General features: G+C 50.7%; 60 protein-coding genes and 3 pseudogenes (2 of these 63 cut by a window edge). 47 read left to right on the top strand and 16 right to left on the bottom strand.

What is annotated here, in order from left to right; genetic code table 11:
• The 12 genes from MPHASIOC01_RS14995 to MPHASIOC01_RS15050 all read left to right on the top strand — a co-directional run.
• On the top strand, positions 1–1,769 hold the 3' portion of the coding sequence (locus tag MPHASIOC01_RS14995) for an Hsp70 family protein (RefSeq protein WP_353612853.1). The gene continues 727 nt to the left of window position 1, outside the view; the window shows 1,769 of its 2,496 coding nt (coding positions 728–2,496); its start codon lies off the left edge, out of view; the stop codon is at positions 1,767–1,769.
• Positions 1,770–1,772: 3 nt separating this feature from the next.
• The gene (locus tag MPHASIOC01_RS15000) at positions 1,773–2,483 is read left to right on the top strand and encodes a hypothetical protein (protein ID WP_353612854.1); all 711 of its coding nucleotides are present in this window, start codon (positions 1,773–1,775) and stop codon (positions 2,481–2,483) included.
• A gap of 72 nt (positions 2,484–2,555) precedes the next feature.
• A complete protein-coding gene (locus MPHASIOC01_RS15005) occupies positions 2,556–3,245 on the top strand; it encodes an ATP-binding protein (RefSeq protein ID WP_353612855.1) in 690 nt (229 codons plus the stop codon).
• A gap of 12 nt (positions 3,246–3,257) precedes the next feature.
• Entirely contained in the window at positions 3,258–4,904 is a 1,647-nt protein-coding gene (locus MPHASIOC01_RS15010) for a hypothetical protein (RefSeq protein ID WP_353612856.1), read from the top strand.
• A gap of 6 nt (positions 4,905–4,910) precedes the next feature.
• Complete coding sequence (locus MPHASIOC01_RS15015) at positions 4,911–5,663, top strand: hypothetical protein (protein WP_353612857.1); 753 nt, start codon at positions 4,911–4,913, stop codon at positions 5,661–5,663.
• A gap of 54 nt (positions 5,664–5,717) precedes the next feature.
• Positions 5,718–6,425, top strand: coding sequence for a hypothetical protein (locus tag MPHASIOC01_RS15020; RefSeq protein ID WP_353612858.1), 708 nt, complete (start codon positions 5,718–5,720; stop codon positions 6,423–6,425).
• Between the two features lie 116 nt (positions 6,426–6,541).
• Entirely contained in the window at positions 6,542–7,987 is a 1,446-nt protein-coding gene (locus tag MPHASIOC01_RS15025) for a peptidoglycan-binding protein (protein WP_353612859.1), read from the top strand.
• A gap of 87 nt (positions 7,988–8,074) precedes the next feature.
• Positions 8,075–8,893 (top strand): Hachiman antiphage defense system protein HamA, encoded by an 819-nt coding sequence (locus tag MPHASIOC01_RS15030; RefSeq protein ID WP_353612860.1) that lies wholly within the window; start codon positions 8,075–8,077, stop codon positions 8,891–8,893.
• Positions 8,883–12,005, top strand: coding sequence for a DEAD/DEAH box helicase (locus MPHASIOC01_RS15035; RefSeq protein ID WP_353612861.1), 3,123 nt, complete (start codon positions 8,883–8,885; stop codon positions 12,003–12,005). The genes MPHASIOC01_RS15030 and MPHASIOC01_RS15035 overlap by 11 nt, the downstream gene beginning before the upstream one ends.
• Positions 11,989–12,960 (top strand): ADP-ribosylglycohydrolase family protein, encoded by a 972-nt coding sequence (locus MPHASIOC01_RS15040; protein ID WP_353612862.1) that lies wholly within the window; start codon positions 11,989–11,991, stop codon positions 12,958–12,960. Before MPHASIOC01_RS15035 ends, MPHASIOC01_RS15040 begins: the two co-directional genes overlap by 17 nt.
• A 13-nt stretch (positions 12,961–12,973) precedes the next feature.
• Positions 12,974–13,207, top strand: a complete 234-nt coding sequence (locus tag MPHASIOC01_RS15045; RefSeq protein ID WP_011369119.1) for a DUF2188 domain-containing protein — start codon at positions 12,974–12,976, stop codon at positions 13,205–13,207.
• A gap of 472 nt (positions 13,208–13,679) precedes the next feature.
• On the top strand, positions 13,680–14,921 hold the full coding sequence (locus MPHASIOC01_RS15050; protein ID WP_032642877.1) for an integrase: 1,242 nt from the start codon (positions 13,680–13,682) through the stop codon (positions 14,919–14,921).
• 107 nt (positions 14,922–15,028) lie between these two features.
• On the opposite strand, the gene MPHASIOC01_RS15055 is transcribed toward MPHASIOC01_RS15050, so the two are convergent.
• Positions 15,029–16,137 (bottom strand): IS3 family transposase gene (locus MPHASIOC01_RS15055; protein WP_101677551.1). Its coding sequence is split into 2 segments (ribosomal slippage): positions 15,029–15,876 and positions 15,876–16,137, totalling 1,110 coding nucleotides; the frame shifts between segments, so codons are not numbered across the junction.
• Between the two features lie 495 nt (positions 16,138–16,632).
• Here MPHASIOC01_RS15055 and MPHASIOC01_RS15060 point away from each other — a divergent pair.
• On the top strand, positions 16,633–17,610 hold the full coding sequence (locus MPHASIOC01_RS15060; RefSeq protein WP_353612863.1) for a restriction endonuclease: 978 nt from the start codon (positions 16,633–16,635) through the stop codon (positions 17,608–17,610).
• 9 nt (positions 17,611–17,619) lie between these two features.
• Here MPHASIOC01_RS15060 and MPHASIOC01_RS15065 read toward each other — a convergent pair.
• Positions 17,620–18,740 (bottom strand): IS3-like element ISSen4 family transposase gene (locus MPHASIOC01_RS15065; RefSeq protein WP_085950818.1). Its coding sequence is split into 2 segments (ribosomal slippage): positions 17,620–18,482 and positions 18,482–18,740, totalling 1,122 coding nucleotides; the frame shifts between segments, so codons are not numbered across the junction.
• Positions 18,741–19,009: 269 nt separating this feature from the next.
• Here MPHASIOC01_RS15065 and MPHASIOC01_RS15070 point away from each other — a divergent pair.
• Both MPHASIOC01_RS15070 and MPHASIOC01_RS15075 read left to right on the top strand, forming a co-directional pair.
• Positions 19,010–21,634, top strand: coding sequence for an AAA family ATPase (locus tag MPHASIOC01_RS15070; protein ID WP_032642889.1), 2,625 nt, complete (start codon positions 19,010–19,012; stop codon positions 21,632–21,634).
• A 391-nt stretch (positions 21,635–22,025) separates the two neighbouring features.
• Positions 22,026–22,781 carry a hypothetical protein gene (locus tag MPHASIOC01_RS15075; RefSeq protein ID WP_127348427.1) on the top strand — a complete coding sequence of 252 codons (756 nt, stop codon included), beginning with the start codon at positions 22,026–22,028 and terminating at the stop codon, positions 22,779–22,781.
• A gap of 309 nt (positions 22,782–23,090) precedes the next feature.
• Here MPHASIOC01_RS15075 and MPHASIOC01_RS15080 read toward each other — a convergent pair whose 3' ends face one another.
• On the bottom strand, positions 23,091–24,344 hold the full coding sequence (locus MPHASIOC01_RS15080) for a hypothetical protein (protein WP_032642893.1): 1,254 nt from the start codon (positions 24,342–24,344) through the stop codon (positions 23,091–23,093).
• Between the two features lie 156 nt (positions 24,345–24,500).
• On the opposite strand from MPHASIOC01_RS15080, the gene MPHASIOC01_RS15085 reads away from it, so the two are divergent.
• Positions 24,501–24,716 carry an AlpA family phage regulatory protein gene (locus MPHASIOC01_RS15085; protein WP_032642895.1) on the top strand — a complete coding sequence of 72 codons (216 nt, stop codon included), beginning with the start codon at positions 24,501–24,503 and terminating at the stop codon, positions 24,714–24,716.
• A gap of 92 nt (positions 24,717–24,808) precedes the next feature.
• On the top strand, positions 24,809–26,248 hold the full coding sequence (locus tag MPHASIOC01_RS15090) for a YfjI family protein (RefSeq protein ID WP_045370402.1): 1,440 nt from the start codon (positions 24,809–24,811) through the stop codon (positions 26,246–26,248).
• 135 nt (positions 26,249–26,383) lie between these two features.
• Here the strand turns inward: MPHASIOC01_RS15090 and MPHASIOC01_RS15095 are convergent, their stop codons facing one another.
• Complete coding sequence (locus tag MPHASIOC01_RS15095) at positions 26,384–27,016, bottom strand: inovirus Gp2 family protein (RefSeq protein WP_071957397.1); 633 nt, start codon at positions 27,014–27,016, stop codon at positions 26,384–26,386.
• A 498-nt stretch (positions 27,017–27,514) separates the two neighbouring features.
• Here MPHASIOC01_RS15095 and MPHASIOC01_RS15100 point away from each other — a divergent pair, with 498 nt between their 5' ends.
• The 21 genes and pseudogenes from MPHASIOC01_RS15100 to MPHASIOC01_RS15200 all read left to right on the top strand — a co-directional run.
• Positions 27,515–28,078: a hypothetical protein gene (locus MPHASIOC01_RS15100; protein WP_232933361.1), complete on the top strand. Its 564-nt coding sequence runs from the start codon at positions 27,515–27,517 to the stop codon at positions 28,076–28,078.
• Positions 28,079–28,219: 141 nt separating this feature from the next.
• Positions 28,220–28,957: a DUF3944 domain-containing protein gene (locus MPHASIOC01_RS15105; RefSeq protein WP_032642899.1), complete on the top strand. Its 738-nt coding sequence runs from the start codon at positions 28,220–28,222 to the stop codon at positions 28,955–28,957.
• Between the two features lie 19 nt (positions 28,958–28,976).
• Positions 28,977–29,663: a WYL domain-containing protein gene (locus tag MPHASIOC01_RS15110; RefSeq protein WP_032642901.1), complete on the top strand. Its 687-nt coding sequence runs from the start codon at positions 28,977–28,979 to the stop codon at positions 29,661–29,663.
• An 8-nt stretch (positions 29,664–29,671) separates the two neighbouring features.
• A complete protein-coding gene (locus MPHASIOC01_RS15115) occupies positions 29,672–30,112 on the top strand; it encodes a hypothetical protein (protein ID WP_032642904.1) in 441 nt (146 codons plus the stop codon).
• Between the two features lie 35 nt (positions 30,113–30,147).
• Entirely contained in the window at positions 30,148–30,510 is a 363-nt protein-coding gene (locus MPHASIOC01_RS15120; protein WP_032642906.1) for a hypothetical protein, read from the top strand.
• A gap of 331 nt (positions 30,511–30,841) precedes the next feature.
• Positions 30,842–31,219 (top strand): hypothetical protein, encoded by a 378-nt coding sequence (locus tag MPHASIOC01_RS15125; protein ID WP_196239799.1) that lies wholly within the window; start codon positions 30,842–30,844, stop codon positions 31,217–31,219.
• Positions 31,220–31,263: 44 nt separating this feature from the next.
• Positions 31,264–32,001, top strand: coding sequence for a HupE/UreJ family protein (locus MPHASIOC01_RS15130; protein WP_009654087.1), 738 nt, complete (start codon positions 31,264–31,266; stop codon positions 31,999–32,001).
• A 13-nt stretch (positions 32,002–32,014) separates the two neighbouring features.
• Entirely contained in the window at positions 32,015–32,704 is a 690-nt protein-coding gene (locus MPHASIOC01_RS15135; RefSeq protein ID WP_029602877.1) for a hypothetical protein, read from the top strand.
• 149 nt (positions 32,705–32,853) lie between these two features.
• Positions 32,854–33,216, top strand: a complete 363-nt coding sequence (locus MPHASIOC01_RS15140; protein WP_223610883.1) for a hypothetical protein — start codon at positions 32,854–32,856, stop codon at positions 33,214–33,216.
• A 63-nt stretch (positions 33,217–33,279) separates the two neighbouring features.
• Complete coding sequence (locus MPHASIOC01_RS15145; protein WP_029602875.1) at positions 33,280–34,200, top strand: hypothetical protein; 921 nt, start codon at positions 33,280–33,282, stop codon at positions 34,198–34,200.
• Between the two features lie 53 nt (positions 34,201–34,253).
• Positions 34,254–35,012 carry a hypothetical protein gene (locus MPHASIOC01_RS15150; protein WP_029602874.1) on the top strand — a complete coding sequence of 253 codons (759 nt, stop codon included), beginning with the start codon at positions 34,254–34,256 and terminating at the stop codon, positions 35,010–35,012.
• 235 nt (positions 35,013–35,247) lie between these two features.
• Entirely contained in the window at positions 35,248–36,546 is a 1,299-nt protein-coding gene (gene nirA / locus MPHASIOC01_RS15155) for an MFS transporter (RefSeq protein WP_029602873.1), read from the top strand.
• Positions 36,547–36,649: 103 nt separating this feature from the next.
• A complete protein-coding gene (locus MPHASIOC01_RS15160; RefSeq protein WP_009653703.1) occupies positions 36,650–36,919 on the top strand; it encodes a metal-sensing transcriptional repressor in 270 nt (89 codons plus the stop codon).
• Positions 36,920–36,931: 12 nt separating this feature from the next.
• The gene (locus MPHASIOC01_RS15165; protein ID WP_029602872.1) at positions 36,932–38,074 is read left to right on the top strand and encodes a nickel/cobalt efflux protein RcnA; all 1,143 of its coding nucleotides are present in this window, start codon (positions 36,932–36,934) and stop codon (positions 38,072–38,074) included.
• Between the two features lie 160 nt (positions 38,075–38,234).
• Positions 38,235–38,675: a YgiW/YdeI family stress tolerance OB fold protein gene (locus MPHASIOC01_RS15170; protein WP_135695985.1), complete on the top strand. Its 441-nt coding sequence runs from the start codon at positions 38,235–38,237 to the stop codon at positions 38,673–38,675.
• 220 nt (positions 38,676–38,895) lie between these two features.
• Positions 38,896–39,717 (top strand): DUF932 domain-containing protein, encoded by an 822-nt coding sequence (locus MPHASIOC01_RS15175; protein ID WP_032642912.1) that lies wholly within the window; start codon positions 38,896–38,898, stop codon positions 39,715–39,717.
• 32 nt (positions 39,718–39,749) lie between these two features.
• Positions 39,750–40,220 (top strand): DNA repair protein RadC, encoded by a 471-nt coding sequence (radC, locus tag MPHASIOC01_RS15180; protein WP_032642914.1) that lies wholly within the window; start codon positions 39,750–39,752, stop codon positions 40,218–40,220.
• Positions 40,221–40,228: 8 nt separating this feature from the next.
• Positions 40,229–40,450 (top strand): DUF987 domain-containing protein, encoded by a 222-nt coding sequence (locus tag MPHASIOC01_RS15185; protein ID WP_032642916.1) that lies wholly within the window; start codon positions 40,229–40,231, stop codon positions 40,448–40,450.
• 21 nt (positions 40,451–40,471) lie between these two features.
• Positions 40,472–40,795, top strand: a complete 324-nt coding sequence (locus tag MPHASIOC01_RS15190) for a type IV toxin-antitoxin system YeeU family antitoxin (RefSeq protein ID WP_032642918.1) — start codon at positions 40,472–40,474, stop codon at positions 40,793–40,795.
• The gene (locus MPHASIOC01_RS15195) at positions 40,780–41,151 is read left to right on the top strand and encodes a TA system toxin CbtA family protein (protein WP_271057262.1); all 372 of its coding nucleotides are present in this window, start codon (positions 40,780–40,782) and stop codon (positions 41,149–41,151) included. The genes MPHASIOC01_RS15190 and MPHASIOC01_RS15195 overlap by 16 nt, the downstream gene beginning before the upstream one ends.
• Positions 41,152–41,615: 464 nt before the next feature.
• Positions 41,616–41,843, top strand: a pseudogene (locus tag MPHASIOC01_RS15200) (integrase arm-type DNA-binding domain-containing protein); the annotation flags it as partial.
• Between the two features lie 113 nt (positions 41,844–41,956).
• On the opposite strand, the gene MPHASIOC01_RS15205 reads toward MPHASIOC01_RS15200, so the two are convergent.
• The gene (locus tag MPHASIOC01_RS15205) at positions 41,957–42,169 is read right to left on the bottom strand and encodes a hypothetical protein (RefSeq protein WP_353612864.1); all 213 of its coding nucleotides are present in this window, start codon (positions 42,167–42,169) and stop codon (positions 41,957–41,959) included.
• A gap of 158 nt (positions 42,170–42,327) precedes the next feature.
• Here MPHASIOC01_RS15205 and MPHASIOC01_RS15210 point away from each other — a divergent pair.
• A pseudogene (locus MPHASIOC01_RS15210) lies at positions 42,328–42,687 on the top strand (transposase); the annotation flags it as partial.
• On the opposite strand, the gene MPHASIOC01_RS27680 reads toward MPHASIOC01_RS15210, so the two are convergent.
• Both MPHASIOC01_RS27680 and MPHASIOC01_RS15220 read right to left on the bottom strand, forming a co-directional pair.
• Positions 42,680–42,832, bottom strand: coding sequence for an integrase core domain-containing protein (locus MPHASIOC01_RS27680; protein WP_405027737.1), 153 nt, complete (start codon positions 42,830–42,832; stop codon positions 42,680–42,682). The pseudogene MPHASIOC01_RS15210 and the gene MPHASIOC01_RS27680 overlap by 8 nt on opposite strands.
• A gap of 109 nt (positions 42,833–42,941) precedes the next feature.
• The gene (locus tag MPHASIOC01_RS15220; protein WP_353612865.1) at positions 42,942–43,466 is read right to left on the bottom strand and encodes a hypothetical protein; all 525 of its coding nucleotides are present in this window, start codon (positions 43,464–43,466) and stop codon (positions 42,942–42,944) included.
• A gap of 126 nt (positions 43,467–43,592) precedes the next feature.
• On the opposite strand from MPHASIOC01_RS15220, the gene MPHASIOC01_RS15225 reads away from it, so the two are divergent.
• Entirely contained in the window at positions 43,593–43,850 is a 258-nt protein-coding gene (locus tag MPHASIOC01_RS15225) for a hypothetical protein (RefSeq protein WP_353612866.1), read from the top strand.
• On the opposite strand, the pseudogene MPHASIOC01_RS27685 reads toward MPHASIOC01_RS15225, so the two are convergent.
• Positions 43,746–44,010 (bottom strand): annotated as a pseudogene (locus MPHASIOC01_RS27685) (IS3 family transposase); the annotation flags it as partial. The gene MPHASIOC01_RS15225 and the pseudogene MPHASIOC01_RS27685 overlap by 105 nt on opposite strands.
• 135 nt (positions 44,011–44,145) lie before the next feature.
• Between MPHASIOC01_RS27685 and MPHASIOC01_RS15235 the strand changes: the two are divergent.
• The 4 genes from MPHASIOC01_RS15235 (at position 44,146) to MPHASIOC01_RS15250 (ending at position 46,012) form a co-directional block, all read left to right on the top strand.
• The gene (locus MPHASIOC01_RS15235; RefSeq protein ID WP_353612868.1) at positions 44,146–44,247 is read left to right on the top strand and encodes a YnaM/YnfT family protein; all 102 of its coding nucleotides are present in this window, start codon (positions 44,146–44,148) and stop codon (positions 44,245–44,247) included.
• Positions 44,248–44,550: 303 nt separating this feature from the next.
• Positions 44,551–44,859 (top strand): hypothetical protein, encoded by a 309-nt coding sequence (locus MPHASIOC01_RS15240; RefSeq protein WP_353612869.1) that lies wholly within the window; start codon positions 44,551–44,553, stop codon positions 44,857–44,859.
• A gap of 261 nt (positions 44,860–45,120) precedes the next feature.
• Positions 45,121–45,429, top strand: coding sequence for a hypothetical protein (locus MPHASIOC01_RS15245; protein ID WP_064600786.1), 309 nt, complete (start codon positions 45,121–45,123; stop codon positions 45,427–45,429).
• A 259-nt stretch (positions 45,430–45,688) separates the two neighbouring features.
• On the top strand, positions 45,689–46,012 hold the full coding sequence (locus MPHASIOC01_RS15250; RefSeq protein ID WP_064600788.1) for a YdgH/BhsA/McbA-like domain containing protein: 324 nt from the start codon (positions 45,689–45,691) through the stop codon (positions 46,010–46,012).
• A 166-nt stretch (positions 46,013–46,178) separates the two neighbouring features.
• On the opposite strand, the gene MPHASIOC01_RS15255 is transcribed toward MPHASIOC01_RS15250, so the two are convergent.
• Entirely contained in the window at positions 46,179–47,444 is a 1,266-nt protein-coding gene (locus MPHASIOC01_RS15255) for a Y-family DNA polymerase (protein WP_353612870.1), read from the bottom strand.
• Between the two features lie 3 nt (positions 47,445–47,447).
• Positions 47,448–47,867, bottom strand: coding sequence for a translesion error-prone DNA polymerase V autoproteolytic subunit (locus MPHASIOC01_RS15260; RefSeq protein WP_064600792.1), 420 nt, complete (start codon positions 47,865–47,867; stop codon positions 47,448–47,450).
• Positions 47,868–47,944: 77 nt separating this feature from the next.
• On the opposite strand from MPHASIOC01_RS15260, the gene MPHASIOC01_RS15265 reads away from it, so the two are divergent.
• The 3 genes from MPHASIOC01_RS15265 (at position 47,945) to MPHASIOC01_RS15275 (ending at position 49,866) form a co-directional block, all read left to right on the top strand.
• Positions 47,945–48,187, top strand: a complete 243-nt coding sequence (locus MPHASIOC01_RS15265; RefSeq protein ID WP_353612871.1) for a DinI family protein — start codon at positions 47,945–47,947, stop codon at positions 48,185–48,187.
• Between the two features lie 104 nt (positions 48,188–48,291).
• Positions 48,292–48,627: a PepSY domain-containing protein gene (locus MPHASIOC01_RS15270; RefSeq protein WP_353612872.1), complete on the top strand. Its 336-nt coding sequence runs from the start codon at positions 48,292–48,294 to the stop codon at positions 48,625–48,627.
• 480 nt (positions 48,628–49,107) lie between these two features.
• Positions 49,108–49,866: a hypothetical protein gene (locus MPHASIOC01_RS15275; protein WP_353612873.1), complete on the top strand. Its 759-nt coding sequence runs from the start codon at positions 49,108–49,110 to the stop codon at positions 49,864–49,866.
• A gap of 84 nt (positions 49,867–49,950) precedes the next feature.
• Here MPHASIOC01_RS15275 and acnB read toward each other — a convergent pair whose 3' ends face one another.
• The 6 genes in view from acnB to citD are tightly spaced (at most 44 nt apart) and all read right to left on the bottom strand, a layout consistent with a single transcriptional unit that may run on beyond the window.
• Entirely contained in the window at positions 49,951–52,548 is a 2,598-nt protein-coding gene (gene acnB, locus MPHASIOC01_RS15280) for a bifunctional aconitate hydratase 2/2-methylisocitrate dehydratase (RefSeq protein WP_353612874.1), read from the bottom strand.
• A gap of 44 nt (positions 52,549–52,592) precedes the next feature.
• Positions 52,593–53,432: a triphosphoribosyl-dephospho-CoA synthase CitG gene (citG, locus tag MPHASIOC01_RS15285; protein WP_064600797.1), complete on the bottom strand. Its 840-nt coding sequence runs from the start codon at positions 53,430–53,432 to the stop codon at positions 52,593–52,595.
• Positions 53,410–53,949, bottom strand: coding sequence for a citrate lyase holo-[acyl-carrier protein] synthase (gene citX / locus MPHASIOC01_RS15290; protein WP_064600799.1), 540 nt, complete (start codon positions 53,947–53,949; stop codon positions 53,410–53,412). The genes citG and citX overlap by 23 nt, the downstream gene beginning before the upstream one ends.
• Positions 53,946–55,469, bottom strand: coding sequence for a citrate lyase subunit alpha (citF, locus tag MPHASIOC01_RS15295; protein ID WP_064600801.1), 1,524 nt, complete (start codon positions 55,467–55,469; stop codon positions 53,946–53,948). Before citF ends, citX begins: the two co-directional genes overlap by 4 nt.
• 10 nt (positions 55,470–55,479) lie before the next feature.
• Positions 55,480–56,355, bottom strand: coding sequence for a citrate (pro-3S)-lyase subunit beta (gene citE / locus MPHASIOC01_RS15300; RefSeq protein ID WP_064600803.1), 876 nt, complete (start codon positions 56,353–56,355; stop codon positions 55,480–55,482).
• Positions 56,352–56,457, bottom strand: the final stretch of a protein-coding gene (gene citD, locus MPHASIOC01_RS15305; protein WP_064600805.1) for a citrate lyase acyl carrier protein. It continues 188 nt past the right edge of the window; the window shows 106 of its 294 coding nt (coding positions 189–294); its start codon lies beyond the right edge, outside the window — the gene reads right to left on this strand; it ends in the stop codon at positions 56,352–56,354. The genes citE and citD overlap by 4 nt, the downstream gene beginning before the upstream one ends.

The following is a 56,457-nucleotide window of genomic DNA, read 5'->3' on the forward strand; positions in this document are numbered from 1 at the left end:
TCTGGGCCACCGAACGCGCCAAAATCGAACTCTCGGCCCGCGAGAATTCGGTCATCAGCCTCTCGGAAACCGAGGCCCGGGTAAGGGATCTCAACGGCAATGAAGTCTATCTCGATATTCCTCTGCAGCGTGAGACCTACGACAAGCTCATTGCCGAACGCGTTAGTGAATCAATCGAGTCTGCCCGGGAAACGCTCAATAAGGCCGGTCTCTCTCCGCACGACCTGGAGCGCATTGTGTTCGTCGGCGGACCGACCAATTACAAACCCCTGCGCGACAAAGTTGCCTTTGAGCTGGGGATTCCGGGGAACACCGATGTAAATCCCATGACGGCCGTGGCCGAAGGGGCGAGCCTGTTTGCGGAATCCATCGATTGGAGCTCCCAGAACCGGTCACGCAAAAACACCCGTGGGCAGATTTCCTCTGGCGGTGGGCTGGCGCTGTCTTTCAACTACATTGCCCGTACACCGGATGTTAAGGCCAAGATCGCTGTTCAATTGGCTGGCCAAGCGGCGTCAGGCTCAGAGTTTCAGGTCGACTGCGTCGATACTGGTTGGACCTCCGGCCGCCTGCCTCTCAAGCATGGCGCAACCATCGACGTCACCCTGACAAAAACCGGTGACAACACCTTCAAGGTATTTGTTTTCGATTCCGTAGGCGGACCCATTGCCCTGGAACAGGACAAGATCGTCATTACCCGAACCGCTGCCTCAGTGGATGCCATTCCAGCCTCTCACTCGGTTGGCATTGAGGTATTGGAGAAACTTGGCGGCCGCCCCGTACTCGACTATCTGGTTCGCTCGGGTGACTCGCTGCCCAAGAAGGGCAAAAAGGTATTCAAGGCCGCTGAGTCGCTCAAATCCGGTGCCTCGGGTTCGCTCAACCTGAAACTTTGGGAAGGCGAAATCGAAGACCCCATTACCGACAACCGCCCCATCGGGGTGTTGAAGATTTCCGGCTCAGATTTCGATGACGGCGTGATTCCCGCCGGTGCCGATCTGGAATGTGAATACGAGATCCTGGACTCCGGCAACATCAACATTGAGGTCTCCGTACCCTGCATCGGCGGCACCTTCCACTCCGGTAAGAACTTCTATTCCCGCCAGGAGGGACAGCTCGACTACACCGCAGCGGCCGTCATGGTTGTCGAGGAAGGCGAAAGAACGCTGAATCGCATCGACGAAATCAACGAGGTGGTGGACAACCCGAAACTGGACCAAGCACGGCAGAAACTTGAATCTGCAGTCTCGCTCGATCCCGATGAAGCGGAAACAGAGAAGTCCCAAGAGGCCATGGAGAAGGTTCTCGAGGCACGGAAACTTCTTGCCCAGGTCCGAAAGGAGCATCTGAAGGAAATCCGGCAGATTGACCTCGACGGCGTCGTGTCCTTCTTTGATGAGTATATCCGCCAACATGCCCGTCCATCCGAGGCGTCGGCTTTTGACAATCTGGCAAAGACTGCACAGCGCTCAATCGACCGAAATGACAAAGACTTCGAGCACCACCTTGATGAGCTGAAAGGCAAAAACTTCGAGATCCTCTGGCGGCAGGATTGGTTCGTGGTCGAGCGGTTCAAATCGATGGTCAACTCGCCCCACCTGTTTGCCGACAAGCACCGTTTCGAGGAGCTCGCCCAGATCGGAACGCAGCTCATGCGCTCCGATGACATAGAAAAACTTCGCGCCGTTGTCGCCCAGCTTTCGATGATTCAGATCGGCGGCGGCCCCGACAACGAGATGTTCGATGTAGCCAACATTATCAGGGGATGATTTATGGCGAAGGACTTATGGCTGCCTAAAGGCTTTGAGTTGCCGGACGGATCGAAAATCCGGTCGCTCCTCCATTCAGGAAACGAATGGCAGATTTTCGATACTAATGGCTCGAACAATATCCTGCTCACGCGTCCGGAACTTGCGCAAAAGTGGGATGAATTCGGCTTCCTCGACGAATCCCTGTTCGGAGATGTCGCTTTCGGGAGTGAATCATTCCGTAGCCTGAGCAGCCATAAGAAGTACACCCTGACGGCGGTTGAGAATGGGAAATCCCCGGAAAGCAAGGTCGATGCACTGGCCTTTGCCTTCGCCCTCAAAGAGTCTCGGAAACTGTCGGAGGATGCCTCCTTCCATGATGCCGTTTATGTCGAGCAGTATTCCAGACTGCTCCCGGCCTGGACACTGACACCTCACGTCGATGATGAAGTTGTCTTGGGAACATGGATCACCGGTGGGGTCGTCATCTCGACGGAATCTTTCCGGCGTTTGACCAGCCTGACCGGCTGGATGCCCGTTGGCGATCTGGCAGAAATTGTAAAAGCTGCCGGGTTTAGCGTACCTGCGGATGCGGGCCTGCTGGCCAAGCGCAAGCCCACCTCTCAGGCCAAGAACGACGCGAAGGCCGCCATTGCCAAGGAGGCTGTAGTCGAACCTGACCAGCCGCAAATGCCTGAAGAACCAGCCGAGGCCAAGGTTTTTAAACTTCCATGACGGCCGCAGCTTGAGGAGTTTTTCAACGAACACGTCATCGACATCATCTTCAATGCCGAGAAATATCAGGCTTTGGGTATCGATTTCCCTTCCGCCATCGTCCTCCACGGGCCGCCGGGCTGTGGAAAGACCTTCGCTGTGGAGCGGCTTGTCGAGTTTATCGATTGGCCCAGCTACTCGATTGATTCCAACAGTGTGGGCAGCCCCTACATTCACGAAACCAGCAAGAAGATCTCCGAGGTTTTTGACAAGGCGATTGATGGTGCTCCGTCCGTTATCGTCATTGATGAGATGGAATCTTTCCTGTCAGACAGGCGCTCTGGCAGTTCGTCCGGCTTGCATCACGTCGAGGAAGTAGCCGAGTTCCTTCGGCGGATTCCGGAAGCCATCAAGAACAAGGTGCTGATTGTCGCCATGACGAACCTGATCGAGATGATCGATCCGGCCATTCTGCGTCGCGGCCGGTTTGACCACATCATCGAGGTTGGCATGCCGTCGAGGGAAGAAGTGGCTTCGCTGGTGGACTCACTCTTGAGCAAGCTGCCGAAAGCTGATGATCTTAACGTGAACAAGATCCTCGATGAGCTTACCGGCAAAGCTCTCTCCGACTCGGCGTTTGTCATACGCGAGGCCGCACGGCTCGCTGCCAAGGCCGGGAAGACAGAGCTCGATCAAACCAGCATTGAGGCAGCGTTGAACAGCCTTCCTAAAGACCAAGAGAAAAAAAGCAGACGCATCGGATTCGTCTGGGATGACAAGTAACCGGAGGGGAGCATGGACCTTTTACAAAATCCTTTTCACATTCTAAATGCCAGCCCCCGCGATAACCGTCGTCGGATAATGGAACTGGCCGATGAACGCAGCCTTCTGCTCGACTCAAGTGAGTGCATGGAGGCGCGTTCGGAGTTGACCAATCCCCGAAAAAGGCTCTCCGCTGAAGTCGCATGGCTGCCAGGCATCGGGCCAAAACGTGTGGGAGAGGTGTTGTCGCTCCTCGAGTCCTCGCCGACGGATTTGCTCGCCGTTGATAAACTGTCGTCAATTGCTCGAGCCAACTTGCTTGCATCCGGCCTCGCTCGTTTGCCAGATCACAATGCCGATGACGTTGCGGAATGGATTCTCGAAATTTCATGGGCATTTGAGGATCTCGACCCTGAAGAACTGAGCGTGATCATCAACGAGGAACGGGTTGTCTCCGGGTTCCCGGAAGTATCGGACCTCTCGGCCGTCGAAGCTGAAATCCAGGAACGGCGGAGGCACTATCGCCAGGTCATCAAGTCGGCCCTCGACAACCTTTCCCCAAAAGAACTCGTGGAGGCAGTCACCATTGCCGTTGAATCCGCGACTGACGATGGGGAGGAGCACGGCCCCATTCTGATAGCCGATCTCATTGATTCGTATGAGGTGGAGGCACAGGGGTTTCTTGACAAGGAAGAAGGGAACATAAGAGCTCTTGTCGAGAAACTGCGGGCAGCCGTCGATGCAGAACGGCCCGATTCCACATTGGCCCCCATGGTGAATCAGCTAATCCAGGTTGTGAAGAACTGGGATACCGTCGCTCAGCCGATACAGGTCAGCACGAAAAGTCGAGGGCTCGATCACGATGCCAGTCACCGCGTTGCCGGTCTGGTTCGTGGCCTGGCGATCCATATGTTCAACGAGCACGGCAAGCTCGATTTCTCGCAGCAACTCACGAACATGCTGCAGGAAGTATTCGCGGAGGTTGGTGAGGTTGCCGAACGCATCGCTGAGGACGCAGATGCACTTGGCGAGATAGCGGAACAGCGGGTCCGTTTGATAGAGGACGCAAAGAACAAAGCTGAAGAATGGCGAAGAGAAATAACCTATGAGGCCGATGTCGGAGCGATCTTCAAAGATAAGCTTCGCATTTCTCCTGAAGGTATCGAGTGGAAGGGCCGCCGCTGGGATCTTGATTCAATTTCGCGGGTACGCTGGGGAGGAACCCGGCATTCGGTTAACGGTATTCCCACCGGAACAACCTACAGCATTATTTTCGGTAACGGCTCCAATTATGCGTCTATCGAGTTAAAGAAAGAGGCAATCTACAGCAACTTTATTGATCGCTTGTGGAGGGCTGTTGGGGTTCGCTTGCTGACGGAGTACCTGGAAGGTCTTCGTGATGGCAAAAAATACCGTTTCGGCTCCGCTGTTATGAGTGATCACGGCATGGAGTTGGAGCGCAAAAGACTCTTTGGCAGCAACGAACGGGTCTTTTGCCGCTGGGGTGAGTTGGTGATCTGGAATGGCGCTGGCGTTTTCTGCATCGGGAAAAAGGAAGACAAAAAGTTGGCAGCGGCCTTTTCCTACCTGGAGGAGGACAACATTCACGTTCTCGAGGCCGCTATCCGGATGTTTTGGAAACGGGGTGGCGATAGGCTGAGCTGCCTTCTGGGAGAATAAGAGCGCATGGATAACAAAGACAACAAACGCGGATTCTCAGGTCTCAGTGATCTGACATCGGATACCGGGACTCTCCCTCAGTCTCAGCCTCGTCAAACCAGTCCACAGCCATCAGCACCACAAAAGCCGGTGTTCGCCTTGCTGGAGCTGACAAAGTGGCCAACTCTTCCGGCTCCATGGTCGAGCGTCGATGCTGGCGAGACCTGGGTCTGGGGGGATTTCTTCCTGACTTTTCAGAAGAAGCCGAAGACCGTTCTTGACCTCACCATGGAAATGCAGGGGAAGAAGGCCGAGTACCGGGGGATGACCTATCACTACGCCATGTCGGTTTTCTACCGTATCGATAGGAATCCACACGGACCATCGCACCGGCCGATCATGACCATTGCCCTCGAGCAGGCCGATATGGGCATGCTGGCCAAAATGCTCGGCAGCGAAGCTGGCGAGCTCCTTCAAGCCGAGGGTGGCAGCAAAATGGGACCGCTGATGATTGGTCTCTTCACCGGCGAGACACGATTGAACCTTGGTGATTATGAAGGCGATACAAGCTCGCAGGCGGTCAAGCGGAGGTTTTTCGAGATCCTGGGTCGACAGTTAGGAGTAAGTGGCCAGCCAAAGATGATAGGCGACCTGGCGCAGGCGCACGGACATCCGGAAACGGGACTGCCCACCAAAAAGAAAAACTCTGGATGTGCCCCGGTGATTCTTTTGTGCATTGGCATTGGCGGCTTGGGCGCTTGGGGGCTGACGTTCATATGAGGGAGCTCGGCATGGCGGTTATGCGAAGCCCATATATTGGTTTGGGGATTTGAAATGAATGACAAGAAGGGATTTTCCAGATTATCGGATCTGACTTCAGATGTAGAACCCACATCTGAGAAGGATACAAGTCATACACCTATCCAGGGAAGAGGTGCATCTGGAATAAACCATGAGCATGCCTCCAGGAAACTGCCTGGTGAGGATAGTGATTCTTTTGCAAGAGAATCGGCGAAGGCAGGTTCTGGCGGTTTTTTCTCTGGGATAGTGAAATTATTGCTGGCTATTCCTTGGCAACTTTATCTTGTGGGTGGTGTTGCAGGCTATTTCTATTTTCAAAGCGGAATAGAAGACAGAAAAATTAATTCATTTCAGAGCGAAATTAGCTATTACCTCGCGAGAAATAACAACTCGAACAGTGTCCCTTCACTCATGCCAGGGGTTCTCCCTGTTGATCTTGGAGCAAGAACTGTCGACAGGATGCTTTTCAGGATAAAGGACGATTACAAGCCGAAATCTGCTGGAGACGTTTCTTATGTCGTGGGGTTTAACTGCTCAGATGAGGTAGTCGGCTCATATTCAGACGGAGCTTCCGGCTATCAGAAAAGTTGCGACATCTATGTTATCGATGTCCGCAGCCACACCTGGAGTTATGTCGGGAACTTCACCGGCTCCGAACCACCGAAGTCAAAAAAAGGCAGCGGGAGTAGAACGGGATCGCATCCAGCTCAGGACTACCTGAGAAGGGCGGGTGTTATGTGATTGGGGAATTCGTTCAAAGCTCGACATTAATTCAGGCTCTCTCTGGCATTGGCAACGGCGTCCTCAGCGCTTGGGAAGTGACCGTTATATGAGTGAAATTGGAAGGTTCGACGTACATGGCTGGTGATAACGATAAAGATAAAAAAGGCTTTTCAGGACTGTCAGACCTGGCGTCCGAGGTCAGCGGCATTGATGAGCCCATAAAGCCGGAGCCAAAAGCGGAGGCTAAGCCATCAACGCCTAAGCAACCTCCCCAGCCTCAAAGGGAAGCAGCCCCTTCCGAACCCGAGCGGAAAACCACAAGCTCTCCTCCGCCTATTGAAACCGTGAGCTCTGGCAAAAGCGGCGGCGGTTCGGGAGGCAAATGGATTCTTGGCATTATCGGCGTCGTCTTTGTGATCTGGCTGATTAATAACGCCGGGCAAAGTAACAAAAAGCCCTCTTACACTCCGCCATCGTCGTCGCAAAGCTACAACTACCCGCAGAGCACCCCGGCTCCGGCAGTTCAAGCGCCAAGCACGACCCAAAGCGCCGGACTGCAATATACAAAGCCTTCGGTCGGCACCAACAACGTCCTGTCCGTGCCGGAAATTCGCTGGTGCATCCGGGAGGGCATTCGCATTGAAGCGATGCGGGACGTCATCGATAACAATGCGGGAATCGATGAGTTCAACCGGATTGTCAACGATTACAACAGCCGCTGCGGAAGCTACCGGTATCGCCAAGGCTCCCAGTCTCGAGCTGAACGTGATGTGGAAGCCTACAGAAGCCAGATTGTCTCGGAGGCCATTCGGGAAGCCAGACAGTTGGGGCATTCCTATCAACCCTCCTATCCATCGGTTTCGCCAGGCGTATCGACCAGCACCGCTCCCAAGAAGCCCAATGCCCAATACACCAGAGAGGCACAACAGATTCTGACCGACCTCGGTTACGATCCCGGACCAGTGGATGGCGATTACGGCCGCCGGACTGCCGAAGCGGTGAAGGCCTTCCAGCGTGATGTTGGTATCACGCAAGATGGCTGGATTGACGAAGACTTGCTGAGCACGCTCCGGAGAGCAAAGACGGCTTATACACCGCGAGTCTATCAACCTGAGCCGCAGAACCAGACAAGTTTGCCGCCGCGTTCCAGCACCCCTCCGGCTACTGCCTCAGCTAAACCCAAAAACCTCTCCTACGAGGAACAGTCTAAGTACGATGCTGCACAGCGTCTTCGCAGGCTTGGCTATGATGTGGATTGGCGAACCAACTCTTTAACGGACATGCTCGATGCAGAATCTAGGATCGGTACGGCGAACCGCCTTGCCCGGCTCGGCTATAAGGTGGATTGGCGAACAAGCTCTCTGACGGACATGCTTGACGCAGAATCCAGGATCGGCACGGCGAACCGTCTTGCCCGGCTTGGCTATGATGTGAATTGGCGAACAAGCTCTTTAACGGACATGCTTGACGCGGAATCTAGAATCGGTGCGGCTAATCGCCTAAAACGGAAAGGAATTTCAGTAGATTGGCGAAACTACTCGCTAACACAGTTGTTGAATATGGAGTATGGGCAGAACTGACCTGGGCCGTATACATTTTCAACCGGTTTTATCAAGTCGCTAACTGGAACAGCATCAGCGGAAATATCAAAGCGAGATGATTCACGAATGCCTTGGACTTCGGAACACACTAAATGGCTCGTCGACACCGGCGAACGACTGAAGACTGCCGACGGCAAGGAGGTCGAGGTTTGGGAGTTCCGTCATGAGAAAGACGAGGCAGTGCTCTCCGCCTGGGCGAAACACTTCCGGAATCACTACTGCTTTGATAGCGAAATCGATTATTGGCGCAGGGGGTATAAGTGCTCTCGCGGAGAGTATCTCAACACCATAAAGTTCCCGGACCCAAAAGATGCCCCAGGACCCAGTATCCGCGCTGGCGACTTTGGGGAAGTGCTGGTTGCCGATTTTCTTGAATACCTGCTTGGCTACTGGGTTCCACGCACTCGCTATGGTGACAAAACCATTCGGAACGAGTCGACAAAAGGTAGTGACATCATCGGCTTTCATATCGTCAAGGATGGCAAAGCCTCTTCGAAGGATAAGCTGGCGATCTTTGAAGCGAAGGCGCAATTCTCAGGAAAGAAAGCCAAGGCGAGACTTCAAGACGCCGTAGATGGCTCAGCAAAAGACATCGCACGGAAGGCAGAGTCTTTAAATGCCATCAAGCAAAGGCTTCATGGTCGGAATGAGCTCGATGATGCCGAAAAAATCGAGCGTTTCCAGAACGAAGTAGATCACCCATACAAGGAAGTTTATGGAGCTGTCGCGCTCTTTGAGAATCCGCTTTTTGACGGCCACCTGACATCCTCGACCGACGCCTCTTCTCATCCGCATTCAGGTGACCTTGCGTTGGTGGTCATCAAAGGGGATCAGATGATGGCACTCGTCCACGAGCTCTACAGGAGGGCTGCGGATGAGGCCTGAACAGAAATCCCAACTCCTGCTGGGCGTCACCCGGTCAAAGGCAAAGATGCTCGAGTACGGCGTTCCGGAAGAGCATCACATCAAGATCACCCAAGATCCGGCCAAGCTGTTCACTATCTCGATTGGTTTGCTGGGCGACCTTGCCGCCGCCATCAACCGGGAGGAGCCAGATCCCGATTCTCTCGCAGAGCTGAAAACCAATCTGCTATTTTCCGCCCGCTTTTTCGACTCCTACCTCCAGTCAAAGCTGAACGAGACACTTGATCCCTACCTCGTGCTTCTGGGCTCCGCCTCCTATTACCTGTGCGATCTGCCTGGGAGCGCTTCGGTATTGGCGAAGCGCATCGATGGTGACTGTCCAGATCTGGATGGCGATGCTTTGGAAGACCTGTTGCTTTGGTTGCTGCAGGCCGATCTGGGGACCTATTTTGATGGAGCCGAGGGACCATTCGGCGAATTCATCGACGGGATTTCAAAATGGATTCTCCAGTTTTTTGAGAATGGGAATGGTGAAGATAATCTTCTCGATTTGGCCACGAAGCTGAGGGACGCCGTCTATGAGTTCGGCACCCCAAGGCAGCTTCTATTTGGTGATGTGATCGCGGCCGTTCTGAGGAAAAAGATGGAGAATTCTGCCTGGAAGGCTTTGCCGTCATATTCCGGGTTGCCCCGCGACAAATGGCTCCATGCGCTGCAAAAGGATTCGTTCATCAAGGAACTCTGGCCTGCGCAACACCTTTTGGGTAAGGCGGATGTTCTCAAAGGTGAGTCTGCCATCGTTCAAATGCCCACCAGCGCTGGCAAAACGAAGGCAACTGAACTGATCCTTCGAAGCGCGTTTCTGGCCGAGCGCGTGTCACTGGCCATCATTATCGCCCCGTTCAGGGCGCTGTGCCATGAGATCAAGAACAGCCTTGTCGAGGCATTCCACAACGAACCCACCAAGGTGGATGAATTGTCCGATGCCCTACAGACCGACTTCGAGATTGCCGAACTCCTGGGGCACCAACAAATCCTGGTCGTAACCCCCGAAAAGCTGCTCTACGTCCTTCGGCACGCTCCGGAACTGGCTGCCCACGTTGGCCTGCTGGTTTTTGATGAAGGCCACCAGTTCGACAGCGGCACCCGAGGCATCACATACGAGCTGCTCCTGACGTCGCTGCGCTCCATGATTCCCGAAGGAACCCAGAAGGTGCTGATCTCAGCGGTCATCAGCAATGCCGAGGCTGTTGGAGAATGGCTGAACGGGGAACCCAATGTCGTCGAAGGCACAACCCTGATTCCGACTTTCAGGTCGGTTGGATTCGCGAGCTGGCTCGATCAGTTGGGAAGAATCGAGTACGTCGACAGCCGTGATGCCGAACAAGGTGAGTTTTTCGTTCCGAGGGTGATTGAAAGATTCAATCTCGGGAGGAAGAAGCGGGAAAGGACGGACCGTTTTTTTCCTGAAAAGACTGACGGGCAGGCTATCGCTCTATACCTTGGTCTGAAATTGGTCCCGAACGGCAGTATCGCTGTTTTCTGCGGAAGGAAGTCGACAGCGGCGAGCGTCTGTGAAAAGGCCGTCGATATAGTCGAGCGAGGCGCACCGCTGGCCTTGCCGTCAGATTTTTCAGACGCCCAGGAAGTTGCGCGGCTGACACATCTGCATGTCGAGAATCTTGGCGCTGACGCTCCGGCGTCTCAGAGCGCGGCACACGGAATTTTTTCCCATCATGGTAATACGCCGCATGGTATCCGGCTGGCGGTGGAGCATGCCATGCGTGACGACCTTGTGCGATTCGTCGTTTGTACCTCGACTTTGGCGCAGGGCGTAAACCTTCCGATTCGATACCTCATCGTGACCAGTGTCTACCAGGGCATGGAGCGCATCAAGGTTCGTGATTTCCACAACCTCATTGGCCGAGCGGGACGAGCCGGGATGCATACCGAAGGCAGCATCCTGTTTGCCGATCCGGTGATCTTTGACAAGCGGAAGGCCCGCAACGACAAATGGCGCTGGAACCAGGTGAAAGAGCTTCTGGAGCCGCGCAATTCTGAGCCATGCATCAGCAATCTTCTATCGATCTTCGATCCCATCAAGAGCGATGACGAGAAATACACCATCACCATGGAGGCACTGGATTTTGCCAAGGCCTATATCGATGATCCTGATGAAATTGCCAAGCTGGCTGCGGGAATAGCCGCACGACATGGAGACAAAAATTTCTCCCGAGACGGTGTCGAGCGGCAAATTGCCTGGAGAATCAGCCTAATCTGTGCAGTCGAGAGCTTCCTGTTATCTCATTGGGATGAATCTGATGATGGTCTTTCGGAAGCTGATGTGACCCGCCTGGCCGAAGGGACGCTGGCTTTCTTCCTGGCTGATGATCAGAAAAAGGAGCATATCCGCGAGTTGTTTCAGCTTCTCGCTGGGAACATCTCCGCAAACATCACAGATCCGGCTCGCCGTAAAATCTATGGCCGGACGCTTTACGGTATTCAAGATGCCCAAGCCATCGAGGGATGGGTCCAAACCAACGCCGACAGTCTGCTTTCGATTGTTGATGAAACAGACGCGCTCGATCTTGCCTGGCCATTGCTTACCCGGCATATCAACAGTGGAGTATTCACCAAGTTCGATAAGCCGGAGGTGCCAAAAGAAATCGCGCATGGGTGGATCAGTGGAAAACCCTTCAGCGATCTCCTGAAAATCATCCGTAAGCGAAAAGCCAAGATGATATGGGGCACACGCCGGAGGGAGTTCAAAATCGATCATGTCGTCGATGTCTGCGAAGGGACGCTCGCTTATGACGGAGCGCTCGTTGTAGGCGCTGTGTGTGAATTCATCGAAACCCTCGACCAAGATGGCACAGGAGACCTGATCAATCGTCTGCAGCTTTTTCAAAAGCGCCTGAAATATGGTCTTCCGACCGAAACCACCATAGCCCTTTACGAGCTTGGCTTTTCGGACCGCGTCATCGCTCAGGATATTGCCGCATCCCTAAACCTGGCAGCGACCCAGAAGAAGGATCTCGTGAAGGCGCTGAAAAAAGATCAGGCCGGAGCCAGGGCGGTGATGGAGAAATACCCAAGCTATTTCCAGGAGCGAATGAATGAACTCCTGCAGTAGAAATCCAGATCATCGACCTAGGCTATCTCGCGCCCAAGGCTGCCTACTTGGCCAGCTTGCCGGAGACGCCCTCGGCAGCCTGGTCGAGTTCCAGTCGCCGGAGGAGATCCACCGCAGCTACCCGGAAGGCGTGCGAGAACTGGCCGAAGGCGGCACATGGAACACCATTGCCGGTCAGCCGACGGATGACTCGGAAATGGCGCTGCTGCTGGCCCGGATGCTGACAGAACGCGTGTCCTACTATTCAGACGCCGCGCTTCAGGCCTATCAATTCTGGCTCGACTCCGATCCCTTTGACTGCGGTATGACCATCGCCATTGGATTGCGGGGCCGTCCGAACCCCGACAGCCAGGCCAATGGGGCCATGATGCGGATCAGCCCCTTGGGCATCTTCGGAGCCAACTACCCATTGGAAACGGTGTGCGACTGGGCCAAGCAGGATGCCGCTCTGACGCATCCAAACCCGGTGTGTCTGCAGGCCAACGCGCTTTTCACCATGGCGATTGCCCACGCCATTGCATCTGGCTGCGAAGCCGAGAAGCTCTACCAGAATATCAAACAGTGGGCTGCCGACCTGGCAGTCGACCCGGCTCTCATGGAGGCCATCCATGGGGCTGCCGAAGCTCCACCGGAGGACTACGTCCAGCAACAGGGGTGGGTGTTGACCGCGTTCCGAAATGCCCTGTGGCAACTGCTCAATGCCCCGAGCTTTGAAGCTGGCGTTGTCGATACGGTTATGCGGGGTGGAGACACCGATACCAACGCAGCCATTTGTGGGGCGCTACTGGGCGCAGTGTACGGCCTGGACGCCATACCCGCCCAATGGGTCGACCAGGTCCTGAACTGCCGCCCCAAGGCCGGACATCCCGGCGTCAACCGTCCGCGACCAGAGTGCTTCTGGCCGGTGGATGCTTTGGAGCTAGCAGCGCAACTTATTTCAACGGAAACCAAGTAAACAGGAGGCGAACATGCCAAAGAAACCAGGATCACATCATGTCGTGCCCAACGCTGACGGCGGCTGGGACGTCAAGAAAGACGGCGCGACCCGCAGCAGCGGCCACTTCGACAAGAAGCAGGATGCCGTCGATGCCGGGCGCAAGATCAGCCAGAACCAAGGCACCGAGTTCTACATCCACGGCAAGGACGGGAAGATCCAGAACAAGGACAGCCACGGAAACGATCCGTATCCGCCAAAAGGTTGATGCTCAGGCCAATTCGATTCCCGTTTTGGGAACCGAACCGGCGTCCGAAAACTGGATTCGAAGTTGTTGCTGCTCGACGCCAGGTATCCGGTTTTACTGCAAACCCGTAACCCTCGTCCGGTGCCGGGAAATCAGGGGAGAAATTCGTTTCTCTGGTCGGGTTGTCGGGAAGTTGTTGTGTGAAATGACTTCGGCGTTTATTATCAGGGAGTTACGAGGAGCGCGGGCTTTGAGACTGATTTGCGGTAGGTCGGCGTTCCCTCCACCAAAATTCTCCATCGGTGATTACCAGAGTCATCCGATGAAGTCCTAAGAGCCCGCACGGCGCAAGCCCTGCGGGCTTTTTTGCGCCCTCAATTTGTCCCGCGAAGTCCGAAGAGAACTAATTAAATCCGAACCTTTTAGGCACCTTGTTAGGCACCTCATAAAGCTTTATTGTTTTTGAGGTGCCTAAAACTATGGAAACCCAGCAATGGCAAGACAAACCAAACCTCTATCCGTTAAAGAAATCGAATCCGCCAAACCCAAAGAAGCGGACTACGTTCTCTATGATGGTGATGGCCTTGAGCTACTCATCAAATCCAGCGGAAGTAAAATCTGGCAGTTTCGCTACATTCGCCCTGTCACTAAGAAACGTGCGAAGAAGAGCATAGGCCCCTACCCGTCAGTTACCCTTGCCGATGCCCGAAACTATCGGGCAGAGTCCCGCTCTCTTCTGGCGAAACAAATTGATCCCCAGGAACATCAGCAGGAACAACTGCGCAGTTCAATTGAAGCCAAAACCAATACTTTCCAGCTCGTAGCTGAACGTTGGTGGAATGTGAAGAAAGCAAGCGTGACAGTGGACTATGCAGAAGATATCTGGCGCTCTCTTGAGAGAGATGTCTTTCCTGCAATTGGGGACGTTAGCGTTACAGATATTAAAGCTCACACACTGGTTCAGGCCGTTCAACCTGTTCAGGCCAGAGGAGCACTGGAAACCGTTCGTCGACTGTGCCAACGCATTAATGAGGTCATGATCTATGCCCAAAACACAGGGCTGATTGATGCTGTTCCCAGCGTTAATATCGGTAAAGCCTTCGAGAAGCCTCAGAAAAAGAACATGCCCAGCATTCGACCGGACCAGCTACCTCAACTGATGCAGACAATGCGAACAGCCAGCATTAGCCTTTCCACACGCTGCCTGTTCATGTGGCAACTTCTTACTATTACCCGCCCTGCCGAAGCGGCTGAAGCTCGCTGGGAAGAGGTAGACATAGAAGCGCGAGAGTGGAAGATTCCTGCAGCACGCATGAAAATGAACCGTGACCATACTGTTCCATTGTCAGATGAAGCGATTGCGATATTGGAGATGATGAAGCCGTTAAGTGGAAATCGAGAATTTATCTTTCCCAGCCGCATCAAGCCAAACCAGCCGATGAACAGTCAGACCGTTAACGCATCGCTGAAACGCGCAGGTTTTGGTGGGGTGCTCGTTTCACACGGTCTGAGATCTATCGCCAGTACAGCCCTAAATGAACAAGGCTTCCCACCTGATGTTATTGAGGCGGCCCTTGCGCATGTAGATAAGAATGAGGTCCGTCGTGCCTATAACCGCAGTGATTATCTTGAGCAGCGGCGGCCCATGATGCAGTGGTGGGCTGATTTTGTGATGGCTGCTGATCGTGGAAGTATGGTTGAGGGCGGTATGAAAGGAATGAGGTTAGTAGGGTGACGGATAACTAATGACGACCCCGACTTTAGTGCCGCGATGAATGAGGCTTTAAATGTCAGTGACCCTGACCCCGAATATGCTCCAGTCATAATCAGGAATAACCGGCTTCATGTTGGCTGCATATTCTGGCAATCGACAGATTTTTCTGCAAATTCGGACGGGGTCATCCATCCCAGCGCAGAATGGGGACGCCTCTGATTATAGTGTATGCGCCAGGCCTCGATTTTGCACCGTGCGTCCTCCAGGGACATGAACCAGTTCTCGTTCAGACATTCCTGTCGCAGCCTGCCGTTGAACGACTCCACCGTGGCATTGTCCGTCGGTGTTCCCGGCCGTGAGAAGTCTATTCGGATCCCTCGTTCATACACCCATTTGTCCAGCATTATCCCTGCAAATTCAGAGCCGTTATCGGTTTTCAGTAACTGCGGCAAGGGGCGTCTGAGCGCAATACTGTTCAGCATTTCGGCAACCTCCGTTGAGCGCAGATTCTGGCCCACGCAGATCCCCAGACATTCGCGCGTGTAGAGGTCAATGACCGTCAGCAGGCGTAACCGACGCCCGTCAAACAGGGCGTCAGAAACAAAATCCATGCCCCAGACATGATTCGGATAAAGCCCCTGAGGCTGGGGCTGTCGCCGCTGGGCCGATTTATTCCGACGCGGACGCTTGAGACGCAGGGACAGCCCCTGCTCGCGATAGAGCCGGTAAATGCGTTTATGATTATCGCGCCAGCCCTCCCGCCTGAGCATAACGTGAACCCTGCGGTAGCCATAGTGGACCCGGGTTTCGGTGATCTCCCTGATACGAAGGCGGAGCGCGCTGTCGTCTGCCGCCACAGAACGGTAGCGGAAAGAGCTGCGGCTGATCCGTAGCGCAAAGCAGACCTGCCGCTCGCTGGCCCCGTAGCGTGCCTGCAGGTCCCGGACCCATTCACGCAGGCGTGCCAGCGTCAGTTCTTTTTTGCCAGCACATCCTGCAGCATGGCCTTGTCGAGGCTCAGATCGGCAACCAGCTTCTTCAGCCTGAGGTTCTCTTCCTCAAGCTGGCGCATGTGCTTCAGCTCAGAGGGCGAAATATCACCGTATTTCTTGCGCCACGTATAAAACGTGGCATCGGAAATACCCAGTTTGCGACAGACGTCCGGCACGGACATCCCCAGTTCAGCCTGTTTGAGGGCAAAAACAATCTGCTCTTCGGTGAATCGTGATTTTTTCATCGGCACCACCTCCGTTCAGGGAGTGTAGATCATGCCGGAATTCTGTTTCTGAATGGCGCAGGATTTCGGGTCAGGGTCATCAGACCGACAAGTGCTAGGAGCGGACTATTTATCAATTATGAGTACATAATAATGTGATCTCAGTGCCACCAAATTAGATTTGGCCATTGCAAAAAACCAATAAAATCAATAAAATCAATAAAATCAATATGATAAGGCAACACAAACGGAAAGATGGCTATCTATAAAGTGGGTATATTTTCAATATCAAACCAGAGGGAATGGGCAGGAAATAGTTAATAACTTACTTAATTTTTTGACTAAGAAAGTTATTTGATATTAATAATTATAATATTACATTGTAAGTCATGAAAACCTACAGTGAAGATATTTTAATGTTTACAATTGAACTTTACAAAACAATCATTAAGTAAAGTTTAAAATATATTCCTTTTTTATATTGATTTATTATATCTGGATGAGGTTGTTAAAAACATGAATAAATTAAAACCAACATGGCAGTTATTCGAGGAACTCGTTTGTCACATTCTGAAGGCAAACAATTTTCAAATAAATAGAAATAGTTGCAGAGGAGACGAAGGATTTGATTTTCTCGGTGATTTTGGAGGAGAAAGATGGGCTATTGAAGTTAAATTCTACCGCACAGCTCGAGCTCAGCCCTCACTTATTGATGCAGCTGCGACTCGCATTACCAGCAATGGCGTAGCCGCAGGTGTTAACAAAGGAATGTTAGTTGTTTCATGCTTTCTCACACCTGAGTTGCGAGAGGCTCTGGAAAATAAATTCAGTATTACTTTTGTGGATCAGGCTGACTTAAGAATTTGGTGTAGTTCACATCCTGAACTAGCGGAATCATTGGATGCACTATTAGAAGTAAATCTAGATGAAGCTCTTACGACGCACCTTTCTCGTAAAGAGAGTAACTCTATCATTAGAGATATGGCTCTTAATAAGAGTAACCGGATTGAGCGACAAAAAAATAAAGGAACAAAACTTTGCCTTGAACTAAAGAGTATTAAAAAAGGGAAAGCATCTTGGCGTCAATATGAAAAAAAATGCGAGGAAATCCTTAAATATCTGTTTCCTAATGATCTACACGGCTGGCATTCACAAAAAAGAACTGATGATGGTTTAAACCGTTATGATTTTGTATGTCGAATTAGACCCACTACTGAATTTTGGAAATTTGTTATTGAACACCTAAATAGCCGTTATGTTCTTTTTGAGTTTAAAAACTATTTAGGGAAAATCAAGCAAGGCCAGATACTTACCACGGAGAAGTATCTTTTGGAAAAAGGACTCAGGCGTATGGCAATTATTATGACAAGGACGGGAGCAGAGGCACATGCATTAGCTATGACGCAAGGAGCTATGAGAGAACAAGGTAAACTTATACTCATTGTAAACGATGAAAAAGTATGTGAAATGCTTCTGACCTGCCCCCACGATTAGATACAACACTCAGTTAGTAACGTCGGAATCTTCATTCTCAGAATGACCCTTTCTCCAGCCCGCTGCAAATTCAGACGGTGTCTGATAATTCAGCGTGGAGTGCGGGCGGCATTCGTTATAATCCTGCCGCCAGTCATTAATAATTTTCCTGGCATGAACGATATCGCTGAACCAGTGCTCATTCAAACATTCATCGCGAAATCGTCCGTTAAAGCTCTCAATAAATCCGTTCTGCGTTGGCTTGCCCGGCTGGATTAAGCGCAACTCAACACCATGCTCAAAGGCCCATTGATCCAGTGCACGGCAAGTGAACTCCGGCCCCTGGTCAGTTCTTATCGTCGCCGGATAGCCTCGAAACAGTGCAATGCTGTCCAGAATACGCGTGACCTGAACGCCTGAAATCCCAAAGGCAACAGTGACCGTCAGGCATTCCTTTGTGAAATCATCGACGCAGGTAAGACACTTGATCCTGCGACCGGTGGAAAGTGCGTCCATGACGAAATCCATCGACCAGGTCAGATTGGGCGCCGCCGGACGGAGCAGCGGCAGACGTTCTGTTGCCAGCCCTTTACGACGTCTTCTGCGTTTTACGCCCAGGCCACTGAGGTGATAAAGCCGGTACACGCGCTTATGATTAACATGAAGCCCTTCACGGCGCAGCAACTGCCAAATACGACGGTAGCCAAAACGCCTGCGCTCTAGTGCCAGCTCAGTGATGCGCCCTGATAAATGCGCATCAGCAGCCGGACGGTGAGCCTCATAGCGGCAGGTCGACAGGGATAAACCTGTAAGCCTGCAGGCACGACGTTGCGACAGACCGGTCGCATCACACATCAACATCACGGCTTCCCGCTTCTGGTCTGTCGTCAGTACTTTCGCCCAAGAGCCACCTGAAGCGCCTCTTTATCCAGCATGGCTTCGGCAAGCAGCTTCTTGAGTCTGGTGTTCTCTTCCTCAAGCGACTTCAGGCGCTTAACTTCAGGCACCTCCATACCGCCATACTTCTTACGCCAGGTGTAAAACGTGGCATCGGAAATGGCATGCTTGCGGCAGAGTTCACGGGCGGGTACCCCAGCTTCGGCTTCGCGGAGAATACTGATGATCTGTTCGTCGGAAAAACGCTTCTTCATGGGGATGTCCTCATGTGGCTTATGAAGACATTACTAACATCGGGGTGTACTAATCAACGGGGAGCAGGTCAGGGATCATAAGGTTCTGATGAACAATGCCGATAATGTTTAGATAAGATGAATCTGATGTTTCCGCGTCACTCTCACAGGGACAAACTGCGTTGAATGTCGAAAACCTTTGAGACCCGTTGTGCCAAGCAAATTAACGCCAAACGACAATGACCAAGGCAGGGATGCGCTACAGCGTCCGACTGTGTAAAGGAGAATACATGGCAAGCATTGTTTCGGAGTACCAACGCTTTCTCGATTGTTTAACGCAGCAGGACGTTCCTGATGATGTCCGGCGACTTGCGTATCTGATCTTCGATCATATCCAACCTCTCGCTGAAGTCGGCTCGACTCGCCGGGCGCGTTCAGTTCGTCTTGCCCCCCTAGCCCTAAGACATCTAATTGATCAGCCCATCGCTTACGAAGGCAATTCTGACGCCCCTGAAGCAGGTTCTGCTCTGGGCCGATTGCATCAGCTTGAGGTTGGTCCATTCCGTGGATTCATGCGGCAGGAGATATTTGACCTCTCCCACGATATCACTCTCATTTACGGTGCAAACGGTACAGGTAAAAGCAGCTTCTTTGAGGCTCTCGAAGTGTCAATGCTGGGCACTATCAGTGAAGCGCAGTTAAAGCGGGTGGAGCAAAGGCTTTATTGCAATAACGCTCGTCTCAAGCACCACGATGCGCCAGTGCTTCTTGCCGGTGAGGCTCAGAACTTACGGCCCGTCCAGCCTGATGAATCAGAGTATCGTTTTTGTTTCATTGAGAAGAACCGGCTTGATGACTTTGCCCGTATTGCTGCAAGAACCCCTAGCGATCAGCGACAGCTAATCGCAACGTTGTTTGGTGTAGATCAGTTCAGTGAATTTGTCCGTGGGTTTAACCCATCACTCGATCAAGATCTGATGCTTTCCGGACCAATGGCAGCTCAGTTGGTCGAACGGAGAAAGCAGGTAGCAGCTTCAGAGCAGGTAATTGCAGCACATCCGCAGAAAATAGCTTTGATTGAATTGCAGGAAAATGCGCTTGCGCAGCGCATATCCCCCGAAGCGACCTATCAGGCATGCGTTGAATGGCTGGAAGGTACACAACTTCAGCAGGGACGTCTGCCATATATTCAATCTCAACTTGATGCTATCCCACCACTGGTTTATAGGATTACGCAATCCCGACTGGAAGCGCTTCTCGCTGAAGCATACCGTCTACATGGGAGTTGGCAAGAGACCTCAAGGGAACTTGCATCACGTGCGACCGAGGTATCGTATGCAAAACTGTATGAAGCAGTGCAGGCCTTGGCTGTCGGAGCAACTACCTGCCCTGCTTGTGGTACAAATCTTGATACCGTAGCAGAGGATCCTTTTATACGAGCGCGTACGGGACTTGAAGCCCTGGCGCAGTTGGCACAGATTCAGTTGCGGGAGCAAACATTACGAACAGAGCTGAACGAGTCTCTCCAGCTACTGTTGGAGGAAATACGTCGCACCGTAACGGCAGCAATCGCCGCATGCCCGGAAACCCTTCATGCTGCAGTACTGCCGGAATTACCCCAGACATCAGTTGGAGCGTGGCTTGAGTGCTGGGTTGAAGGAGAGAAACAGCCCTGGAACACACTCCTGTGCATTGCCAAAGAGATTGAGCATATCGATAAACAGTCCCTCGCAGTACATAATCAACGTGGTGCGTTGACCGAGGAGCGGGACCGTCTGATTCAGTATCGGTTCGAAATTGAAAGACTACGTACGCAGCGCACAGCCGCCAACGTTGAACTAGCTGCAGCTCAATCTAATCTGACCCAGTTCAATGACAATAATCGAGATCTGCTCCAAGCCATTGCTGAAGAAGAAACTGTCATAAAGTTAAATCAACGAATTAAGGTAGCTTACGACGGATTCCTACCGGAAATCCAAAGATACATGGCCGCACTACCTGGCATATTGCTTCAGGGATTGGGTGAACAGGCTCGGGATCTGTATAACGCTTTTAACCGAAGCGATGCACCTAGCGATCTGCTGCATGCACTTCATATGCCAGTTGCTGAAAATGGCAAAATTGAAGTCGAATTCGCCGGTGAACCGGGCATTCGTTACGATGCGCTAATCATTTTCAGTGAGGGACATATCAAATGTCTTGGCCTCGCAATTCTGTTGGCCAAAAATATTGTCCAAGGATGCCCGGTGGTTATTTTTGATGATGTGGTTAATGCGATTGATGATGAGCATCGAGACGGTATATGGCGTACCTTCTTTGAAGATGGGCTACTGGACGACAAACAGGTAATCTTGACTTCCCATGCCGAAGAATTCCTCATCCGAATTCAACAGGAGTTAGGTGCAGCAAGGGCAGGAGCCATTAAGCGCTACAAATTCCTACCACACGATGGTGAACACGAACTGCGGGTAGACAGCAATCCACCGAGTAAGAATTACGTTCTGCTTGCGCAGCAGGCTCTAGATGGGGATGAAAAGCGTGAAGCTCTTCGTCAGTCACGTCCCGCCCTGGAAAGCCTTACCGATAGCCTTTGGTCGTGGATGGGCAGACGCGGTGACGGACGCATTGATATTAAACTCAGTGGACCACGTTCGCCTTGGGAATTGAATAATAAATGCTCTAAATTGAAATCGGCCGTTAATCGCATTTCAGGGCAGCATCCCGGGGCCCCGGCTGCAGTTGCTGCATTAGAAAGATTACTCGGAGTCAACGGCTCCAGCATTGAATGGGGATATCTGAACAGCGGCGTGCACGATTCACAGCGAGACCACGAATTCGACCGCTCCACAGTAAGAACAATAGTGGAGTCGATTGTGTCGCTTGATGCAGCCCTTAGCGTCATGAGAAATCAGTAAGTGATACACAGTGAAACTGGTGCCGGGTGGTGTCGCAATCAGCCTCCCTAAACGTAGCTTTAGCCGTTCAGATGCTTGCTGGCTTTCTCGATGAGTTGAATCGGGTTAGCCCCACGGTTCAACTGGAAGCTAGCGAGCACCTGATTATTTGGATTCGGAAAAAACAGCAATGACCGAATTGCTAATGGAGTACAGGGACAACAAATGGGAAATGATATTTTCATCACAAAATGGCATCAAAAAACCTGCAAACTCCAGTCGCAAATTAAAAGTTTCATTAAAAAAATAAGCGAGCAACTTACTTATAAGTAACATCACCAATGCTATTATATCAATGATATTTTTTTACCAAATAAAAAGAAACAGATATGAAATAGCTGCAGTACTACTCATGATAAGCATTGGACTGCTTAATTTGGGGTGGCTGAGTTTAAAGAAAATCCCTGAAACTCCTCCAGGATATTATGAAAATATTGTCATCGAACACCTGCAATTATTCACGAACCTGCGCAACGAGTATCATAATCAGCAACATGAAATGAAGAGTGAAATGCTGTCCAAAGAGCATGCATCTATAGAAGTAGCTAGGATTGCATTAAAATTAAACATATTTGAATCCCGATATCTGGATTTTTGGGTAGCAGAGAGACCGATTATTATTGGTATGTTGAAGCCTTTTGAAGAGCCAAAATATAGAAGCTGGTATGTACACCTTCCTCAAGAAACTCGAAAACTGGTTAACAACATAGCAGATAATCTACACGAGGTTTATCCCAAACTTGCGAAGTGTAATCAAAATGCGGCTAAGGATTATATGGCATTAGTTTCGGGACTGGCGGCACCATCATCTCGCGATAAAGTATCTGCTGCCTTGGTTGCGCAAACCCGAGTAATAATGCGCAATATTTCTCAAGATCAGCATTCTCCATCAGAGATTTGCGATAGTGCAATGGTGTCATATTTTTCTTCGATACAACTGTTATCGAGAACATATAGTGAACTTGCAGATTCTTATCAAGAGCAACTAGAAGCTAATGAATTATTACGTAAAATAGTCAGCACGATATTATCCTTTCTTTTATTTTTAGTTTGCTATAAGTGCCGTGAAAATTTGATAAAAAAGGCAGCAAAATCACTGGGGGTATAATTTTTCTAAACTATTGAAGTTACTGTTATTCGAGTAAGGATTTTTAGGACTAATTAGGCATAAGATCGATTTTTAAATGGAATTTTCTCAAGATGAGCTTGTTAAAAATTTGTTTTTTCCAGAACTATACAAAAGAGATAAGAACAGTCTGGTCAGGTGGGCAAAGAACTAATATTCCGGAGTTCTTCTTCGTGCCGATTACTATTTTTAATGAAGCGACACACCTCTTATTTTTGAAATATAAAAACCACCTCTAAAGGTAATTATCTTTCACATCGCCAAATGAACACTATACCTGCCACCTCTGCTTTATGGATAATTACATTCGTTAGTTCCTGTACTACAGAATCTCAAAGCCATATCGTAATAATAATTATTATCAAGATGCCAAGGGATGATAAACCCCTGATTCAATAAAAGAAAGCAATAATACCTCACTTGAGAGTAACGTTCTTTTTTTACAGATTTATAGCGGAGATAAAGGCTCCTAGCTGATACACTAAAACCAAGCCCCAAATACTTCAACCTTATTTTTTCTGAAATGGTATGACTATTACTCTCCTCATTATAAATTGCAATTACAGGGTCTTCATCATGTTCGCATGCAATATCAAAGGCCCCCAGGGTTCCCAGCCAACTGCCCTGGGTACCACTAAACATGCGTTTATGAAGATAGTATTTATTTATATTTTCAAGAAGGGCTATAACATTCTCCCGAGAAACACCGTTTTTGCATTGAAAGCTTACAAAAACTTTCCGTTCCGCTCCCATAAACCAGTTATCGACTAATCTTTTATAGTAATCAGAAATATTTTTTTGTTCTACGGCGGACATTTTTAGGTCAGGCGTGGGTAAAGTAATCGTATTATTGTTTTTTAGTGACAGCATTACCGCCACTACTCGTTGCAGCATCTTAAATTCGAAAAGCAAACCAGTGCGTATAAGCTGTAACAATTCTCCAGGTCCAGATTCCTTCGCATGCTTATCAATATTTCGAGAGTATTTCCCACATGAAATGACCCCATAACCTACCAGCTCCCGATAAAACTCAAGAGGAGCATCTGCATACTCCAGTGCATAGCAGCATTCGGTCAGACGATACCGGATAAGATACGGTGTTGCTGATAATGCCAGATCTTCATCATTCATGAGATCTTTAATGGTTTGATCAATGAATTCCCCCTCCACACCATTGTTCTCCGCAGCAGTGTAAAGCAATGTGAGACCAAAATTGCTCGCTGTTTGAGTACTCTCGCCATAGTCAGTCCCCTCATCAAAAAACGTACTTACTCCGGACTGTTCAGCATACTCAGTCATCGCTAAAGAAAGTTTGCCATCAACAGACAGAATAATTTCCAGCGCTCCCAGCAGGTAGTGCTTTGCTATCGCAGTCTTTTTTTCCGACATGTTGGCTTCCCGTAAGATCTTATTGATTTTGAGAATAATGCGGGAATACCACTCTGCGATGGGATCTTTGCAAACCTCATTCATCACAATCTGACTAAAGTGAAGATTATCAATGGCATCAAACGCGGCTTTTTGTATCGGAGTTATCGCAGGCATATGTCAATGTCAAAAAAAGTAATATATTAATGACCTTAGATTACACCAAAATACTCACTTACAATCAATTCCTCTTACCAGACTGCAGGCAATCACCGAGCAGTAGTAATCGATAACTTAATCAAAAAGTAATTTCATATAGTTAAGAGAGGAAAAATGAATACAACTATTCAGACAGTGAAAATCCTGCGTATGCCTGCTGTGGTGCGCAAACTCGGTATCGCCCGTGCCACCATCTACGACTGGCTTAACCCAAAGTCACCACGCTATGACGCCACGTTTCCTAAACAACGCCGCCTGGGTATGCAATCTGTCGGCTGGGTGGAATCTGAACTTGATAAATGGATAGAGGAGAATTGCCCTCAGGTTTAATAGCGCCTTTATTCTGACTCTGCATCAGCTATGACAGAGAGTCACGACTGATGCGGAAAATTTAAATTTTTTGTGCATTCTGGAGCCCCCCAATGCCAAAACATGATGATTTTCCTGTTGATGCGTTTCCGCCACTCATCAAAAACGCAATCTGTGAAGCACACGAGGTAACAAAAGCCCCAATCGCTCTGATTGCGGCGTCCGCTCTGGGGGCAATTTCTCTGGCCTGCCAGAATCGTATTGATGTTATACGCCCAGGGAACCATCGTGGCCCCGTATCACTTTTTGTCCTGACTATCGCTGAATCAGGTGAGCGCAAAAGCACCGTTGACAAACTGTTGCTAAAACCATTGCGCGCGAAAGAAGAACAGCTAGAAAATATTCATAATCGGGAATATCAGATTTATTACAAACAAAACCAGATAGCTGTCTCAGTAAGAAAAGCGCTGGAAAACAAGCTTAAAGCACATATTAATCGGGATAAAGATATTACTGAAATAAAATCAGCAATAATGGCCCTTCAGTCTCCGGCCCCCCCTGTCAGACGCAAACTGACGTTCAACGATGCCACACCGGCTGCCATTAAAGCATTCCTTTGCGGTGGCTGGAATGCTGTGGGTGTGATGTCCGATGAGGCAGGAACAATTTTTGGTGGTCATGCACTTAGCGAATTGCCGTTTATCAACACAATGTGGGATGGCGAGAGATTTAGCGTCGAACGTAAAAACGAACCCGACGCGGTTATTAGCGACGCCCGTATGACGTTATCATTGATGGTTCAGCCTGAAGCCTTCCGTGATTACCTTGAGCGTAAAGGCAGCATGGCTAAAGGTGTCGGCTTTTTTGCCCGGTGTCTGATTAGTTTTCCGACATCCACACAGGGTTCACGCCTGATCACCGTACCAGTGACATCGCAGGAACACATTCCTAAATTTCACGACCGTCTCATGGAAATTATTAACGAAAGCCTGGCCACTAACATTAGCGAGCGCCTTTCTCTTAAATTTTCACCTGAAGCTGAAAAAAGTTGGATCAATTATTATAATCAAATTGAAACCAGTATCGGTATTCAGGGCAAAAATGGGCTGAGTGACTTCAAGGATTTTGCGTCAAAGTCAGCTGAAAATATTGCGCGTATTGCTGCATTAATACATTACTTTGAGGGCAATACGGGAGATATTTCTGAATGTGCAACTCAATCAGCCATAGAAATTTTTAGCTGGTATGGCTTTGAGCATCAGCGCCTCTTTACCAAAGTAGATACTGCTGAAACACCAGAACAGGATGCAATGGAACTTCTGACCTGGATTGAGGTTAAGTATCGCGAGCGCCTTTCAGTTGCTCTTGATAAAAACTTTATTCGTCGCTATGGCCCTAACAGACTTAGGACTGGAGGGAAAATTTACATGTTACTGGACTGGCTTCAAAGTCAGCGTAAAATAATTATCTTTAAGCAAGATAATAAAACTTTGGTTTACCCGAGTTGGGCATCCACCCCCAACTATACAGGTCAAACCTTCAGCCGCTTCTGACTCTTTTTGGTTAAGGAAAGGCAGGTATTATATATTTTTCTTGCGTGTTATATGGCCTTACCGGCCAGGACCTGCATTAACTAAGACCTAAGGTTAAACTATATGAAAGGCAGAGGGACGAGCCCTCTGCCTGCGTTACATTTGGCCGGTTCCAATCACTGACGGATTCCGTTGGCTGCATCCAAAAGAACGTCCATCTCCATAGTGCTTTGTGTACTCTTTTGCCAGGTACATTGCTCTCTGACGTGCTGTAACATACTGCTCTTCATGCTCATGACGTTTACCTTCTATCCAGCCACATGGGTGTTCCGGAAAATGAACCAGGCCAGCATAGGCCTCCCAGGGTAATTTCAGCGCACTGCACCAGGCTTTCTGGATAACATTCGCCAGTGAATCTATACCATCGTTGCATTGAGGCTGATAATCTCCCAGCGTATGGAAGGTGTCCTTGTTTACCAATAGCATCACATGGTAATGCCGGTTGCCATCCACCAGGCCATATTCTCTGCACCAAATATAACGTATGGACGTCAGATTCTTACAGGTAAGTCCTGCATGCCTTCGGGCAGTCATCTGAGCATTTGCATGGTATTTCAGCGAATCAAAGAAGCGCGAGATAACGCGCTCATCACGACGACCAGTACCGTCAGTCGGAAACCGCAAATCAAAACGAAATGTAGAAAGCCTGGGGTATTGATCAGTCGCTGCTGCCAGTGTTCGTTCTACGCCATCAGTGTATCGCGGATCGTATGTATATTTCGAATTCATAACTTTAGCCTTAGTATAATTTACATCTGTATCCCGAATAAGTTAGAGACAAATATCATTCATTTTATAATAACAACCCCCAACGGAATTCAATATATTTTCTGCATTACACACTCACCTTCTTTTTATTTAATAATACCAATACGGAGCGACTTATCACCCAACACCGCCACCGGAGGCAATAGAAGCAAGCAAAACCATCGTAGAACACATCATTTTATTTTCTGGAGTTATTTCTTAAATAAAATAAATCACAAGAGAAAGCTAACCATTTACTCATAGGCATTTTTTTGATACTAACTCATCTCATATGCAAGACACGTAAAAAATTACATAAAGAATACACAGTCGGTTACTATGAGATTGCGGCAAAAACTGAAAATAAAAAAATACAGATATATATCACCTTAACGACAACCATCTGGAGTTGTCGATAAGGAGGATAGTCTGGATATTACTGTATTACAGCATCTCTTTGACGGGATGTATGCCCTGGCGGTGGAAGGTACCGCCGTCACGGACTCTGCCGCAGTGCTGGCCGACAGTTACCTTCAGAACGACATGAGTCGTAATGATGCGGCTGAATCGCTGGTGCTGTACGAGTCCCTGAAAGCCTGCGGCTCCGGCTTTTCTTGTGGTCTTACCGGTGGCGCGCTGCTGCCGTTGACCGTCACCGCCGACGTCTGCTCTTCGCTGTTCATCCAGATGCGGCTGTGTGCGGCCGTTGCCATCATCGGAGGCCATGACACTGCAGACCCACGGGTACGCCTGCTTTGCTGGGGCGCGCTGGCCGGGGATGCCTGCTCGGATGCCATCAGTGGCATCATCACCCGGTTACTGACCCGCGCACTGAGCCAGTCTCAGGCCGAGACCGCTCTGCTGACAGTGGTTCGCGACGCATTACTGCTGAAAAGCAGTCAAGTGTTACTCAGGGAAAGCCTGCTGCTCCCGTTACTGGGCGGGGTAATCAACGGTGGTGCCGCCTGGCTCGTCACCCGCCTGACGGGGCAACTCGCCATTCGTCTGTTTATTCCACCGGTAACTCCGCCCTGTGCAGCATAATCCTCTGTATTTCATTTTCGGACATCACCTGTCCGTCATTACTCGTATAACACGCTGATTTTCCTGACGCATCGGCCATGTCCTTACAGGCGGGTTTGTTATCGTTTTTGTCCTGACGATACAGACCTGAATGGAGGGCTAATGGCCGTTTATCGCGAAGATGCTGACCTGCGGTTTCTGGGGCGTTGTGAGAATGAGGACCTGGATTTACTGGTCAGCCTCATTACCCATGACCCACGGGACAAAACCCTGCGCTGGACGGAAACGCTGTCCGGCAGCGACAACTACAAACGTTTTTATCCAGCGCACCGTAATTACTGGCAGGAGATTGCCGCTGAAATCCAGGCCTTTGGTGCCAGCAGTATCGCCAGTGTATTCAGGGGTGGGAAAGGCGTGCTGTATCGGGAAGTGTTATGCGATGTCTGTGACCATACGGGCGTGAAATACAGGAAGGAGGAGGCAACCGAAACCGTTGAGCTCTCCCTGCTGATGAAGATGCTCGAAAAAAGCCTCAGCGAAATGTCCCCGACTGAGCTGCAGGAGTTTGCTGACAGCATGGGTACGGAACTGACCGCACCGACAGCACCGCTGATTTTAATGGCCATACAGACTGCCGTCCGGTCTTCCGGTTTTGCAGCCTACCGTCTGTCGGTCGTGATGCTCAGTACGCTTGCGAAGGTTGTACTGGGGCGCACGCTCCCCATCGTGACTTATCTGACCCTGACCCGCTTTATCAGTGTACTGGCCGGGCCGGTTGGTATCGCCCTGAGCACCGGCTGGCTGATTGCCGATATGGCAGGCCCGGCACGGCGGGTTACGGTTCCGGCCTGCCTGCTGATTGCTTGTCTGCGTCAGCAGTATCTGTACAAATCAATGTAATCAACGGAAACCCTTCAATATGTCTGCGGAAGAAAAACAGCACGATCGCATGGCATCACGGCTGGCGATCATCATCAGTCGCCTGCTGATGGGGGAACGGTTGTCAGTTAGTGGGTTGTCTCAGGAGTTTCGTATCTCGGAGCGCACTCTGCGCCGGGATTTTCGTGAACGCCTGAGCTGCCTGGAACTGACATACCAGCAGGGGTGCTGGTCACTGGCCCACCAGCACGAAGGCCTGCGCACCAACCGGCATATTCTGCACTTTGCACGAGTAACCCGCACGGAGCAGCTGTTCCCGGCGATGGATAATCGTCTGATATCTGTGCTGACTGACAGCTCCGTAGAGCCACCTTTTATCGTCTGGCAGTCTCCACCGGAGCGCAAGCCCGGTCCCTTCGGCAGTTTCTGGCGTATCACACAGGCCATTCTGGAGCGAACTCTGCTGGATCTGACCGCAGAGGGGCAGCAGTACCGCTGGTTCGCACCTTATCGCCTGATTTATTTCGAGAACGGCTGGTATCTGGTCGGAGAGTACGCCCGGCAACTGCAGGTCTTTCTGCTGGAAAGCATTACCGATGTCTGCCTGACACCCAGGCAGTTTCTGCGCAGAAAACACATCGATGCCCTGACCGCCGACCCACATTTCATTCACTCACTGCCGCACTTCCAGTACATCCGCACTGTACTGGCAGAAACGGAAAATTAAGGATAATCATGAAAAAAATCGCATTTTTACTGGCGCTGCTTTCTTCAGCGCAGGCCAGCGCAGCCGTAAACCAGTGGACCCGTACCTGGGTTCAGGGGGGCACGGAATACCGGATACAGAATAAACAGAGTGCTGAACTGCTTCTGACCTGTTCACCGCACGACAATGTGTTCGTCCGGTACACCGCGCCTGATGGCAAAACGCTCACCAGCGGCAATGATGATGGTCGCAGTCTTGAGGCGCAGACAGACAACAGCGACACGTTTCTTATAAACGACACACTGTCTGATGCAGGGGGGAGTAACTTCGAGGCCTTCTGGAATGCAGTCAGAAAATCACAGCGGATTCATATCACTGCGACCGGCCTGACCTCCACAACGTTCACCTTCAGCAATGCCGCCCGGACCCTGCCTGAGTTTGATAAATCAGGCTGTCTGACCCGTATGTGAACCTTTACGACTCCAGCAAATATAAGGAAAAAATAATGAAAACAGCAATGAGTGCCCTCGCCGTGGCACTGATAATTTCACCTCTGCTGCACGCAGCAGAGGCCCCGGTCAGGATTGGTCTGGAGCAGGTTAAAAATCCGTATTACCCGAATCTGCATCAGCAGCGTGTTCACGTTCAGTCGCTCACGGACAGCGTCACCATTAAGGATGTTGTCGTTAACCGGGGGAACTGCCCGATTCAGAAGATGCCCACGGTCTACGCAGGTAGTAAGCCTGTCCCGCTGGTACCGTCAACGTTGCCTTACGGGAAAGAGATTGCCGTCTACATTAAAGGCCCATGCAGTGTGGCGGAGATTAACGTCATCACCAGTCAGGGGGACTGGCTGATGAAGTACTAGTTTCGTCTGAACAATATCTGGTCTGACAATCAGTTGTCAGACCCTGTTGTGCTATCAGTCGTAATATCAAAAAAATCAGGTATTAATACTGCGTATTAATAGCCATTATAAACCCCTCCCCCGTAAGGTCCCTCCCCTTATGAAGGATTCGCCATACTATATATCTCATTACTTCATTATGTTAGCGTCCTGCCACTGCTTGTCTGACCGCTTTGTGCCAAAAGCGGACGCTACGATTCCGCAGTGATTAAACCCCCAACCCCAAAAGACCTGTTGAAATGGGGTCAGCAAAACAGATACATTACGCACGTTGTTACCTTGTATCATCAGGATGCCGTTGACTGTGTTTTTTAGCCGTGAAGTCATTTCCAGAATCGTGCTTATCATCATGGCTGTTGCCGTGCTGAGCAGTTCGCTTATGGCAAAACCACAGGCTGTCTACAACGTCCAGGATACAACGACCATCAGTGACCATCAGCACGATAGCGATGAACCGCTGAATGAGCACGATCCGCTGCTGTTCCACTCGCACGGTAATGTGCACCACCTCAATGCCGATCATTCCCACGATCTGAACAAACTCTTCACCCTGACTGCTTTGCAGGCCTGGAACGCGGGCATACGGGCGACCTTTGCGCTGAGTTCAGAACAAATTCTGCGAATGCCACAGGCCACCCCCGAACGCCCTCCGAGATCCCTGTTTGCGTAATAACTGCTGTTAATTCGTTATTATTCAAACTGTAAGGATTTTGTATGAACACCTGCCTTAATTTACAAGGCCGGTTGAGCGGTGGCCTGTTTTCGACTCAGGCGCGTTCGGCTTGTCTGTTTTTCATATTGTTATTGCTTTTCTACAGCCAGGGTGCGGCCGCACATGGCGTAGCCGAAGGCGACAAAGGGTACATCCAGGAAATCACCGGGATTAACATCATCCCGTTTATCTACCTTGGCGCGAAGCATATGGTGACCGGCTACGATCACCTGCTGTTTCTGTTCGGCGTGATTTTCTTTCTCTACAAAATGCGCGATATCGGGCTGTACGTCAGCCTGTTTGCTATCGGACACTCCACAACGCTGCTCATTGGGACGTTCTTTGACATCAGCGTAAGCGCTTATCTCATTGATGCCATTATCGGACTGTCTGTGGTCTACAAAGCCCTTGATAACCTTGGCGCGTTCCAGCGCTGGTTTGGCTTTCAGCCTAATACGAAGATGGCGACGCTTATCTTTGGTTTCTTCCACGGCTTTGGCCTGGCGACCAAAATCAAGGAGTTCGAAATTTCCCCCGATGGCCTGTTCGTCAACCTGATTGCCTTCAATGTCGGGGTCGAGATAGGTCAGCTTCTGGCGCTGAGCGCCATCCTTATCATCATGAGTTACTGGCGGCAGACGGCGAGCTTTTTCCGCCATGCCTACACCGCCAATGTGGTGATGATGAGCGCCGGTTTCCTGTTAATGAGTTACCAGATTTGTGGCTACGTTTTAGCCTGAGGGAGAAAAGAGAATGTATAACACCGATTTACCGACCCGCGCAGAGCTGCCATCTGCGATGAAGCTGATGCAGTCCACTATCCTGGCGGCTATTGTTGCTTTAACGCTGCTGATAACCATCGTGATGCCTTCAGAATATGGTATCGATCCAACGGGCGTTGGCCGCCTGCTGGGCCTTAAACAGATGGGCGAAATCAAAACGCAGCTGGCGGAGGAAGCCGCCACGGACAAACAGGCGAGTACGAGCCAGTGGGGGCAGTCAACCACTCCGACGAATGAGCGCCCGGTGGCGGATAACCCGCCGACAATCACGCAAAACAACTACCCGGAGCTGAGCGTTCCGGCGACAACTCGTGCGCCAGAAGCCCCAACTGCCGGTTCTCAGCGCAATCAGCTGTTAATTACTCTGAAACCGAATGAAGCGGCTGAAGTTAAGATGGAAATGCGTAAGGATGCCCGGGTGACTTACCAGTGGACAAGCTCTGGACCTGTCAACGTGGATGCACACGGCGATCCGGTTAACGCACCGAAAGGGTTTTACCACGGCTATGGTAAGGGCCGCCAGATAACCTCAAAGGATGGTGTGTTGCAGGCGGCCTTTGACGGTAAGCATGGCTGGTTCTGGCGAAATCGTGGTTCAAAGACGATTACTATCCAGCTTGATACCAATGGCGAATACCAGAGCATTAAGCGCGTAATCTGATTAATCGGGCCCGTATAATGCGGGCCCATCTTATTCATTCCGGCAATACAAGACTTTACACTTTCGCCTCTTACATCCTCCCCGGGGGGATGCTAATCTTTTCTCTATGTTATGAAGACTGCCTGAGAGAAACGCCAGCGATGTATCTGATGTTTAAACGTTCACCCCGTTATATTCTGATGATTGTCATCATGGCCGTTGGCATGATGATGTCGTCGATGGGCACGTTTGCGTCACACGGTACCAACGGCCTGACTGGTTACGAGATGAATCTGCATGATGCAGAAGTCACCATGACAGTGCAGGATCACTCCCACGACTCGGATATCCCTCAGTCTGGTCACGCAGGCCATCATCAGACAGACCATTTCCATGAAACCCCTCAGCAGCCGCCCTCTGTGGAGATCTCCCTCTCTCCTGTAGCAGACAGATGGTTGCCGCTTGCCGATCTTCGCAGCCCGGTTAAGGCCACGGACATCATTTACCGCCCTCCAAGCACCCGCCAGATCTGATGGCTGTTGCCGGTAGCAGTTTGCTTCCTGGCGTTTACCAACTTCAGATTTAGCGGAGAGGCTATGTACACAGACTCCATACAGGCGCGTCGCGAGATTGCGCGTAATTTTACTGAACTTAATTATCGAATTACCCCTCTGCACTGGCAGACACTGTGCATGGGCGTTAATCGCGATCTCCAGGCCAAAAAACTGCGTCCGAACGTCCCTGTTCCTTCACGACGTAAGGTCATTCCGTTCCTGAAAATGATGCACAAAGAAACGGGCTCGATGTTGAAAGCCATTCTTGCCTTTGGTTTCGATGGCCCCTGGACCTCCAGCGGTGGTTCGTTTCGTCTGGCGCGAGAAATTGGGTTCGATATTGCCCACCATGCAAAAAACATTCATCACAAAAACGGTACCGTCACCTTCCTTGAAATTGGTGCTGCCTGGGCAGGTTTTCGTGCTGAAGAAGCGACCAGCCATCAGGCGGCAATTTCCGGACTTGCCCAGAGCTTCAGGGAGCAGCTCGGGGAGAGCGCATTCCTGCATTTCACCAATCTCACGCCATGGCACGAATCGCTGCCAAAGGGGGTGACTGAGCATCCCTACGTGACGGCTGCCGGGCTGTGCGTACTGGAGAAGCAGGGAGTTCGGGCCGGTGAGGTCGATATTATCTACTCTCAGGCCGCAGCCTATTTCGAACAGGATTACACGGCATTCCTTCGCAGCGCAGCCCGTCTGCTGAAAGGGGATGGCGTCTTAATCTTCAATCATGATCCTGTTCTGGCGAGCGCGATGGATGAAGTCGCGTGGGAGCAAGGACTCCGGCTGGTTCGACGTAAGCAAATGGGCGGAATGAATGGCGCGATTGCCCGTTATCACCGGCTTCGTTCATCCCCGGTGAGTCAAATGGTTTTCCCTGGGGTAAACCGTGAACAGGACGATGAAGTGGTCTGTGAATCACTGGTTATGTCGGCACTTCGTCGCAGCGTGGAGGTGTAACGCCCGATATGTTGACGCGCAGACATTTTCTCACCACCACAGGAGCGTTGCTGATGACAACATTACTGCCGGGGGAAACCCTGGCAGCCTCTCTGGCCGAAAAAGTCAGTGATACATGGCAAAGAATTATCGCTCGCCGCACTGCTAAGGAGACGATAACGCCGGGCTGGATTTTACAGTCGCTCGGGCTTCAACCGGGCTCAACGGAACTGCGGAGAGCCATTTTTGAACTGGTCAGGCGAATGCCCTATCAGCTTGGGTCATGGAATAACCAAAGCATGAGCCTGTTTGAGCAGGGTTTTGGCGACTGTCGTCATAAAGCCGCCGCGGCCGAACGATTGCTGGTTGCCGGTGGGATTACAGCAAGGCGAAAACTGGTGCAGTTTGACTGGGCTGACTTGCCCGTTCCTCCGGAAATACTGGCTATTTTGCCGCAAACCCAGGGATTTCATGACACCGTGACTTTTGAGTTAAACGGGAAAACATGCCTGTTTGATGCCACCTGGGATATAGCCCTGCGCGGCGCGGGCTTCCCGGTGATGCCTTCCTGGGATGGCAACTCTGATACCTGGTCGGTGACTTCCCGGATGTCGACGCAGCAAACCGTACAGATGCCACAGCCCGGGCAGGATATTTACAGCGCTAACCAGATGAGCTGGCCTCAGCGCGAGAAAACCATGGCCTTCAATCAGGCGCTGAATAGCTGGCTGGACGACGTTCGGGCTAACCGTGATGACTGGTGCACCATCGTCCATAGCGATGTTGAAGCCACACGGCTGAGTCTGAAAACCTGCCTGGGACTTCTGAGTTAACACCTTTCTCGTCAGAAGGGGCTTCGCAAGGAAGCGGTGATAACACCTTCGACACTTTTTATGCTGCTTCAGGTATAACGCTGGGATACCTGAAGCTTTTTTTATTCAACATATCAGATGGTTGGTAAATCACTCATCCTCCCCACCAGGATAATGCTTGTCATTTTTTCCAGGTCCCTCTATGCTTTCATCATCCCCCCGGGGGGGATGTAAATTTAAGCCAAGAGAATTCCTGATGCTCAATATTCTTTCTAATCGTACCTATCGCCACCTGTTTATGGCACAGGTTATCGCCCTTATCGGCACCGGTCTGGCGACCGTCGCGCTGGGGTTGCTAGCTTATGATCTGGCCGGAGACAGGGCTGGTGCTGTGCTGGGTACCGCGCTGGCTATCAAGATGAGCGCCTACATTCTGGTTGCGCCGGTAGCGGCGGCCTTTGCCGATAAATTCCCGCGTCGCACCATGCTGGTGACGCTGGACTTAGTCCGCGCTCTGGTGGCGATCGCGCTGCCTTTTGTCACTCAGATCTGGGAAATCTACATCTTGATCTTCTTCCTGCAGTCTGCTTCGGCAGCGTTTACACCGACTTTCCAGGCGACGATCCCGGACATTCTCCCTGACGAACGTGAATATACCCGGGCGCTGTCTCTGTCACGCCTGGCCTACGATCTTGAAAGCGTTATCAGCCCGATGCTGGCGGCGGCGCTGCTGACAGTCATGAGTTTCCATAATTTGTTTGCCGGTACGGCAGTCGGATTCCTCGCCTCTGCGGCTCTGGTTGTTTCCGTGTCGTTGCCAAAAATGAAAGCGTTAACCGTCAAACGCAGCGTCTATGACAAAACGACGCGAGGCATGCGCATCTTCCTGAAAACACCAAGGCTGCGTGGTCTGCTGGCACTCAATATGGCCGTAGCAGCGGCAAGCGCGATGGTTATCGTCAATACCGTTGTTCTGGTACAGGCTGACTTTGGTTTATCACAGCGCTCGACTGCCATTGCGCTGGCCTTCTTCGGTGTCGGGTCGATGGTGTCTGCACTGGTTCTCCCGAGACTCCTCGACAAAATGCGCGACCGCATGCCGATGCTTGTGGGGGCCGCGCTTTTGGTGATTGGCCTGGGGCTGGGTATTTTCCTGATGGATTACTTCACTCTGGTTGTGCTTTGGGCATTGCTGGGCGTCGGATATTCACTTTCTCAAACCCCCAGTGGCCGCCTGCTGCGCCGCTCATCAACGGCGGAAGACAGACCCGCGCTATTTGCCGCTCAATTTGCATTGTCGCATTCATGCTGGCTGGTGACTTATCCGCTGGCCGGATGGGTCGGCGCGACATGGGGCACACAGGCTTCGTTCATCGCGTTGACCATCGTAGCGGCGCTGTCGTTGCTCACCGCCGTGCTTATCTGGCGTCCTGAGCATGAAGAATATGTTCAGCTGCACAGCCATACCGACGCCGAAACGAATAATGCATCCACTCATGAACATGATTTCGTCATCGACGATGAACATCCGTCATGGCCGAAGAAAGAGAAGTAATTTCCCTGAAAGACAACCAGGCAGGAGAGGATAAGCCGATAAAAAATGTGACCATAGCGATGATACACATTATCTTATCCCCTCCACCTGGAGAGGATAAGATATGACTGTTCACGCATCACACCCTGACATTATTAAAAGACTTAAGCGTGCCGCCGGGCACCTGAAAAGTACCATCCAGATGCTCGAAGATGAAAAAGCGTGTCTGGATATCGCCCAACAGCTGCATGCGGTTGAAAAAGCGATAACGAATGCAAAGCGTACCTTAATTCATGACCATCTTGATCACTGCCTGGAGGATGCGCTTCATGCCGATCATGCCGGAACTGAAACAACGCTAAGCGAATTTAAAGAGATCACCAAATATCTTTAAGGCAAGCGAAACATGACTGATTTTTCTGCTCTTCTGCAGCAAGGCGTAGCCAATGCCTGGCTGTTTATTCCCAGCGCTATCCTGCTGGGTGCGCTGCACGGACTGGAGCCAGGACACTCCAAAACGATGATGGCGGCGTTTATTGTGGCTATTCGTGGAACGGTGAAACAAGCGGTTCTGCTGGGACTGGCGGCGACCATTTCGCACACCTCTGTGGTCTGGCTCATTGCCATGGGTGGGATGTATGTCAGTCAGAAATTCACCGCTGAATCTGCGGAGCCCTGGTTCCAGTTAATTTCGGCCATCATCATTCTTGCCACGGCAGCATGGATGTTCTGGCGTACCTGGCGCGGTGAGAAGCTATGGAAAATGGAGCAGGAAGAGGAGCATTCCCACGGTCATCACGAACATGATGAAACCCGGATTATAGATACCGGCCACGGCAGCGTTGAACTCTCTATTTTCGAGGAAGGACAGCCACCTCACTGGCGTTTACGTACGCTCAGCGGCAGAAAGTGGGAAGCCAGCAACATTTCTGTAGCCACAAGGCGGGGCAATGGAACCTATTCTCAGGTTTTCGACTTCGTTGAAAAAGACGGGTTTATGGAATCAGCCCTGGCGATCCCTGAGCCACACAGTTTTGATGTGCGCCTGTCTTTAGGCCATCGTGGGCATGTACACGATTATGATGTGGAGTTTCGCGAGCATGAGCACGGTCACGACCATGACCACGATCACTCCGCACTGGAGGGGCTGGATGTTAATTCCCGCGAATACCAGGACGCTCACGAAAAAGCCCATGCGAACGACATCAAGAAACGTTTTGCCAATCGCAGCGTAACCACCGGGCAGATTATCCTGTTTGGGCTGACCGGCGGACTTATTCCTTGCCCGGCGGCCATCACCGTTCTGCTGCTCTGCATCCAGGTGAAGGAATTTACGCTCGGTGCCGCGCTGGTACTGTGTTTCAGCATCGGCTTAGCAATTACGCTGGTTTCTGTGGGTGCAGCTGCGGCGTTTAGCGTTCGCCAGGCAACCAAACGCTGGAGTGGCCTGGATACTCTGGCACGCCGTGCCCCATACTTCTCAAGCGTACTGATAGCCCTGGTCGGCATTTACATGGGCTACCATGGCTGGATCGGCGTTACCCGCTGATTTTCTCTTGTAAAAGCCACATGCCTGAACCCACCAATTGGTGGGTTTTTTATCTCTGAAGCCTGTCACATTTTCATCCCCCACAGGGGATTGCAATTGAGCTTTTATAGCCGCTCATTTATTATAAAGGCATCCCCCCTGGGAGGATGTGAAATCATAAATGGAACCTGCTATGCAAAAACAATACTTCAGTCAGATTCGTCGCCAGCTCGTCAACGTCACCGGCGTGTTGCTCGCTTCATTCATCGTCATTCCAGCCCTGGCAGCGCAAGGCGGTTTCTCCGCAGAGAAAGAGCCAGTCGCCACTGAACGCATGTATGCCGGTCATAAGGTTCAGCAGGAAAACAGTCAAAGCCGCATTCAGGCCGTGCCGTCGATGCACGAAGGGGCGTGGATCACACTGGAAGGCAATGTCATCAGCCAGCAGCAGGAAGAGTGGTATACGTTCCGCGATCCAACCGGAACCATCAAAGTTCGTATTCCACAGAAAGTCTGGAACGGGCAGCACTTCGATGCGCAGGATTTGGTGCGTGTGAGCGGGCAGATAAGCCGTGAGAATGGCACTACGAGCCTGAACGTTGAGGTGATCAAAAAGCCTTAAATTTGAAGGATCATGAGTATGACGAACTACATTGTCCAGTTCATATGTAGTTCGTCATTTGAATGTCCGTTGATCGCTCATAGCAGACATTAGCTAGCTGTTGCATCCCCCAACAACAAAGAGTTTTCCCCTGCAACACCAAATCAATGCAGAAAGGCCGCGCTTCTTTACCGGAAGCGCGGCCTTTCTGCATTTATGCCATTAACCACAAAGGAGTTTTATCATGAAATTAGCCAGCCGCTTCGGACGGATTAACCAGATTCGCCGCGACCGCCCACTGACAAATGACGAGTTGATGGTCCATGTACCCAGTGTATTTAGTACTGACAAGCACGAATCCCGCTCGGATCGCTACACCTACATCCCGACCATTACCCTGCTTGATAGCCTCCAGCGTGAAGGCTTTCAGCCGTTCTTTGCCTGCCAGACCCGAGTGCGTGACCAGAGCAAGCGAGAGCACACGAAACACATGCTGCGCCTGCGCCGGGTAGGGCAAATAACCGGTAAGCAGGTACCGGAAATCATTCTGCTCAACAGCCATGACGGCTCCAGCTCATATCAGATGTTGCCGGGGCTATTTCGTGCAGTCTGCCAGAACGGGCTGATTTGCGGTGAGAGTTTTGGTGAGGTACGTGTGCCACATAAAGGCAATGTGGTGGAGAAAGTCATTGAAGGGGCTTACGAAGTGCTGGGGATATTTGACCGGGTGGAGGAGAAGCGGGATGCCATGCAGTCGCTTTTGTTACCTCCACCAGCACAGCAGGCGATGGCAAAAGCGGCATTAACCTATCGCTTTGGTGAAGAGCATCAGCCGGTGACGGAATCGCAAATCCTTTCCCCGCGCCGCTGGCAGGATGATAGCAACGACCTATGGACCACTTACCAACGCATTCAGGAGAACTTGATAAAAGGCGGACTGTCAGGACGAACGACGAAAGGTCAGCGTGCTCAAACCCGTGCTGTCAAAGGTATCGACGGAGACGTAAAGCTCAATCGCGCTCTGTGGGTGATGGCTGAAAATATGCTTCAACTTGCTTCATAAACGACTTTAACTATTACCTCCAAGGCCCTGTCATGTCAGAGATAAATCTACCTCCTGATCTTCCGGTAACTGAAGCACGCACCATTCGTCGCGCTCTCCGCTTACTGGAAAAATATCAGCGCCAGCCTGGCGAACAATTTAATTCCACTACCTTCACCAAAACCTGGCTACAACTGCGTCTTGCTCTGCAGGAGCGCGAAGTTTTTCTTGTTTTATATCTCGATAATCAGAACCGTCTTCTGGAATGCGAGACGCTCTTTACGGGCACGATTAACCATACCGAAGTCCATCCACGCGAAGTGGTGAAACTGGCACTACGCCATAACGCTGCCGCTGTGATTCTGGCCCATAACCATCCATCCGGAGAGACAGAACCGAGTAAACAGGATCGAAACATCACTCAACATCTGGTGAACGCGCTGGCTATGGTAGAGGTGCGGGTGCTGGACCATCTTATTGTTGGCATCGATGTGCTTTCTTTTGCTGAACGTGGCTGGCTATGAGGCTAACCATGAAAATCATCGATAAAAAGGCCGCGATGGCGATTCAGCGACAGCATCCGGATTCCCGGATCTTTCGCTACTGCACGGGCAAATACCAGTGGCACGGCAGCGCCAGTCATTATACCGGTCAGGATGTCGCGGAGATTTCCGGTGTGCTGGCGGTTTACGCAGAACGCCGTCGTGACAACCACGGTCCGTATACACGCCTGATGTGCATCACCACCAACTGACACTAAATAAGGAGTAGAAAAATGCAAAATTCATGGGGACTGAAGCGCGACATCTCGCCGTGCTTCGGTGCAAGGCTTGTGCAGGAAGGCTGTCGCCTGCATTTTCTGGCGGACCGTGCAGGTATTAGTGGTACGTTTAACGAGGAGGAGGCACTGCGTCTGGATCAGGCATTTCCGCTAGTGATGAAACAGCTTGAATTGATGCTGACAACCGGTGAACTAAATCCGCGCCATCAGCATTGCGTCACGTTGTATCATAACGGACTAACTTGTGAAGCTGACACTCTCGGCTCTCATGGCTATGTTTACATCGTTATTTATCCTCAGGCATTTGCAACCAGGTAACACCTTCTCTTCTTTTATCAGGATCCAACTCATGCAAATTTTCATCTGTACCGGCCACGGTGCCGGTTTCGTCACGCCTGTCGCCCGTAATGGTGTGGCAGCAGTTGTTAACGTATCTGCTGGAGCACCACTACGGCCTCACACTCAACGACACACCATTTCATGACGACACGGCCATTGAGGAGCATATCGATGCGGGGATAACGCTTGCCGATGCTGTTAATTTCCTGGTCGAAAAGTACGAACTGGCTCGTATCGACCGCAAGGGATTTACATGGCGAGAGCAACCCCCCTTCATTACTGCAACGGATATTCTGCGTGCCAAAAAGAACATCGGGCTGTTGCCCAGATCTTAAATTTTTCTAAGTACATGCTGCTCATGTGTTGCTATTTCCGCTACAGTAGCGGAAATAGCAACGGCATCGCATCTGACATTAAAAAAAATCAAATAAATATTGATAATATTTCTCATTTTACCATGAGCAAAGATCGAAGCCTTATGAGTCCCTAAGTGCTGTAAACCAATCTCTCATTTCTCACCAAAAGAAGATGGTAAAAATTTTAGGCACCTTCTTAGGCACCAACGAAAAGTTGAATTAGACATTAATTCAATAAATTCATTTAATTACAAACTCAATTCAGACTCCGCCAGCAAATTTTTAGTTGTTTGAAGTTCAATGAAGTCTACTAAGCCCGCACAGCACAAGCTCTGCGGGCTTTTTTACGTCTATTGTCGTCCAGTGAGAATTGCTGAGAACTACGAGTTATGGCACCCTGAATGGGACCCACTAAGAAGGGTCCAAAAACCGAGGGTCCCAAAATGGCAAAAATCGCTAAGAAGCTCACTGACACTGAAATCAAAAGCACCAAACCTGCCGAGAAAGAGGTTAACCTTTTTGACGGTGATGGTTTGATCCTACGAATCGCCCCCTTCTCGAAAGGAGGGAAGAAAAATTGGTATTTCAGATATGCAGTGCCTGTGACTAAAAAGCGAACTAAGATGAGCTTAGGAACCTATCCTCACCTTACACTTGCGAAAGCTCGGGCTGAAGTGGTTTACTGAATCAATTAACGCGGCCTTTTTACTGGCTGCTGATGCGACCTCATCCGTCACCGTTCCCGTCTCAACTGCATTCCCATTTTCATCAAGCGTGACAGTCATTATTTCGCCCTCACGATGAAATTCCATGCAATATTTCGCGGGCGCGTTTCCGACGCCACACGGGCCGACCCGGCACCATTCGTGGTAGACCATGTAGCGTTATCAATTGAAAAGACAGAAGGTTGTGAACCTCTGTCTGTATCGCCACCAGGGTAAATGGTGTAGTAAGCATGGGTGTGATCCTGGAGTGCATCCGCCTGCCATTGCCCCATCGCGCGACCAGCATCGACACCGCGCCCGTTATCCCCCCCCTGACAAATTCACCACGCATATCGAAGGGTAATTTCATTGACGGATGAAGCCGAGCCAGAAGGGGATAGCGGGAGCCGTCAAAGCTTTGCCCCATATAGGGGATAAATTCCATCCCCATATCCGTGTACTTGAGCGGCTGAAAGAAGAGCGAGGACTGCCTGAGCAAATCAGAGTCGATAATGGCCCGGAGCTTATATCAGTTAACCTGCTGAATTACTGTGAATATAATCATATTACACTGTGCCATATTCAGCCGGGCAAACCGCAACAGAACGGATTCATTGAGCGGTTCAATGGTTCATTCCGCCGGGAGTTTTTAAACGCTTATTTGTTTGAATCATTGAGTCAGGTCAGAGAGATGGCATGGTTCTGGCAGCAGGATTATAACCGGAACCGTACTCATGAAAGTTTAAATAATCTCCCTCCGGAGATGTACCGGAAACAGTTAGAAAATTCTAATCATGAGTGTCTCAGATAACGGGAAGTGGACAGCTGCTTCTGCAGGGAATTATCTTCACCACAGTGACATTGCCCGGCGTCACATACCGTATCCCGCTGTGATGGTGCTCTTCATTGTACCAGTGGGTAAATTTATCCACCCACTGACGTACTTCACTCACCACAGTCTCTGAATTAAAGATACTTCAAAGGTACGATAGAGTTAGCAGATGGGGTAAAGGAACTGAAGCCTGACATGAAGGCGATTAGACTTCAGTTCCCGGCACTGCTAACTCAGTGGCTGGTGACATCTGAAATAACAACGTCATTGCCATCAGACCCGCCACCGAGGGTAATTTCATATGTATGCCCGGCAACAGGAGTCACAGACGCGGACCATACACGATCCGAACTGCTATACATGCCTTTTTCCGTAAACACCCACTGAATCGAATATACTTCGCCAGCTTTCACTCTGTACTCTTTGTAGCTTTTAGATGCAAATCCCGGCGAAACGGGCCCACTTCCGTTAACTTTCTTTCCGTAACTGGACTTAATCCCCATAATCGAGAAGCGAGCATTAACACTGTATTCTTTACCTGGCTCGCCCGACCATTTGACGGTATAGGGAACAGGCTCGAGAAGCTGACCGGATGCCTCTCTCAGGCTGGTATAAACAGGGCTGTTGTCAAAGCGTAAATAGGCTGCATTCGCGCCGGTATAATCCGGTAAAACTGGCTGGAACGATGCTGCACAACCAGTAAGGAGGAATGGGAAAATTACTGCAACTGCATAACCTTGAATTAAAGAGCTTTTCATATAATACATCCATGATTGATAAATCATTTCCGTTATCGGCACATGGGAAAAAAAGTACAGAACATTCTGCCAGAGTGTTCTTTGTGAGAGATTTAATATAAGACTACTTACCGAAACCACACGAAGATGCATTCAGCGCGAACCCAACGCGCCAGATTTGTTTCCCGGCACCTGTCTTTCCCGGTCCGCAAGTGTGCTACCGTTTACCGTGCCCGCCTCCGGCGTGGCACTTTCATTGTTCTGCATTCAGACAGCAATACCCGCGTCGTGGAAGGTGTGCAGCAAGGTGGTGCCGTCTTTGGATATGGCCAGTTTCCCGGCCTGTTCTGCCCGTTGTCGTCTGAGGCATGCATCTTCAGCAGCCAGTTCACTTTCACTATCTAACGAACTTACTTGTTGCTGCTATTTGCTACTCCAGGCATAAAGCTTGAGTTCACGGGTAGCGGCACCAATGCATTCAGCAAGCTTCAGGGCTTCATCGCGGAATTTGTGTGTGTTGTTTGTGGGCTTTTTTGGCCGCTGATACTGGTTTTTCATGAGCCACCGCTGGTTGAGAGTTTACTCACTTAGTCGCGGGTCCACTAATGCTGGGTAATATCAATCGCTGGCACGCAATTTTCTGAACCTTCAGCAAACATTATTGCCTAATGAATACATTCAGCAAAAGACAGGCCAGCATATGATAACCTTTTTACTCATTTCAGGAGTTCTGGTTTCCTTCGGGTTGGTGTTAACCGGCATGATAAAAATCTGGATTGGCGTCTCAAACAATCCGGATTAATTTTAACTCAACGTTGTTCTGGAAAGTAATTTATCAATTTTGGAAGGGAATTTTTGTACCACGTTGACGTTCCTCCGTCGAAAATTATGGCTACGTTCTGCCTTGATTCGCCAGCCTTTATCAGCTGGCTTGTACCCATTTCCCCAATGAAAGCTTCTGTTGTCTACCACCTATTCCTCCCTCTTCTCTGCTGCAGTAAGACCAGCCCCGGATAACAGATCATCAACTCAGTGTCAGCTAAGTCTCACCCGGTAATCTCAGAACCACGCAAGAGATGCGGATAATAATGACCGGAGAAAGACCATGAATATTAAAATGCTGCTGACTTCCACTGTACTGGCCCTGGCCTCATTTACTGCAGCCTCTTACGCACAGGCTGCCACAACCCAGTATTGCAACCCCAATTACCACAGCTGCGAGGCTCCATTTACCCTGAATAAGGATAAAATCGCCCCGGCCGCCCACCCGGCTGCACAGACCTGCGCCCCCAATTATCACAGTTGTGAAGCTCCGTTTAACCTCAATCCGGGGCAGATTGCCAAAAAAACCGGCAGCACCAGCCATTACTGCAACCCTAATTACCACAGCTGTGAAGCCCCGTTTAATTTATAAACCGCCCTGTTATTACTCTGCCCCTGCCGGCGCTGCCACTTTGCAGCGCCGGTTATTATTTATTGCCCGCCACTACTATTTTCAGCCACGCCCCAGGCCACATTCCCAGCTATACTTTCTACTGAAATTTCTTTTTTAATGACCAGCAAAAAAAGGATATTTCCCGACAAAAATATAATAAACACTCAGTGTCAGCTAAGTCTCACCCGGTAATCTCAGAACCACGCAAGAGATGCGGATAATAATGACCGGAGAAAGACCATGAATATTAAAATGCTGCTGACTTCCACTGTACTGGCCCTGGCCTCATTTACTGCAGCCTCTTACGCACAGGCTGCCACAACCCAGTACTGCAACCCCAATTACCACAGCTGCGAGGCTCCGTTTACCCTGAATAAGGATAAAATCGCCCCTGCCGTCCACCCGGCTGCACAGACCTGCGACCCCAATTATCACAGTTGTGAAGCGCCGTTTAACCTCAATCCGGGGCAGATTGCCAAGAAAACCGGCAGCACCAGTCATTACTGCAACCCTAATTACCACAGCTGTGAAGCCCCGTTTAATTTATAAACCACTCTGTTATTACTCTGCCCCTGCCGGCGCTGCCACTTTGCAGCGCCGGTTATTATTTATTGCCTGCCACTACTATTTTCAGCCATACTCCAGTCCACATTCCCAGCGATACTTTCTACTGAAATTTCTTTTTTAATGACCAGAAAAATGACATTTCCCGACAAAAATATAATAAGTACTCAGCATTGGCTAAGTCTCTCCTGGTAATCTCATAGTCACGCAAGAAAATGCGGATAACCATTACCGGAGATAGACCATGAAAAACGTAAAAACTTTCGCCATTATTACCCTTGCTCTTGCTTCTTTATCTGGTTCCGTTTATGCCAGTGGGCTTAACTCATTTTTTGCAGACCCTGGTGATGCGCTGGCAAGAGTGTCACCACAGCCACAAGAAATCAGCCCGGCACAAGCTGTTAACCACCAAAAAATTGGTACAATTGCTGTCACTCAACAAGGCTTTTCTGTAGATAATGCGTCGCTGAAACATGAAGCGGCAGAGCAAGGCGGGAAATACTATGTTATTACTGGTTCACAAGGCCAGACAGATCACAAAACCATTGAAGCAACGCTGTATAAATAACCCGTGTTTGTTTGCCAATAAGAATGGATGTTCTTCATCCATTCTTATTATTTACTGACAAGCCATTTTCATCTGGCAGACACAAGCGGTGTGATTCAGGGGATAATAATGCCAGAGAGAAATGAAACCCCGCGAATGAGGGCTTAAGTATGTAAATAACTTCACATCACCTCACCAACAATAAATCACCATACCTCGTGGTGTACCGTGGTGAAAGCATATCGCGCTTCATCTGCCATTGCGGCTTAATACCCTGCCCGGCAAAATAAAGCGTGCCCTTCCCACTTTTTGCATTCAACTGATCAAGAGTGTTCATCAATAGCCTGCTGTTTTTGCGGGGCGCGTTCTCGTCGAACAGGTCGAGCTGAGCAACACCCTGGCTGAAAAAATCGCCGAGCATGACTCCAGCTTTTTGGTACCTGTGCCCTTCTTTCCAGATACGGTCCAGGCATTTTAACGCAGCATTAATAATGTCCCTGCTGTCCTGTGTCGGTGTCAGCAGCTTCACTGAGGCACTATTGCCGTAGTATGGCTCATTCGGGGAAAACGGCGATGTTTTAACGAACGCTGAAATAAAACGGCAGTGCTGGTGTTCCCCTCGCAATTTCTCAGCCGCGCGCGCAGCGTAATAACATATAGCCTGCCGCATCTGCTCATATTCCGTAACGCGATCACCAAAAGAACGTGAACACACTATCTCCTGCTTTTCTGGGGCAAACTCATCCAGTTCAAAGCAGGGCTCACCACGCAGTTCACGCACAGTGCGTTCAAGGACTACGTTGAAGTGTTTGCGAATAACCCTGGTGCTTTGTTCTGACAAATCAAAGGCGGTTTTAATACCCATAGCGTTGAGCTTTTTACTGATACGCCTGCCAACCCCCCATACCTCTTCCACTGGAGTCAGTGCCAGCAACCGCCGCTGGCGGTCAACATTCGACAAATCAACAACGCCCCCTGTTTGCCGCTGCCACTTTTTCGCTGCATGATTTGCCAGCTTGGCAAGCGTCTTCGTCTGCGCAATGCCCACCCCTACGGTCAGGTGAGTGTGCTTCAGCACTGTAGAACGAATTTCCTTGCCAAATTCACAGAGACTCTTGCAGTTACGGACCCCGGTCAGGTCACAAAAGGCTTCATCAATACTATAGATTTCCACGCAGGGGCTCATTTCTTCCAGTGTTGTCATCACCCGGTCAGACATATCAGCGTAAAGCTCATAATTGCTGCTGAACGCCGTAATACCGTGCCGCCGAAAAGCCTCCTTTTGCCTGAAATAGGGCTCCCCCATCACCACGAACGCCTTCGCTTCGGCGCTGCGGGAAATAACGCAGCCATCGTTATTTGAAAGCACAACTACTGGCTTCCCTTTCAGGTCTGGCCTGAATACCGTCTCGCAAGATGCGTAGAAAGAGTTTACATCGCAGAGCGCAAACATGGTTTAACTCGCCACTTTCACAATAAAAGTCACAACACCAAAAATATCGAGGATATCTTCACTGCCTGGAACAATTGGCGAATAGGCACTATTCATTGGATTAAGCTGCACGGTGGGGCGCAGTTGAAGCCGTTTAACAGTGAACTCACCTTCTACAGCCGCTATCACGATGTCACCGTGCACAGCTGTGCGTGAACTGTCGACAACAAGCAAATCACCGTCACTAATTCCCCCTTCAATCATTGAGTCGCCACTGGCTTTCACAAAATACGTGGCGCTCGGGTGTACGACCAGTAACTCATTCAGATCAATACGTTGTTCTATGTAGTCTGCGGCTGGGGATGGGAAACCGCATTGAACCATATCGCTAAATAAAGGGAGCGCAATTGCCTGGCGCAGTTCGTTTGGTGAATAAAACCGCATAATAAACTCTCTCAGGTTGATACTGGTTATACATACAGTATATACTGTGAAAATACCCAGTAAAGAGGAGTTAAAGCATGTTTGTGGAACTCGTTTATGACAAAAGGAATTTTGATGGTTTGCCGGGCGCAAGGGATATCATCCTGGGCGAATTAAGCAAGAGAGTGCAGCGTATCTTTCCGGATGCAGAAGTTCGGGTTAAACCAATGATGACACTACCCGCAATCAACACAGACGCCAGCAAGCACGAAAAGGAACAAATAAGCAGGGTTGTACAAGAGATGTTTGAAGAAGCGGATATGTGGCTTACGGATGAATAACAAGCTATACATTCAGCTTCCGCCAACACTAAGTATATGCTAAGTGTGCCAGTGTAGTTTCTCCATGGGTTGTGCAAATCCCTGCACACTTTTGGAGGAACATTATGCACCGTTATACCAAACTTTCCCTGCTGGCTCTCGCTATTGCATCGGCTGGCACTACCGCCTGGGCAGCCAAAGAGAGCGTGGCGAATGATGCCCTGGCGGTAACCAACGCCAGAATTCCACTCACTCAGGCTGTCACCGTTGCCGAACAGCATGCCAATGGCAAGGCATCACGCGCAGAGTATGAAAACTCGAAGCAAGGCTGGGTGTATGACGTGGAAGTCGTCAGCGGGACAAAGGTTTTTGATGTCCGTGTTGATGCTAATAAAGGCACGATCCTTTCATCTGCCGAGGACAAAGTGGATCACGACGACGGTCACGATGCGCAAGACTGATTGTCTGCCTGTATGGCCAAATCGCGCATAACACGCAGCCGGGCGCGGTTCCGTTGGTCAGTAATACTCTGCACCGTTACGCAGAGTATTACTGACTGTAAACGGGCACCTCGGGGAGCCCGTCAGGCGCAGGCCTCACACCTGCCTTTGTAACCAAACCAGCGCCAGCACAATATCGCCGAACAACACGCCTCGGGTAGCGCGGCATAAACAAAGTTCGCCTCATCGGCACGAGCCTGAACACCACCGCGGACAAGGGCCGCCAACCAGCAGGAGGGAACCTGTCCAAAGCCAGGACGTTGCCGGGGGGGCGACCAGAGCAGAACGTTTAAGCCCAGCGTTGCCGATGTTTGCATGTGCCCGGCAAAACACTGTCAGCGTTACCCAAACCAAACGCACTGCAAAGTTGTGATACGGACGTAGCTCTGCTGAATTCCGTTGGCAGTTTTCAAGGAAACGACTCATCCAGGAGCATAACAAATGAATACACACACTCAACACGCACTGGCCAAAGTGCCCGAAGTCACTCTGGTTTTCTGGCTCATCAAGATTGCAGCCACCACACTTGGTGAAACCGGCGGGGATGCCGTCTCGATGTCAATGAACCTCGGTTACCTGGTTAGCACAGGCATCTTTGCTGTATTCTTCCTGTCTGCTGTCTTCGCACAGATCAAGGCCAGAGACTTTAACCCGTTTTTATACTGGGCCACTATCATTGCCACCACAACAGTCGGCACGACACTGGCCGACTTCGCTGATCGCTCGCTCGGAATTGGTTACGCAGGCGGTTCGAGCTTACTGCTGGCCTTACTGCTCGGCTCGCTCCTCATCTGGCATCGCACACTCGGTTCGGTATCAGTAAGCACTATCAGCTCACCCAAAGCGGAAGCTTTCTACTGGCTGACTATCATGTTTTCCCAGACACTGGGTACGGCGCTGGGAGACTGGATGGCAGATACGGCTGGCATGGGCTATACAGGTGCGGCAGTGGTATTCAGCGGGTTGCTCGCTCTGGTTGTAGCGGCCTACTATTGGACACAGGTGTCCCGCACACTGCTGTTCTGGGCTGCGTTCATCCTGACCCGGCCGCTGGGTGCCGTAGTCGGTGATTTTCTCGACAAACCCCTTAGCGCTGGTGGTTTAGCACTCAGTCGATATTCCGCTTCAGCAGCGCTGGTGGCTTTCATGCTGACTGCAATTCTTTTGTTCAGGCAGCAGGCAGCCCGGTCAGCACATTGAAAACTGAGTCATTTGGGCCAACATGGCGAAACTCTGATGCCCTGGCAGGCAGAACATACCTGCCAGGTGTTGCGCCTGAATGCACTAAGGCTGTGTCTGAAAAATGACATCTCTGGCTTTATCAGTGTACTGATGGATCTTATCAAAATTCAGATAACAATACGTATCCGCAGTAGTGTCTGCAATCTCGGACATCCGCCGGTGATACTCTGTTGGTGAGGGAAGTTTCCCGGTCAGTGCTGCGATAGCCGCAAGTTCAGCAGAAGCAAGGTAGACATTCGCACCCGTCCCCATCCGGTTGGGAAAATTACGCGTAGAGGTTGACACTGCGGTGGCACCCTCAGCGACGCGCGCCTGATTCCCCATACACAAGGAACAGCCCGGCGATTCAATGCGGGCACCACATTTACCAAATACACTGTAGTAACCTTCCTCCATCAACTGCGATGCGTCCATACGCGTTGGCGGAGCAACCCATAGCCGGGTCGGTAAGGCTCTCTGATGTTCATCCAGCAGCTTACCGGCAGCCCGGAAATGACCGATATTAGTCATGCAGGAACCAATAAATACTTCGTCAATGCTCGTTCCCTGTACTTCTGAGAGTAAGCGGGCATCGTCAGGATCGTTTGGTGCGCAGACGATAGGTTCTTTAATCTCCGACAAATCTATCTCGATAACGGCGGCGTACTCAGCGTCAGTATCAGCTTCCAGTAATTGAGGATCAGCAAGCCACTTTTCCATTCCATGGATACGTCGCTCCAGTGTGCGTCTGTCACCGTACCCTTCTGCAATCATCCAGCGCAACAGTACAACATTCGATTGCAGGTACTTCACGACAGGCTCCAGATTCAACTTAATAGTACAACCCGCCGCCGAGCGTTCCGCAGAGGCATCTGTAAGTTCAAAAGCCTGTTCAACATTGAGTTCGGACAACCCTTCTATCTCCAGAATTCGGCCTGAGAAGATATTTTTTTTCCCTTTTTTCTCAACGCTCAACAACCCCTGCTGGATAGCGTAATACGGAATAGCATGAACCAAATCGCGTAAAGTGATGCCCGGTTGCATAGTTCCTTTAAAGCGTACCAGCACCGATTCAGGCATATCGAGCGGCATAACGCCCGTTGCAGCAGCAAATGCTACCAGACCTGAGCCCGCAGGCAGGGAAAGCCCAATAGGGAAACGCGTATGCGAATCACCTCCTGTCCCCACAGTATCGGGCAGCAACATCCGGTTGAGCCAGGAATGAATAACACCATCCCCCGGGCGCAATGAGACACCGCCACGGTTCATGATGAAAGTCGGTAAGGTCTGTTGCATTTGAACATCGACACGCTTCGGATACGCTGAGGTGTGACAAAAAGACTGCATCACCAGATCGGCCGAAAAACCGAGGCAGGCAAGATCCTTAAGTTCATCTCGCGTCATTGGCCCCGTAGTATCCTGGGATCCCACTGACGTCATTTTTGGTTCGCAATAACACCCAGGACGCACTCCCCGTAAACCACAAGCTCGTCCCACTATTTTTTGAGCAAGCGTAAATCCGCGCTGGCCAGTTGCCACTTCTTTAGCCTGCCGAAAAACATCACTTGCTGGCAGACCCAGGGATTCACGGGCTTTGGCAGTCAGGCTTCGCCCAATACTTAGTGAAATTCGCCCGCCGGCACGCACTTCATCCAGTAACACATCCGTTTTAAGCGTAAACGTGGCGATTAACTCCCCTCCTTGATGTTGGCGAATCTCCCCTTGGTATGGATAGATATCGATTACATCGCCCATATTCAGGCGAGTCACATCCACTTCTATTGGTAATGCTCCCGCATCTTCCATGGTATTAAAAAAGATTGGCGCAATTTTCCCGGCCAGCACTATGCCACCAGCCCGCTTGTTGGGAACAAACGGGATGTCATTACCCATATGCCAGAGCACAGAGTTAGCGGCAGACTTGCGCGAAGAACCGGTACCCACCACATCGCCCACATAGGCCAGAGGAAATCCCTTATTCTTTAACTCTGCTATCTGCGTAACAGGCCCCACTACCCCTGGTTCATCCGGCACAATGCCCTCGCGTGCATTTTTCAGCATGGCCTGCGCATGAAGCGGAATATCGGGCCGAGACCAGGCATCCGGTGCCGGGGAGAGATCGTCGGTGTTAGTTTCACCCGTAACTTTAAAAACCGTTACAGTGATTTTTTCAGGGATGGATGGTCGGCAGAGAAACCATTGTGCATCGGCCCACGCCTGAAGCACCTGCCGTGCAAAGGTATTTCCCGCTTTTGCTTTCTCTTCAACGGAATAGAAACTATCAAACATCAGCAGTGTCTGCGATAACGCACTGGTGGCGATCGGTGCCAGTTGCGGCACGTCCAGTGCCGCAATCAACGGTTCAATGTTGTAACCGCCCTGCATCGTCCCCAGAAGTTCGACTGCTTTTTGCGGTGATACCAATGGAGAAATTGCTTCGCCTTTCGCGATTGCAGCCAGAAATTCGGCTTTAACACAAGCAGCATCATCAACACCAGGCGGAACACAATGCGCGAGCAAATGTAATAATAAAGTCTCTTCGCCCACGGGTGGATTTTTCAGAAGCTCAGTCAGTGAGTTCATTTGGTGTTGATTCAGCGGCAGAGGAGGAATATGTTGAGCCGCACGCCCGGCCTGCGCCTGGCAATAATCATTTAACACAATTAAATTCCTTATGAATAATGCGAGGGATCTACCCCGAATCGCTACGCCTGAATTGACGCCAGCACCCAGGAAACAGAAAGTAGATCCGCACTCCCACCCGGGCTAAGATTGCGGGAGATGAGGATCTTATCCATTGCGCAGAGATCGTGGCGCGCCCAGCCATTTTTTAACAATTCAGCGGCATAGTTCTGCACAAATGCCAGTCCATCAGGCCCACCACGCGACACCAAATTACTGTCAGGATTGACAGCCATTAGTCTGAGCAGCGCGCTGTGAAGCTGTCGTACTTCTGTTTCCTGATACCAGAACGGCAACACATGATGACGGACAGTAGCAAAACCACTTTCGGCCTCACCTCTTGCGCCGCGCAGCCCATAGCGACGAAATAGTCTTTCACCTGCTGTTGTCATTTCTTTTTCATTACGGCCCACCAGCTCACCGGCTACCAGGCCCTGGCACATTTTGCTAACTTCATCGCACAGCCTCTCATGGCTAAACCATTGCCCTTGCGCCTGTAAACGTCCCGCAGCAAAGCAAAGTAACCCGAGAGAAAAAACACCGCCCTTGTGGGTATTAACTCCCCCCGTCGCGGCAAACATGGCCTGCTCGCAGGCTATGCCTAAAGGACGCAGCAGCTGTAATTGTTGATCCACAGGCAAATGTGCATAGTGCCCTCCCTGGTCTGCAAACACCCGAAACCAGGGCGAAATCGCGGTGATACTCTTCTGGAACAAACGGTAATCCATGTCTCTATGCGAACCGTTGTTGTCTTTGTCGACCAACCCCGGCTTCGGCGTTAGCTCCAGTTCCCGAAGCAGCGCCTCTTCAGCCAGGGCTGCAACATCAGGAAAAATCCATTTAGTCGCGGGCAAACCAGTCATCGATCATAGCCTCCACACACGCGATCACTTGCTCTGGCGAATGCTGGCGGGAGCGGCTACAGGCATGAGCAGGTTCATCGCACAGCAAGCAGCGACGCATCTCGCGCCCTAAGGCTTTACGGCCAATAGCCCCTTGTTGTGGACAAATCACATCGATATCCCACAGTCGTCCCAGTGGATGCGTTTGTTCAAGCAGAGTACTGAGCGCTTTCACTTCGCTGGCGTCATGGTCCACGCACCACATTGCTTCTGGCCCTGTGGGTAGCCACAGCACCTGGCGATCCAAGACGCGCCATCGTTGCTGCCACAGCAGTTGATCGCAGGCCTGCAGCGCCACCCCCATAGTATTGCGATAACGAATGCTATCCTTCACAACCCCTGGCGTAACCAGGGTCAGCGAAATCACTGTTCTACGGTAGTGGGTCAGCCAGCCTGTCTGTCGCTCAGCACGATTGTCTCTCGCGCTGAGCAGCGCATCCAGGCTGACACCTGCTTTCACAGGCGTCGCGATAGTCATGCTTCTGCTTCCTTAACCTGGTAGACGACATCAATCACGCTGCCATCGCGGTAACGGATAACCCCGACAATTTTATCGGTGAACGCAATCGGTTCTGGCACGCCAGTCAGAGAAATAGCGCGCTGGTATAATTCCTCAATCGCCACCACATTCAGCCCCGCTTTTTCCAGACGCTCACGAATCTCCGGGCGGGCGGGATTTACCGCGATCCCATGGTCAGTGACCAGCACATCAATGCTTTCCCCAGGCGTTAAACGCGTGGTAACGCGTTTCACTACGGTAGGAATACGGCTACGCAGCAACGGTGCGACCACTATCGTCAGGTTAGCAGCGGCGGCGACATCACAATGCCCACCGGAAGCACCGCGCATCACGCCGTCCGATCCGGTAATAACATTGACATTAAATTCAACATCAATTTCCAGAGCACTGAGGATAACTACATCCAACTGATCGCAGCAGGCAGCTTTGCTGCCCGGATTGGCATACACATTGGTTGAAATTTCAATATGATTAGGGTTGCGCACCAGTGAGGCGGCGGCCTGGCTGTCAAAACACTGGGTATCAAGCAGTTTTTCTATCAACCCTTTTTCATGAAGATCGACCAGGCTACCGGTAATACCGCCAAGCGCAAAGCTCGCCTTGACACCATTACGGTCCATTTTCTCTTCCATGAAGCGAGTGCAGGCCGTTGCAGCAGCACCAGATCCAGTTTGCATCGAGAAACCATTTTTGAAGTAACCGGAATGCTCTATGACCTCAGCAGCCTGGCGGGCAATCATCAGTTCACGCGGGTTACTGGTGACACGGGCGGCACCGGTACTAATTTTGTCAGGGTCACCAACACTATCCACCTGCACAATATAATCGACCTGGTCCTGGCCCAGACTGGCGGGCATATTTGGAAATGGCACCACTTTTTCGGTCAGCACCACCACTTTATGCGCAAACTGCGCATCCACCATTGCATAGCCAAGCGAACCACAACATGCCGGGCCTCCTGTGCCATTGGCGTTGCCAAATTCATCACTGCACGGCACGCCCAGGAAGGCAACATCAATATTTAACTCCCCATCTTGCAACAATTTAACGCGGCCGCCGTGGGAATGAATTTGCACTGGTTCATCCATCAGGCCATGAGAAACCGCTTCCGCCAGTTTGCCGCGCATTCCTGAAGTAAAGATACGGGAGATAACGTTGTTGCGAATATGCTCAATGAGTTCGTCATTACAGGTCATCAGCGAACTGGACGCCAGTGTCAGGTTTTTGAAACCCATCGCAGCCAGTTGTGACACAACGCGATTAATCACCCGATCCCCTTCACGGAAAGCATGATGAAAAGAGATGGTCATTCCATCACGCAGCCCACTGCGTTCAATTGCCTCAACCAGAGAAGAACACAACTTGCGTTGATGCTTACTGTCGATGTCATCCAGCCACGGGGTTGCCGTGTGCGCACGTTCGAAAGGTTTCAGATTCAGGTGAGGAAACTGTTTATGAAGATGTTCTGTTTGATTCATGATGTTGTCCTTAGCGGCGCACGCCAGAAGCAGCGGCACGCTCCAGTACCATTTGAGCGTGATTAATTATCGGGGCATCAACCATTTTTCCGTTCAGCGACACAACCCCCAACCCATTGCGAGCCCCCTCTTGTGCGGCTTCAATGACTTGAGATGCATGATCCACTTCCTGCTGGGTCGGCGCGTAAGCGTTATGCAGCAACTCAATTTGCCGGGGGTTAATCAATGACTTACCGTTAAAGCCCATCTTGCGGATCTGCTCCACTTCGCGAAGAAAGCCAGCCTCATCGTTAACGTCAGACCAGACAACATCAAATGCATCAATGCCGGCTGCCCGGGCAGCGTGAAGTACCGCGCAACGCGCGTAAAACAGTTCCGTGCCGTCACCTCGCTCTGTTTGCATGTCCATCACATAGTCAAATGCCGCCAGAGCAATACCAATCAAGCGCTTTGAACTACGCGCAATCGCAACCGCATTAATAACGCCAATCGCTGATTCAATGGCGGCCATCACTTTGGTTGATCCAGGCTCACGGCCACAGTCAGCTTCAATACGTTCCAGATGGCCTTCCAACTGATAAATATCTTCAGGTGTGTCAGTTTTCGGCAAGCGAATCACATCAACACCGGCGCGAACCACCGCTTCCAGATCAGCAAGACCAAAAGGCGTATTCAGCGGATTGATGCGCACCACAGTTTCAATCCCCTGATACATCGGGTGTTGAAGCGCATGGAATACCAGCAGACGAGCGGTGTCCTTCTCACGCAACGCCACGGCATCTTCAAGATCGAACATGATAGAGTCCGGGTGATAAATAAATGCAGTAGAAAGCATGGCGGCATTGGCTCCCGGCAGGAACAACATACTGCGACGGAGTTTTTTCATTTCAGTTTTTCCCAGTCAATATCCTGCACATCTGCTGCGCGGAGAATGGCACTTTGTAAACGTGCGCGGATCACACAATCCAGTGCACCTTTGTCATCAATC

Origin of the sequence: Mangrovibacter phragmitis (genome assembly GCF_040429585.1) — a bacterium.
Lineage (GTDB): Bacteria > Pseudomonadota > Gammaproteobacteria > Enterobacterales > Enterobacteriaceae > Mangrovibacter > Mangrovibacter phragmitis.

Coding starts and splice junctions, on each gene's coding strand:
- MPHASIOC01_RS15000 (WP_353612854.1), top strand. CDS start 1,773: ATGGCGAAGGACTTATGGCTGCCTAAAGGCTTTGAGTTGCCGGACGGA.
- MPHASIOC01_RS15010 (WP_353612856.1), top strand. CDS start 3,258: ATGGACCTTTTACAAAATCCTTTTCACATTCTAAATGCCAGCCCCCGC.
- MPHASIOC01_RS15015 (WP_353612857.1), top strand. CDS start 4,911: ATGGATAACAAAGACAACAAACGCGGATTCTCAGGTCTCAGTGATCTG.
- MPHASIOC01_RS15020 (WP_353612858.1), top strand. CDS start 5,718: ATGAATGACAAGAAGGGATTTTCCAGATTATCGGATCTGACTTCAGAT.
- MPHASIOC01_RS15025 (WP_353612859.1), top strand. CDS start 6,542: ATGGCTGGTGATAACGATAAAGATAAAAAAGGCTTTTCAGGACTGTCA.
- MPHASIOC01_RS15030 (WP_353612860.1), top strand. CDS start 8,075: ATGCCTTGGACTTCGGAACACACTAAATGGCTCGTCGACACCGGCGAA.
- MPHASIOC01_RS15035 (WP_353612861.1), top strand. CDS start 8,883: ATGAGGCCTGAACAGAAATCCCAACTCCTGCTGGGCGTCACCCGGTCA.
- MPHASIOC01_RS15040 (WP_353612862.1), top strand. CDS start 11,989: ATGAACTCCTGCAGTAGAAATCCAGATCATCGACCTAGGCTATCTCGC.
- MPHASIOC01_RS15045 (WP_011369119.1), top strand. CDS start 12,974: ATGCCAAAGAAACCAGGATCACATCATGTCGTGCCCAACGCTGACGGC.
- MPHASIOC01_RS15050 (WP_032642877.1), top strand. CDS start 13,680: ATGGCAAGACAAACCAAACCTCTATCCGTTAAAGAAATCGAATCCGCC.
- MPHASIOC01_RS15060 (WP_353612863.1), top strand. CDS start 16,633: ATGAATAAATTAAAACCAACATGGCAGTTATTCGAGGAACTCGTTTGT.
- MPHASIOC01_RS15070 (WP_032642889.1), top strand. CDS start 19,010: ATGGCAAGCATTGTTTCGGAGTACCAACGCTTTCTCGATTGTTTAACG.
- MPHASIOC01_RS15075 (WP_127348427.1), top strand. CDS start 22,026: ATGATAAGCATTGGACTGCTTAATTTGGGGTGGCTGAGTTTAAAGAAA.
- MPHASIOC01_RS15080 (WP_032642893.1), bottom strand. CDS start 24,344: ATGCCTGCGATAACTCCGATACAAAAAGCCGCGTTTGATGCCATTGAT.
- MPHASIOC01_RS15085 (WP_032642895.1), top strand. CDS start 24,501: ATGAATACAACTATTCAGACAGTGAAAATCCTGCGTATGCCTGCTGTG.
- MPHASIOC01_RS15090 (WP_045370402.1), top strand. CDS start 24,809: ATGCCAAAACATGATGATTTTCCTGTTGATGCGTTTCCGCCACTCATC.
- MPHASIOC01_RS15095 (WP_071957397.1), bottom strand. CDS start 27,016: ATGAATTCGAAATATACATACGATCCGCGATACACTGATGGCGTAGAA.
- MPHASIOC01_RS15105 (WP_032642899.1), top strand. CDS start 28,220: ATGGCCGTTTATCGCGAAGATGCTGACCTGCGGTTTCTGGGGCGTTGT.
- MPHASIOC01_RS15110 (WP_032642901.1), top strand. CDS start 28,977: ATGTCTGCGGAAGAAAAACAGCACGATCGCATGGCATCACGGCTGGCG.
- MPHASIOC01_RS15115 (WP_032642904.1), top strand. CDS start 29,672: ATGAAAAAAATCGCATTTTTACTGGCGCTGCTTTCTTCAGCGCAGGCC.
- MPHASIOC01_RS15120 (WP_032642906.1), top strand. CDS start 30,148: ATGAAAACAGCAATGAGTGCCCTCGCCGTGGCACTGATAATTTCACCT.
- MPHASIOC01_RS15125 (WP_196239799.1), top strand. CDS start 30,842: ATGCCGTTGACTGTGTTTTTTAGCCGTGAAGTCATTTCCAGAATCGTG.
- MPHASIOC01_RS15130 (WP_009654087.1), top strand. CDS start 31,264: ATGAACACCTGCCTTAATTTACAAGGCCGGTTGAGCGGTGGCCTGTTT.
- MPHASIOC01_RS15135 (WP_029602877.1), top strand. CDS start 32,015: ATGTATAACACCGATTTACCGACCCGCGCAGAGCTGCCATCTGCGATG.
- MPHASIOC01_RS15140 (WP_223610883.1), top strand. CDS start 32,854: ATGTTTAAACGTTCACCCCGTTATATTCTGATGATTGTCATCATGGCC.
- MPHASIOC01_RS15145 (WP_029602875.1), top strand. CDS start 33,280: ATGTACACAGACTCCATACAGGCGCGTCGCGAGATTGCGCGTAATTTT.
- MPHASIOC01_RS15150 (WP_029602874.1), top strand. CDS start 34,254: ATGACAACATTACTGCCGGGGGAAACCCTGGCAGCCTCTCTGGCCGAA.
- nirA (WP_029602873.1), top strand. CDS start 35,248: ATGCTCAATATTCTTTCTAATCGTACCTATCGCCACCTGTTTATGGCA.
- MPHASIOC01_RS15160 (WP_009653703.1), top strand. CDS start 36,650: ATGACTGTTCACGCATCACACCCTGACATTATTAAAAGACTTAAGCGT.
- MPHASIOC01_RS15165 (WP_029602872.1), top strand. CDS start 36,932: ATGACTGATTTTTCTGCTCTTCTGCAGCAAGGCGTAGCCAATGCCTGG.
- MPHASIOC01_RS15170 (WP_135695985.1), top strand. CDS start 38,235: ATGGAACCTGCTATGCAAAAACAATACTTCAGTCAGATTCGTCGCCAG.
- radC (WP_032642914.1), top strand. CDS start 39,750: ATGTCAGAGATAAATCTACCTCCTGATCTTCCGGTAACTGAAGCACGC.
- MPHASIOC01_RS15185 (WP_032642916.1), top strand. CDS start 40,229: ATGAAAATCATCGATAAAAAGGCCGCGATGGCGATTCAGCGACAGCAT.
- MPHASIOC01_RS15190 (WP_032642918.1), top strand. CDS start 40,472: ATGCAAAATTCATGGGGACTGAAGCGCGACATCTCGCCGTGCTTCGGT.
- MPHASIOC01_RS15205 (WP_353612864.1), bottom strand. CDS start 42,169: ATGGGGCAATGGCAGGCGGATGCACTCCAGGATCACACCCATGCTTAC.
- MPHASIOC01_RS15220 (WP_353612865.1), bottom strand. CDS start 43,466: ATGAAAAGCTCTTTAATTCAAGGTTATGCAGTTGCAGTAATTTTCCCA.
- MPHASIOC01_RS15225 (WP_353612866.1), top strand. CDS start 43,593: ATGCATTCAGCGCGAACCCAACGCGCCAGATTTGTTTCCCGGCACCTG.
- MPHASIOC01_RS15235 (WP_353612868.1), top strand. CDS start 44,146: ATGATAACCTTTTTACTCATTTCAGGAGTTCTGGTTTCCTTCGGGTTG.
- MPHASIOC01_RS15240 (WP_353612869.1), top strand. CDS start 44,551: ATGAATATTAAAATGCTGCTGACTTCCACTGTACTGGCCCTGGCCTCA.
- MPHASIOC01_RS15245 (WP_064600786.1), top strand. CDS start 45,121: ATGAATATTAAAATGCTGCTGACTTCCACTGTACTGGCCCTGGCCTCA.
- MPHASIOC01_RS15250 (WP_064600788.1), top strand. CDS start 45,689: ATGAAAAACGTAAAAACTTTCGCCATTATTACCCTTGCTCTTGCTTCT.
- MPHASIOC01_RS15255 (WP_353612870.1), bottom strand. CDS start 47,444: ATGTTTGCGCTCTGCGATGTAAACTCTTTCTACGCATCTTGCGAGACG.
- MPHASIOC01_RS15260 (WP_064600792.1), bottom strand. CDS start 47,867: ATGCGGTTTTATTCACCAAACGAACTGCGCCAGGCAATTGCGCTCCCT.
- MPHASIOC01_RS15265 (WP_353612871.1), top strand. CDS start 47,945: ATGTTTGTGGAACTCGTTTATGACAAAAGGAATTTTGATGGTTTGCCG.
- MPHASIOC01_RS15270 (WP_353612872.1), top strand. CDS start 48,292: ATGCACCGTTATACCAAACTTTCCCTGCTGGCTCTCGCTATTGCATCG.
- MPHASIOC01_RS15275 (WP_353612873.1), top strand. CDS start 49,108: ATGAATACACACACTCAACACGCACTGGCCAAAGTGCCCGAAGTCACT.
- citG (WP_064600797.1), bottom strand. CDS start 53,432: ATGACTGGTTTGCCCGCGACTAAATGGATTTTTCCTGATGTTGCAGCC.
- citX (WP_064600799.1), bottom strand. CDS start 53,949: ATGACTATCGCGACGCCTGTGAAAGCAGGTGTCAGCCTGGATGCGCTG.
- citF (WP_064600801.1), bottom strand. CDS start 55,469: ATGAATCAAACAGAACATCTTCATAAACAGTTTCCTCACCTGAATCTG.
- citE (WP_064600803.1), bottom strand. CDS start 56,355: ATGAAAAAACTCCGTCGCAGTATGTTGTTCCTGCCGGGAGCCAATGCC.